Source organism: Halobacteriovorax sp. YZS-3-1 (genome assembly GCF_047084945.1).
GTDB classification, from domain to species: domain Bacteria; phylum Bdellovibrionota; class Bacteriovoracia; order Bacteriovoracales; family Bacteriovoracaceae; genus Halobacteriovorax_A; species Halobacteriovorax_A vibrionivorans.
On record NZ_JBKIYI010000001.1, the window covers coordinates 461,372 to 518,508 of the forward strand.

At 35.0% G+C, this 57,137-nt stretch carries 62 protein-coding genes, 1 tRNA gene and 1 other RNA gene (2 of these 64 running past the window's edge); 42 read left to right on the forward strand and 22 right to left on the reverse strand.

Annotation, left to right across the window (positions count from 1 at the left end):
* Positions 1–311, reverse strand: the beginning of a protein-coding gene (locus ACMAZI_RS02330) for a ComEC/Rec2 family competence protein (protein ID WP_412473870.1). The gene continues 649 nt to the left of window position 1, outside the view; the window shows 311 of its 960 coding nt (coding positions 1–311); the start codon lies at positions 309–311; the stop codon falls past the left edge of the window.
* 105 nt (positions 312–416) lie between these two features.
* On the opposite strand from ACMAZI_RS02330, the gene nadC reads away from it, so the two are divergent.
* Both nadC and nadB read left to right on the forward strand, forming a co-directional pair.
* Positions 417–1,268 (forward strand): carboxylating nicotinate-nucleotide diphosphorylase, encoded by an 852-nt coding sequence (nadC, locus tag ACMAZI_RS02335; RefSeq protein ID WP_412473869.1) that lies wholly within the window; start codon positions 417–419, stop codon positions 1,266–1,268.
* Between the two features lie 2 nt (positions 1,269–1,270).
* A complete protein-coding gene (nadB, locus tag ACMAZI_RS02340; protein WP_114705790.1) occupies positions 1,271–2,836 on the forward strand; it encodes an L-aspartate oxidase in 1,566 nt (521 codons plus the stop codon).
* Between the two features lie 198 nt (positions 2,837–3,034).
* On the opposite strand, the gene ACMAZI_RS02345 is transcribed toward nadB, so the two are convergent.
* A complete protein-coding gene (locus tag ACMAZI_RS02345) occupies positions 3,035–3,562 on the reverse strand; it encodes a pentapeptide repeat-containing protein (protein ID WP_334677895.1) in 528 nt (175 codons plus the stop codon).
* A gap of 223 nt (positions 3,563–3,785) precedes the next feature.
* Between ACMAZI_RS02345 and ACMAZI_RS02350 the strand changes: the two genes are divergently transcribed.
* From ACMAZI_RS02350 to ACMAZI_RS02365, 4 genes are read left to right on the forward strand one after another with little or no spacing between them, the layout of a single operon-like run.
* A complete protein-coding gene (locus tag ACMAZI_RS02350) occupies positions 3,786–4,427 on the forward strand; it encodes a helix-turn-helix domain-containing protein (protein WP_412473868.1) in 642 nt (213 codons plus the stop codon).
* Positions 4,420–5,190: a hypothetical protein gene (locus ACMAZI_RS02355; RefSeq protein ID WP_412473867.1), complete on the forward strand. Its 771-nt coding sequence runs from the start codon at positions 4,420–4,422 to the stop codon at positions 5,188–5,190. The genes ACMAZI_RS02350 and ACMAZI_RS02355 overlap by 8 nt, the downstream gene beginning before the upstream one ends.
* Before the next feature lie 21 nt (positions 5,191–5,211).
* Positions 5,212–6,240, forward strand: a complete 1,029-nt coding sequence (locus ACMAZI_RS02360; protein ID WP_412473866.1) for an A/G-specific adenine glycosylase — start codon at positions 5,212–5,214, stop codon at positions 6,238–6,240.
* Positions 6,237–6,665 carry a hypothetical protein gene (locus tag ACMAZI_RS02365; RefSeq protein WP_412473865.1) on the forward strand — a complete coding sequence of 143 codons (429 nt, stop codon included), beginning with the start codon at positions 6,237–6,239 and terminating at the stop codon, positions 6,663–6,665. The genes ACMAZI_RS02360 and ACMAZI_RS02365 overlap by 4 nt, the downstream gene beginning before the upstream one ends.
* On the opposite strand, the gene ACMAZI_RS02370 is transcribed toward ACMAZI_RS02365, so the two are convergent.
* A complete protein-coding gene (locus tag ACMAZI_RS02370; protein WP_412473864.1) occupies positions 6,657–8,675 on the reverse strand; it encodes a S9 family peptidase in 2,019 nt (672 codons plus the stop codon). The two genes, ACMAZI_RS02365 and ACMAZI_RS02370, sit on opposite strands and share 9 nt — an antisense overlap.
* Before the next feature lie 49 nt (positions 8,676–8,724).
* Positions 8,725–9,088, reverse strand: an RNA gene (gene rnpB / locus ACMAZI_RS02375) — RNase P RNA component class A.
* Positions 9,089–9,217: 129 nt separating this feature from the next.
* Between rnpB and ACMAZI_RS02380 the strand changes: the two genes are divergently transcribed.
* Positions 9,218–10,612, forward strand: a complete 1,395-nt coding sequence (locus ACMAZI_RS02380) for a TolC family protein (RefSeq protein ID WP_412473863.1) — start codon at positions 9,218–9,220, stop codon at positions 10,610–10,612.
* Here ACMAZI_RS02380 and ACMAZI_RS02385 read toward each other — a convergent pair.
* Complete coding sequence (locus ACMAZI_RS02385; protein WP_412473862.1) at positions 10,609–11,325, reverse strand: zinc ribbon domain-containing protein; 717 nt, start codon at positions 11,323–11,325, stop codon at positions 10,609–10,611. The genes ACMAZI_RS02380 and ACMAZI_RS02385 overlap by 4 nt on opposite strands.
* A gap of 83 nt (positions 11,326–11,408) precedes the next feature.
* Between ACMAZI_RS02385 and aroC the strand changes: the two genes are divergently transcribed.
* The 3 genes from aroC to ACMAZI_RS02400 all read left to right on the forward strand — a co-directional run bounded on the left by aroC (position 11,409) and on the right by ACMAZI_RS02400 (position 15,482).
* Positions 11,409–12,401 carry a chorismate synthase gene (aroC, locus tag ACMAZI_RS02390; protein ID WP_412473861.1) on the forward strand — a complete coding sequence of 331 codons (993 nt, stop codon included), beginning with the start codon at positions 11,409–11,411 and terminating at the stop codon, positions 12,399–12,401.
* Between the two features lies 1 nt (position 12,402).
* Positions 12,403–14,589 carry a hypothetical protein gene (locus ACMAZI_RS02395; protein WP_412473860.1) on the forward strand — a complete coding sequence of 729 codons (2,187 nt, stop codon included), beginning with the start codon at positions 12,403–12,405 and terminating at the stop codon, positions 14,587–14,589.
* A gap of 164 nt (positions 14,590–14,753) precedes the next feature.
* Entirely contained in the window at positions 14,754–15,482 is a 729-nt protein-coding gene (locus ACMAZI_RS02400; RefSeq protein ID WP_412473859.1) for a hypothetical protein, read from the forward strand.
* Here the strand turns inward: ACMAZI_RS02400 and ACMAZI_RS02405 are convergent.
* Positions 15,448–15,822, reverse strand: a complete 375-nt coding sequence (locus tag ACMAZI_RS02405) for a hypothetical protein (protein WP_412473858.1) — start codon at positions 15,820–15,822, stop codon at positions 15,448–15,450. The two genes, ACMAZI_RS02400 and ACMAZI_RS02405, sit on opposite strands and share 35 nt — an antisense overlap.
* 60 nt (positions 15,823–15,882) lie before the next feature.
* Between ACMAZI_RS02405 and ACMAZI_RS02410 the strand changes: the two genes are divergently transcribed.
* From ACMAZI_RS02410 to ACMAZI_RS02490, 17 genes are all read left to right on the forward strand, one after another.
* Positions 15,883–16,419: a hypothetical protein gene (locus ACMAZI_RS02410; RefSeq protein ID WP_412473857.1), complete on the forward strand. Its 537-nt coding sequence runs from the start codon at positions 15,883–15,885 to the stop codon at positions 16,417–16,419.
* A 12-nt stretch (positions 16,420–16,431) separates the two neighbouring features.
* Positions 16,432–17,436 carry a radical SAM protein gene (locus ACMAZI_RS02415; RefSeq protein WP_412473856.1) on the forward strand — a complete coding sequence of 335 codons (1,005 nt, stop codon included), beginning with the start codon at positions 16,432–16,434 and terminating at the stop codon, positions 17,434–17,436.
* On the forward strand, positions 17,426–17,641 hold the full coding sequence (locus ACMAZI_RS02420; RefSeq protein ID WP_412473855.1) for a hypothetical protein: 216 nt from the start codon (positions 17,426–17,428) through the stop codon (positions 17,639–17,641). The genes ACMAZI_RS02415 and ACMAZI_RS02420 overlap by 11 nt, the downstream gene beginning before the upstream one ends.
* Complete coding sequence (locus ACMAZI_RS02425; RefSeq protein ID WP_412473854.1) at positions 17,641–18,858, forward strand: radical SAM protein; 1,218 nt, start codon at positions 17,641–17,643, stop codon at positions 18,856–18,858. Before ACMAZI_RS02420 ends, ACMAZI_RS02425 begins: the two co-directional genes overlap by 1 nt.
* On the forward strand, positions 18,848–19,426 hold the full coding sequence (locus ACMAZI_RS02430; protein ID WP_412473853.1) for a hypothetical protein: 579 nt from the start codon (positions 18,848–18,850) through the stop codon (positions 19,424–19,426). The genes ACMAZI_RS02425 and ACMAZI_RS02430 overlap by 11 nt, the downstream gene beginning before the upstream one ends.
* A 14-nt stretch (positions 19,427–19,440) precedes the next feature.
* Positions 19,441–20,049: a hypothetical protein gene (locus ACMAZI_RS02435; protein WP_412473852.1), complete on the forward strand. Its 609-nt coding sequence runs from the start codon at positions 19,441–19,443 to the stop codon at positions 20,047–20,049.
* Between the two features lie 250 nt (positions 20,050–20,299).
* A complete protein-coding gene (locus ACMAZI_RS02440) occupies positions 20,300–20,836 on the forward strand; it encodes a hypothetical protein (protein ID WP_412473851.1) in 537 nt (178 codons plus the stop codon).
* 1 nt (position 20,837) lies between these two features.
* A complete protein-coding gene (locus ACMAZI_RS02445; RefSeq protein ID WP_334677909.1) occupies positions 20,838–21,758 on the forward strand; it encodes a hypothetical protein in 921 nt (306 codons plus the stop codon).
* On the forward strand, positions 21,748–22,779 hold the full coding sequence (locus ACMAZI_RS02450) for a radical SAM protein (RefSeq protein WP_412473850.1): 1,032 nt from the start codon (positions 21,748–21,750) through the stop codon (positions 22,777–22,779). The genes ACMAZI_RS02445 and ACMAZI_RS02450 overlap by 11 nt, the downstream gene beginning before the upstream one ends.
* 7 nt (positions 22,780–22,786) lie before the next feature.
* Positions 22,787–23,728, forward strand: a complete 942-nt coding sequence (locus ACMAZI_RS02455; RefSeq protein WP_412473849.1) for a radical SAM protein — start codon at positions 22,787–22,789, stop codon at positions 23,726–23,728.
* Positions 23,728–24,666: a radical SAM protein gene (locus ACMAZI_RS02460; protein ID WP_412473848.1), complete on the forward strand. Its 939-nt coding sequence runs from the start codon at positions 23,728–23,730 to the stop codon at positions 24,664–24,666. The genes ACMAZI_RS02455 and ACMAZI_RS02460 overlap by 1 nt, the downstream gene beginning before the upstream one ends.
* On the forward strand, positions 24,656–25,585 hold the full coding sequence (locus tag ACMAZI_RS02465) for a radical SAM protein (protein WP_334677911.1): 930 nt from the start codon (positions 24,656–24,658) through the stop codon (positions 25,583–25,585). The genes ACMAZI_RS02460 and ACMAZI_RS02465 overlap by 11 nt, the downstream gene beginning before the upstream one ends.
* Positions 25,585–26,490, forward strand: a complete 906-nt coding sequence (locus ACMAZI_RS02470; protein ID WP_412473847.1) for a radical SAM protein — start codon at positions 25,585–25,587, stop codon at positions 26,488–26,490. Before ACMAZI_RS02465 ends, ACMAZI_RS02470 begins: the two co-directional genes overlap by 1 nt.
* A complete protein-coding gene (locus ACMAZI_RS02475) occupies positions 26,487–27,581 on the forward strand; it encodes a hypothetical protein (protein ID WP_412473846.1) in 1,095 nt (364 codons plus the stop codon). Before ACMAZI_RS02470 ends, ACMAZI_RS02475 begins: the two co-directional genes overlap by 4 nt.
* A 5-nt stretch (positions 27,582–27,586) precedes the next feature.
* Positions 27,587–28,423: a hypothetical protein gene (locus ACMAZI_RS02480; protein ID WP_412473845.1), complete on the forward strand. Its 837-nt coding sequence runs from the start codon at positions 27,587–27,589 to the stop codon at positions 28,421–28,423.
* A 1-nt stretch (position 28,424) separates the two neighbouring features.
* Positions 28,425–29,102: a hypothetical protein gene (locus ACMAZI_RS02485; protein ID WP_334677915.1), complete on the forward strand. Its 678-nt coding sequence runs from the start codon at positions 28,425–28,427 to the stop codon at positions 29,100–29,102.
* A complete protein-coding gene (locus tag ACMAZI_RS02490; RefSeq protein ID WP_412473844.1) occupies positions 29,099–30,163 on the forward strand; it encodes a DegT/DnrJ/EryC1/StrS family aminotransferase in 1,065 nt (354 codons plus the stop codon). The genes ACMAZI_RS02485 and ACMAZI_RS02490 overlap by 4 nt, the downstream gene beginning before the upstream one ends.
* On the opposite strand, the gene ACMAZI_RS02495 is transcribed toward ACMAZI_RS02490, so the two are convergent.
* From ACMAZI_RS02495 to ACMAZI_RS02510, 4 genes are read right to left on the reverse strand one after another with little or no spacing between them, the layout of a single operon-like run.
* Entirely contained in the window at positions 30,156–30,818 is a 663-nt protein-coding gene (locus ACMAZI_RS02495) for a PIG-L deacetylase family protein (protein WP_412473843.1), read from the reverse strand. The two genes, ACMAZI_RS02490 and ACMAZI_RS02495, sit on opposite strands and share 8 nt — an antisense overlap.
* Complete coding sequence (locus ACMAZI_RS02500) at positions 30,815–31,726, reverse strand: radical SAM protein (protein ID WP_412473842.1); 912 nt, start codon at positions 31,724–31,726, stop codon at positions 30,815–30,817. The genes ACMAZI_RS02495 and ACMAZI_RS02500 overlap by 4 nt, the downstream gene beginning before the upstream one ends.
* Positions 31,716–32,279 (reverse strand): polysaccharide deacetylase family protein, encoded by a 564-nt coding sequence (locus ACMAZI_RS02505; protein ID WP_412473841.1) that lies wholly within the window; start codon positions 32,277–32,279, stop codon positions 31,716–31,718. The genes ACMAZI_RS02500 and ACMAZI_RS02505 overlap by 11 nt, the downstream gene beginning before the upstream one ends.
* Positions 32,272–33,231, reverse strand: a complete 960-nt coding sequence (locus ACMAZI_RS02510) for an NAD-dependent epimerase/dehydratase family protein (protein WP_412475105.1) — start codon at positions 33,229–33,231, stop codon at positions 32,272–32,274. Before ACMAZI_RS02510 ends, ACMAZI_RS02505 begins: the two co-directional genes overlap by 8 nt.
* Before the next feature lie 117 nt (positions 33,232–33,348).
* Between ACMAZI_RS02510 and ACMAZI_RS02515 the strand changes: the two genes are divergently transcribed.
* Positions 33,349–34,857 (forward strand): tail fiber domain-containing protein, encoded by a 1,509-nt coding sequence (locus ACMAZI_RS02515; RefSeq protein ID WP_412473839.1) that lies wholly within the window; start codon positions 33,349–33,351, stop codon positions 34,855–34,857.
* Positions 34,858–34,922: 65 nt separating this feature from the next.
* On the opposite strand, the gene ACMAZI_RS02520 is transcribed toward ACMAZI_RS02515, so the two are convergent.
* On the reverse strand, positions 34,923–35,525 hold the full coding sequence (locus ACMAZI_RS02520; protein WP_114705757.1) for a radical SAM protein: 603 nt from the start codon (positions 35,523–35,525) through the stop codon (positions 34,923–34,925).
* 136 nt (positions 35,526–35,661) lie between these two features.
* Here ACMAZI_RS02520 and ACMAZI_RS02525 point away from each other — a divergent pair, with 136 nt between their 5' ends.
* Complete coding sequence (locus tag ACMAZI_RS02525) at positions 35,662–37,206, forward strand: carbon-nitrogen hydrolase family protein (protein ID WP_114705756.1); 1,545 nt, start codon at positions 35,662–35,664, stop codon at positions 37,204–37,206.
* 46 nt (positions 37,207–37,252) lie between these two features.
* Here ACMAZI_RS02525 and ACMAZI_RS02530 read toward each other — a convergent pair whose 3' ends face one another.
* From ACMAZI_RS02530 to ACMAZI_RS02540, 3 genes are all read right to left on the reverse strand, one after another.
* Positions 37,253–38,659, reverse strand: coding sequence for a methyl-accepting chemotaxis protein (locus tag ACMAZI_RS02530; RefSeq protein WP_412473838.1), 1,407 nt, complete (start codon positions 38,657–38,659; stop codon positions 37,253–37,255).
* A 3-nt stretch (positions 38,660–38,662) separates the two neighbouring features.
* On the reverse strand, positions 38,663–39,247 hold the full coding sequence (locus tag ACMAZI_RS02535) for a hypothetical protein (RefSeq protein WP_412473837.1): 585 nt from the start codon (positions 39,245–39,247) through the stop codon (positions 38,663–38,665).
* 113 nt (positions 39,248–39,360) lie between these two features.
* Positions 39,361–40,941: a GMC oxidoreductase gene (locus ACMAZI_RS02540; protein WP_412473836.1), complete on the reverse strand. Its 1,581-nt coding sequence runs from the start codon at positions 40,939–40,941 to the stop codon at positions 39,361–39,363.
* 189 nt (positions 40,942–41,130) lie between these two features.
* Between ACMAZI_RS02540 and ACMAZI_RS02545 the strand changes: the two genes are divergently transcribed.
* Entirely contained in the window at positions 41,131–41,412 is a 282-nt protein-coding gene (locus ACMAZI_RS02545) for a hypothetical protein (protein WP_114705752.1), read from the forward strand.
* Between the two features lie 262 nt (positions 41,413–41,674).
* The gene (locus ACMAZI_RS02550) at positions 41,675–42,274 is read left to right on the forward strand and encodes a GNAT family N-acetyltransferase (protein WP_393094746.1); all 600 of its coding nucleotides are present in this window, start codon (positions 41,675–41,677) and stop codon (positions 42,272–42,274) included.
* Between the two features lie 584 nt (positions 42,275–42,858).
* Here the strand turns inward: ACMAZI_RS02550 and ACMAZI_RS02555 are convergent.
* Positions 42,859–42,935: transfer RNA gene (locus ACMAZI_RS02555), tRNA-Ile, on the reverse strand.
* A 133-nt stretch (positions 42,936–43,068) separates the two neighbouring features.
* Between ACMAZI_RS02555 and dapF the strand changes: the two genes are divergently transcribed.
* From dapF to ACMAZI_RS02575, 4 genes are read left to right on the forward strand one after another with little or no spacing between them, the layout of a single operon-like run.
* A complete protein-coding gene (gene dapF, locus ACMAZI_RS02560) occupies positions 43,069–43,857 on the forward strand; it encodes a diaminopimelate epimerase (RefSeq protein ID WP_412473835.1) in 789 nt (262 codons plus the stop codon).
* Positions 43,850–44,239, forward strand: coding sequence for a hypothetical protein (locus ACMAZI_RS02565; protein WP_114705749.1), 390 nt, complete (start codon positions 43,850–43,852; stop codon positions 44,237–44,239). Before dapF ends, ACMAZI_RS02565 begins: the two co-directional genes overlap by 8 nt.
* The gene (locus tag ACMAZI_RS02570; protein WP_412473834.1) at positions 44,239–45,021 is read left to right on the forward strand and encodes a TlyA family RNA methyltransferase; all 783 of its coding nucleotides are present in this window, start codon (positions 44,239–44,241) and stop codon (positions 45,019–45,021) included. The genes ACMAZI_RS02565 and ACMAZI_RS02570 overlap by 1 nt, the downstream gene beginning before the upstream one ends.
* A 1-nt stretch (position 45,022) precedes the next feature.
* Positions 45,023–45,553: a TIGR00730 family Rossman fold protein gene (locus tag ACMAZI_RS02575; protein WP_114705747.1), complete on the forward strand. Its 531-nt coding sequence runs from the start codon at positions 45,023–45,025 to the stop codon at positions 45,551–45,553.
* Between the two features lie 17 nt (positions 45,554–45,570).
* Here ACMAZI_RS02575 and ACMAZI_RS02580 read toward each other — a convergent pair whose 3' ends face one another.
* Complete coding sequence (locus ACMAZI_RS02580; RefSeq protein WP_412473833.1) at positions 45,571–46,401, reverse strand: hypothetical protein; 831 nt, start codon at positions 46,399–46,401, stop codon at positions 45,571–45,573.
* A gap of 200 nt (positions 46,402–46,601) precedes the next feature.
* Between ACMAZI_RS02580 and ACMAZI_RS02585 the strand changes: the two genes are divergently transcribed.
* Positions 46,602–47,399, forward strand: coding sequence for a biosynthetic peptidoglycan transglycosylase (locus ACMAZI_RS02585; protein WP_114705745.1), 798 nt, complete (start codon positions 46,602–46,604; stop codon positions 47,397–47,399).
* Complete coding sequence (locus ACMAZI_RS02590) at positions 47,380–47,994, forward strand: hypothetical protein (RefSeq protein ID WP_334677928.1); 615 nt, start codon at positions 47,380–47,382, stop codon at positions 47,992–47,994. The genes ACMAZI_RS02585 and ACMAZI_RS02590 overlap by 20 nt, the downstream gene beginning before the upstream one ends.
* Here the strand turns inward: ACMAZI_RS02590 and ACMAZI_RS02595 are convergent.
* From ACMAZI_RS02595 to ACMAZI_RS02605, 3 genes are all read right to left on the reverse strand, one after another.
* Positions 47,976–48,548, reverse strand: coding sequence for a hypothetical protein (locus ACMAZI_RS02595; RefSeq protein ID WP_114705743.1), 573 nt, complete (start codon positions 48,546–48,548; stop codon positions 47,976–47,978). The two genes, ACMAZI_RS02590 and ACMAZI_RS02595, sit on opposite strands and share 19 nt — an antisense overlap.
* A 71-nt stretch (positions 48,549–48,619) precedes the next feature.
* Positions 48,620–48,964: a hypothetical protein gene (locus ACMAZI_RS02600; protein ID WP_120405505.1), complete on the reverse strand. Its 345-nt coding sequence runs from the start codon at positions 48,962–48,964 to the stop codon at positions 48,620–48,622.
* A gap of 317 nt (positions 48,965–49,281) precedes the next feature.
* A complete protein-coding gene (locus tag ACMAZI_RS02605; RefSeq protein WP_114705741.1) occupies positions 49,282–50,871 on the reverse strand; it encodes a methyl-accepting chemotaxis protein in 1,590 nt (529 codons plus the stop codon).
* 148 nt (positions 50,872–51,019) lie between these two features.
* Here ACMAZI_RS02605 and ACMAZI_RS02610 point away from each other — a divergent pair, with 148 nt between their 5' ends.
* Positions 51,020–51,208, forward strand: a complete 189-nt coding sequence (locus tag ACMAZI_RS02610; RefSeq protein ID WP_412473831.1) for a hypothetical protein — start codon at positions 51,020–51,022, stop codon at positions 51,206–51,208.
* Positions 51,209–51,221: 13 nt separating this feature from the next.
* Here ACMAZI_RS02610 and ACMAZI_RS02615 read toward each other — a convergent pair whose 3' ends face one another.
* From ACMAZI_RS02615 to ACMAZI_RS02625, 3 genes are all read right to left on the reverse strand, one after another.
* The gene (locus ACMAZI_RS02615; RefSeq protein ID WP_412473830.1) at positions 51,222–51,470 is read right to left on the reverse strand and encodes a DUF6868 family protein; all 249 of its coding nucleotides are present in this window, start codon (positions 51,468–51,470) and stop codon (positions 51,222–51,224) included.
* 11 nt (positions 51,471–51,481) lie between these two features.
* The gene (locus ACMAZI_RS02620) at positions 51,482–52,222 is read right to left on the reverse strand and encodes a hypothetical protein (protein ID WP_114705738.1); all 741 of its coding nucleotides are present in this window, start codon (positions 52,220–52,222) and stop codon (positions 51,482–51,484) included.
* A gap of 210 nt (positions 52,223–52,432) precedes the next feature.
* The gene (locus ACMAZI_RS02625) at positions 52,433–53,005 is read right to left on the reverse strand and encodes an outer membrane beta-barrel protein (RefSeq protein ID WP_412473829.1); all 573 of its coding nucleotides are present in this window, start codon (positions 53,003–53,005) and stop codon (positions 52,433–52,435) included.
* Positions 53,006–53,175: 170 nt separating this feature from the next.
* On the opposite strand from ACMAZI_RS02625, the gene ACMAZI_RS02630 reads away from it, so the two are divergent.
* The 4 genes from ACMAZI_RS02630 to ACMAZI_RS02645 form a co-directional block, all read left to right on the forward strand.
* Positions 53,176–54,561, forward strand: coding sequence for a hypothetical protein (locus tag ACMAZI_RS02630; protein WP_162929706.1), 1,386 nt, complete (start codon positions 53,176–53,178; stop codon positions 54,559–54,561).
* Positions 54,562–54,563: 2 nt separating this feature from the next.
* The gene (locus ACMAZI_RS02635) at positions 54,564–55,910 is read left to right on the forward strand and encodes a hypothetical protein (RefSeq protein ID WP_412473828.1); all 1,347 of its coding nucleotides are present in this window, start codon (positions 54,564–54,566) and stop codon (positions 55,908–55,910) included.
* 100 nt (positions 55,911–56,010) lie between these two features.
* Positions 56,011–56,214 (forward strand): DUF4266 domain-containing protein, encoded by a 204-nt coding sequence (locus tag ACMAZI_RS02640; protein WP_412473827.1) that lies wholly within the window; start codon positions 56,011–56,013, stop codon positions 56,212–56,214.
* Positions 56,201–57,137, forward strand: partial view of a DUF3570 domain-containing protein gene (locus ACMAZI_RS02645; RefSeq protein WP_412473826.1) — the 5' portion only. It continues 227 nt past the right edge of the window; 937 of the gene's 1,164 nt are visible here — the first part of the coding sequence; it begins with the start codon at positions 56,201–56,203; its stop codon lies beyond the right edge, outside the window. The genes ACMAZI_RS02640 and ACMAZI_RS02645 overlap by 14 nt, the downstream gene beginning before the upstream one ends.

Here is a 57,137-nt window from a genome sequence, read left to right on the forward strand (position 1 = left end):
GTTGGTCTCTTAAACCTCCTTCTGATTAAAAAGAAAATTAGAAATAAAGAAGAGAGATGAAGTCCGGATGGTGTCATCAAGTGCATAAGATTTAAATGTGACAGCCGCTTTTTTAATTTTTTATCAAGGCCCCATTTCTGACCAGTTATAACTGAGCGATAGAAGTAGAAATTCTTCTTTTCTTTAAATGACTTCTTTATTTTGCTTGGAAGCTTAATTTTGGGCGCAGGGCGGTATTTCCTGTAATTAAATTGATTAGTTAGTGGATTGATAAAGAGAAATGCAGCTAGAAAGATAATATTGAAACGCATTGCAGCTTTATATGGAAGAAATCTCTAAATATCAGCTGAAACTCATCTTTTGAGAGTTTTTTTTCTAAAATGAAAATGGTAGAAATTATTTCTACGGAGTTAATTATGACAAATCTACTTATAAACAAAGCATTGCAAGAATCTATCGCGGACTATTTTAAAGAAGATGATTTATCACGTAATCTTAATTATATTCAATCGCTTCCAAGTGATGAAGTACAGTGTCGCTTAAAAATTAAAGATGACATAATTCTATGTGGCCTTCCTTACTTTGTAGAGTCATTCAATTATCTTGGAGCTAATTTAAAATATGAAGATTTTAAAAAATATGAAGGACGTCAGTATCAAAAAGATGAGATGGCCGAAATTCATTTCACTCTTCCATTTTCTATCGCTCTAACAGGGGAGAGGATTGCCTTAAACTTAATTCAGAGGGCCTCATCAATAGCAACATATACGAATAAATTTGCTGTCATGGCAAAAGGTAGTGGCGTAAAGATTCTTGATACAAGAAAAACTCTTCCAGGTTATCGTGCTCTTGAGAAATACGCTGTTGTAACAGGTGGTGGTAATAATCATCGATTTGGTCAAAGTGATATGTGGATGGTTAAAGATAATCATAAGTCTTTCTTTGGTGGTGTAAAAGAGGCCATCGACTTTTTTAAGTCAAAGAATTCTTTCTATACTCCTATCGAAGTTGAGATTCATGATCTTTCTGAACTTAAGTTAGCGCTTAATGAAGGCGTAAAACATATTATGCTTGATAACTTCTCTCCAGATGAAATTAGAGAGGCAGTAAAAGAAAAACCTTCGGATGTTACTTTTGAAGTATCTGGTGGAGTGAGATTAAATACTCTTGAAAATTATCTAATTGAAGGAGTGGATGCAATAAGCATTGGTGCACTTACTTACGATGCTCCTGCAGTTGATCTCTCTCTTAAATATAGTAGGGGCTAAATTTGGACAATTACGATTTTGATGTACTTATTCTAGGTTGTGGAATTGCTGGCCTTGCAACAGCTGCAAAGCTTGCAGGAGAGCATTTAAAAGTCGGTATTGTTACTCGTGCCAGAGACCCACAGGTATCAAATACATTTTGGGCCCAAGGTGGAATAATCTATCCAAAAGGTGATGATCAAGCTTTATTTGATGATATTCAAATAGCTTCCTCAAATACATCAAACCCACTTGCCATCGCAACCCTTCAAGAACATGGAAAGAATGCAATTGATGAGCTGCTATTAGAAATGGCCAAGGTTAACTTTGAAAAAGATTGTGAGAATAATCTAAAATACACAAAAGAAGCCGCCCATTCTATTGAAAGAATACTCTACCGTGGAGATTATACTGGAAAAGAAATCCAAATAAGTCTTCTAAACCTTTTAAAAGATAATGAGCGATATCCAACGGTAAGATTTTTGGAGGCTCATACTGCAATTGATCTTATTACAGCATCCCATCATGGAATTACCATCTCTCAAAGATATGAAGAAAGAAAAATCTTAGGTGCTTACCTTTTAAATCAAGAAAAAGGTAACGTAGTAAAGGCCATGGCAAAGAAGACTGTATTAGCAACAGGTGGAGTTGGGGCTTTATATTTACATCACTCTAACTCTGGAGCTAGTCGAGGTGATGGTATCGCAATGGCAAAGAGAGCTGGAGCCGATATTATTGATATGGAATTTATTCAATTTCATCCCACAACTTTTTATGACTCTTCTTCTCATGGACGTTTCTTAGTATCTGAAGCAGTAAGAGGGGAAGGTGGAATTCTGGTTAATTGTAATGGCGAAAGATTCATGGGGAAGTATCATCCTGAAATGGAGCTAGCACCACGTGATGTTGTGGCCCGCTCTATCATGGAAGAGACAATTGAGACACGCCATGAATGTGTTTACCTGGATATCTCACACAAAGAAGATACTTGGATTAAAGAGCGTTTTCCAACGATTTATAAGCACTGTCTTGAACACGGTGTTGATATGACAAATGAGCCAATTCCTGTTGTTCCTGCCGCTCACTATACATGTGGTGGGGTAAAGATCGATATGAAGGGACAAACTTCAATTAAAAACTTATATGCAGTTGGAGAAGTTTCTTGCTCAGGTCTACATGGTGCAAACCGACTAGCATCAACTTCTCTTTTAGAAGGCCTAACATGGGGATACCTTGCGGCCATGGATATTAAAGAGACTGTTAAAAATGAAGATTTATATTCTCATTTACAAATAAAAGATTGGCGTGAAGAATATGCTTCAATTGATAAGGCCCTTGTCCAGCAAGATTGGATGACTCTGAAGCTTACCATGTGGAATTATGTTGGACTTTCAAGAACAACTAATCGTCTTAAAAGAGCGGTTGCAATGTTTAATGAAATTAACGATGAAGTTTCACGCTTTTATCGTAGTTGTAAATTAGATGATAGCTTAATTGGTTTAAGAAATGCTATTGAGGTATCGACGATGATCGTAAAGTCTTCGATGCGCAATAAAGAATCAATTGGTTGCTTTTACAGAAAGCTCTAAATAAAAAAAGAAGGCCAACACCTATGAGAGAGAGTTGGCCGAAGAGCAATTATTAGTTGCGAGATTACCTACGCTAAAACATCCTCTGTTTTATACTCGGTTGTGATATGTCGTCTCAATTTAGATTTGCGGCTGGCCGTATTTTCCTTGAGACTTTAGATATAAACACCATTGCCAGCTAAATATTAAATTTAAAACTTATGCTGCTGATTTAATGAAGTTAATGAGATTTGTCCCCCATTGCTTCGGTGAAGATGTTAATGCTTGTTCAAAGCTTAAAACTGCTTCAACTTCTTCTTTTATTTCTTCGATATCCTGTGTTTCTTCAAAAATATCGTATTGATTGCGGTCTCCATCTTTAATGACCTTAAAAGTTACAAGATCAAATTCACATTCCTCAATACTTGAGCCTTTTAAAGTGGAATACTTCCATGTATTCCCAACAAGTCTGCTACTTTCAAAATTGCAATCTTCAATATGTGAAAATTCGAAGGTGCAATTTTCAAATACACAGTTGATAAATTTGCACTGTTTTATTTTTGACCCAAAAAAAGTGCAAGACTTGAAGTGAACAGCGACAAAAGTAGTTTGAGAGAAGAGAGAACCAGATACGGTTAAGTTACTTAAATCACTTGATTTTACTACCTCATTTTCAATCACTTCAAATTGTCCATTTGTGAAGTCTGATAGTTTCTCTGGCATAATGAAGTTTGTTAATGTGGCCATGTGATCCCCCCAAGCCTTGCTTAATTAGTGGATTTGTTCATCCACAATGCAATAATAGCGGTAATTGACTAATTGCGTCAAGCAATAAAATTGCATCAAGAAATAAAAATTAAATCCGATAATGATATTAAGGACTTTTGAGGTGATTTTTTTTAGGACCTCAATTGCACGTAATCGAAATATCAGGCACTTGCATGGTGTTTCAAATTGCAAGGAGAATTTCATGTCGGAATTTAACAAAGACAAACTAGATGATTACCTAGGGATTATTAGGAAATACATGCAGGTTCGTGGCCCAATGACTCAAAAAGAGTTGGCCGAAGCAACTGGGCTTGGTGTTTCAACGATTTCACGCTTTCTATCAATGAAGACAACGGAGATAAACCCTCAAGTAGTAGCAAAAATAACTGCGGAGCTTGAGATTCCACTTCATGAAATGATTGATTTTGTCGAAGAGCATTTTACAGATCACTTCATTAGACTTGTTAAGTTCTATAAGGGTGATGAAAAGATAGAGCAACCAGCAGCACAAGCTCAATCAGCACCGGAACAACCAAGGGGAGAAGAAGTACCTACTGGAAGTTTTGAAGATGCTCTTGTTGATACATTAAAAACTGGTTCAACTGGTAATGCTCAAATGAATGCCAATGCTAGAGTAAAAGTTGGTGGTAAAACGAGAACGATGCCATTTATGGCCGATACAAGTAATGAAGATATGCTAAAGCAAAGAATGGCAGAGCTAACGCCAAGACAAAAAGCTTATGTAGCAGATTTTTTAAGCTTAGATATTGATGCTCGTGATTTAATTGTTGATTTAGGAAATGATTTATTTCGTTATTTCAGACAAAGGGGAATGATTGCTTAAGAGATTAACTCTCGCATTCTTACTTACCCAGTCAGTGCTCTCCTTGCCTGATACGGTAGAATTCGTCTTCATCTCTCCTGCGGCATCTAATAAGACGACGTTATTAGATTCAAAAATAATCAATTATAGAAAAGTAGCTCAAAACGAAAAAGAAAATTGTGTTCCAATGGGTGAAGGATGTTTTGATCCTCAGAAAGGCTATATCCAAAATGATAAAGCTGTCGATTATGTTGATCAAGAATATGGAAAAGTTAATAAAAAGGTTGAAGTTGAAAATACAATTGAATCAAATATGATTCGCTGTACTGGTGCCTACTTTGATATCTTTTGTGGAAAGGCAAAGAAAGTTGAAGAGAAACCAAAGTCAAAATATGAAATATGGATTGATACAAGTGCTTCTTTAAGACGTGCTGATTGGTCTAAGTCCGGAGATACTTGTTATCGTCGAAGCTTCGTCTCAAGACTATCACATTCTTGTCCATTAACGATTAAGGCCTTTGATTCATCCCTTAAAGAAATTGCTAATGATCTCTACCTTTGCCAAACTAAAGGTGGAAATAATACAAAGAAAATTATTCGCTGGGTAAAGAATTCAAATGCGAAACATCTCTTTGTATTAACAGACATTGATGAAGCAAATGGGGAACTTACTGATTTTCTAAGTAATATCGGAGCAAAAGTACATGGCGTTGGAACGAAGCCATTTTATCCAGAAGATCTATTTAGATTAGCAGATAATTTAAAAGCAACTTGTCAAAAATAGTAGAAATCGCTACAAATAATCATGTTTAAAAAATTACTCGAATGGTCAAAAGACGCTTATATAGACCTTCCATGGCGAAGAGATAGAACTGTCTATAAGACATTAGTCTCTGAAATTATGTTGCAACAAACAACTGTTGGAACTGTTCAAAATCATTTTGAAAGATTCTTGAAAATATATCCCGATGTCCATGCACTTTCTAAAACTTCAGAAGAAGAGATCTGTGTAGCTTGGAAAGGTTTAGGCTACTATCGACGTGCACGCAACTTAAGAAAAGCTGCCATTGATATAGTTGAAAATTACGACGGGAAAATTCCAGGTAATTATGAGGATCTAATTACGATTACTGGGATTGGTGAGTATACGGCCAATGCAATCTTAAGTATCGGACAAAATAAGAACGCACTTGCAATAGATGCAAATATCGAAAGAGTTGTTAGTCGAATTTACGGTATACAAGGAAAGAAAGGACCAAAGCTTCAAAAGCTTTTAAAAAAGAAGTTTGAAGAAGGTGAGTTTAAAGAGATCAATAAATGTGGTGGCCGTGAGATTAATGAAGCGTTGATGGATCTTGGTAGAATTTACTGCCAGGCCAGAAGTGCTAATTGTCTTGGTTGTCCTGTTAAGAAAAAATGTATTGCAGGAAATACTAAAGATCCACTAGAGTATCCAGAAATTCCTGTTAAGAAAATTGCTAAGACTTATGAACTTGAGCTTTTAAGAATTATTGTAAATGAGAATAATTCGATCTTAGGATATAAGAAGTCTGATGACGAATGGCTTGCTGGACAAGTTGAGTGTCCAACTTTTATCTTAAAAAGTGAAGATAAGAACTTAATGCAATATCCTCATTTAGATAAAAAACTATCTTATAAGAAATTGAAAAAATATAAGACCGCCATCACTAAGTATAAGATTACAAATTATATTCTAGAGTTATCAACACAAGAATTTAAAGATCGTTTTAGTGGTAAGTTTAGAAAGTATAAGCTTACGGATAAATTAAATATTTCAACGGCCACAACAAAGGCCCTAGCTAAGTTATCATGAAAGTTAATTGCCTGAGTGTCATTCAAGAAGAATTGACAGATAAGGGGATCAATCTTCCATTTAATCGTGTTTTTGAACTCTTTGATGCAATTGAATCATCTAAGAAAATTAAGCAGAAGTTCAGTGAGCTTTGTATCGGAGATATCGTTCTTTGGCGAAAAAATATTATACCGATTAGTGGTGACAGTGGTCATATCGCAATCATACGTGAAATAAAAGATGATGGTTGGATTAGAGTTTTTGATTATTCAAAGCAGCCTCATTCAAATGAAGATTGCCTTCGTCCAGGATCAGGAGAAGGTGATATGAAATTAATTTTAGATGGTGATGAAATTAACGGTTTTATTTGGTCAAAAGAGATAAAAAAGACAAAGATGACAAAGGTCTTAGGGATTTCCCCCCAAGACCTCGAAAAATTATTCTAATTCATTTATTAAAAAAGTATAAATATCGGCGACTTCTTTAAAGGCTTCAAATCGACCTGATGCACCTGCATGACCTGCTTCCATATTTGTCCAAAGAAGTTTTACTCGTGAATCTGTAGCAAGGTCTCTAAGCTTATAAGTCCACTTCATAGGTTCCCAATAAGTAACACGAGGATCATTAAGCCCACCTATTGCAAGAACTGCAGGATACTCTCTTTTTTCAAGATTCGTATAAGGGCAATATGATTTCATATAGTCGAAATATTCTTTATCATTTGGGTTTCCCCATTCCTCGTATTCAAGTTTTGTTAAAGGTAGTGTGTCATCAAGCATTGTATTTAAAACATCAACAAATGGTACATCCGCAACAGCAGCTCCGATGAGGTTTTCTTTATCAAGATTTATTGTTGCTCCTACAAGCATTCCACCTGCACTACCACCCATGATTCCAAGTTTACCTTTAACAGTATAGCCTTCATTAATGAGAAATTTTCCACAGGCATAGAAGTCTTCAAAAGTATTTTTCTTATGAAGAAATTTACCGTTTTCATACCAGTGACGACCTAGGGTTGAACTTCCTCTGATATGTCCTATTGCATAGACAAATCCACGATCAAGAAGTGAGATAATATTGCGATTAAACCATGGATGTATCGACATCGAATAAGAGCCGTATCCATAGAGTAGGCATTTATTAGGATCACCCTTCTTAGTTGTCTTCGCTTTAATAATAGTCATTGGAACCATGGCACCATCATGAGAAGGAGCAAAAGTTCTTTCAACTTCGTATTTAGATTGATCGAAACCAGGAACTTCTTTTTGATGAATCTTCTTTGATTCACTGCTTTCTATGTCATAGTCAAATGTTGTAGTGGGCGTTGTTAATGAGCTGTATTCATATCGAAATACCTTAGTCTCATAGTTTGCATTATCGCCACCACCTACAAAGTAGGCATCTTCAGGAAAGCTGGCCTCAATTCGCTTTTCATCTTTTAATGTGGCAAAGCGATTAAGTCCCTTTGTGCGATAATGAAGGACCATAAAATCTTTAAATGTATTAAAGTTTGTTAGATAGTTTTCTTTAGTTCCTTCAACAATTACTTCTGCGTCTTTATATGAAGGAGTCATTATTGGAGTTCTAAGTAGTGAAAAGTTTTCATGAAACTTATTTGTAAGGACAATGAAGTCGTCTCCATCACTTTCAACGCTATATTCAATTTTGTCTTCTTTAGGAAAGATTTCAATTGGATTTAGATCACTTGCATCAGCTTTCATATAAAGAACACTGTTATTTGAAGATCCTGATACATTGATTAGGATATATTGGTGATCCATTGTTTCTTCAAGGCTTAGGAAGTATTCACCTGAATCTTCAGTGTAGACTACTTTATCAAATGAGTTTTCCATATCTGTGACATGGATTTTATAAGGTCTAAGATTTTCATCCATTTCAATATAAGCATAAGTCTTTGAGTCATTAAACCAGCATGGTGAATAACTAATCTTCTTTGGTCCTTCTTGAACGATCTTATTTGTGGATAAATCAAGAATATATAAGTCATATAGTTCGTCACCATTATAATCAACAGTGTAAATTAAATATCGGTGGCAAGGTGAGATATCAAAGGCTCCTACGTCTAAGAAGTCGTGTCCTTTTGCCAATTCATTTTCATCTAAACATACTTGGACTTCACCAGACTTTAAGTGACGACGTAAGTGAATAGGGTAGTCTTTACCTTCTTCATAGCGTTCATAGTATTCATAATCATCGTGAGGATAAGGGCAAGTTTCATAAGTTTGAAGCTCACGAGACTTTAATTCTTCAAAGATTGTTTCTTTCAAATTACCTTTATTTTTTAGATATGTTTTAAAAAGGTCATTTTCTGTATTGAGAAGCTTCATGACATCATCGTCACTTTCGCGATTTCTCATCCAAAAATAATCATCAGTTAGAATTTGGTCGTGGATCTTTGTCTCATGCGAGACTTTCTTTGGTTTAGGATATTCCATTATTCCCCCTGAAATGAAAAATGTGTCGCCGAAACGACACATTTGTAAAAAATAGAGTTAAGGTATAAGCCGGGTCCTGTATTGGACTATCATTCGTCTAGGCCAGTAGTTACCCACTGGCTCGAGCGCTTAACCCGTCAACAAGGGCCGGCTACCCCATAAGTTGACCTATTCAAGCTTGCACCGCCTAGAGTTTACCTATTTTCACTACAGCAGGTGAGATAAATCTCGTCACTGATTGGCCGGCCGAAGCTACCCCAATCGAGTTCAAACCCCTGTACTTCTTCTCTGTTGCACTTGTCCTAGTCTCGCGACCGACGGGCGTTACCCGCTAAGCTGCCGTATGGTGCCCGGACTTTCCTCCCGTCTATTATACCGAAATATAATAAACCAGCGATAGTCTCCTTAACTCTGTTGGATTTATGCCCTATGTCACGCTGAATGTCAAAGACTTACACGGTATCTAGTCATGGGTTGAATAAATTGGTAAAACTTTTTTTAACTTCATTCGTAATAAAGATAAGTAATAACGTGGGGACCACATGAAATATATTTTATTGGCGATTCTATCATTAAACGCCAGTGCTAATCTTAAAAGTTATGTAAGAGAATATCTAAAAAACTCTACTGAGATCAAACAAGCTGGATATAATTTTGAGTTAGCAAAACTTAATTTTGAACTTCAAAGTGATGATAAAAGACCATGGACCCTCAGTTTGTTGAATGAATTTAATAACGTAGAACTTATTTCGAATCCTAATAACCCAAATTTAATTAATACATATAAGGCCTATACTTCGGCAGCTGAATTATCGAAAGAAAATATCTATGGTGGAAAGTTTGCGATCACTGGATCTTATATCGACTTTAATGGTGGCACTGAATATGAAGGTTATAATCAAGAAGTAAGTTATACACAAGATCTTGGTAAGAACTTCTTAGGCCGCAATGACAAAATGGATAAAGAAATTGCTGCACAGGAAGTATATTCAACAAAATACGAATTTGATGCGCAAAGATCTCAAAATGTACTAGAACTTATTGAAAGTTATTTCGATTATAAAAAAACAAAGACATTACTGAATCTAAAAGATGAAGCAAAGAAGAGGGCCGTTCGTAGACTTAACTTTGTTCAAAAACAGGTAAGAGATGGACTACGTGAGAGAGTTGATCTCTATTCTGCACAAGCACAGGTAAACTCTGTAAGTGAAGAATATGCTGAATTGGAATCACAATTAGAAACTTTTAAAAAGTCATTAGAAAGTAAACTCGAAAGAGGACATCGCTTTAGTGATATTAGCTTATATCGTATTGAGAAAACTAAGTTAGATCCAATTGAAGAAGGTAATATTGACTCGAACCTTACAATACAAGCTTTGAACAAAAAACTTGAGTCTCTAAATAAGACGGTAGAAAAGTTTGATAATTCAGTTTTTCCAACGATTGAATTAATGGGTGCCTATAAGACAAATGCCTATTCAACTGTCACAGCAAACAACGGAAATGTTTTTAGTGATGGAACTTTTGGTTCTGATAATGATGCTACAGAAGTTGGACTAACGGTAGTTATTCCACTTGGCTTTAGTGCTGATGAGAACTCATTAAAACAAGCAAAAATTAATCGTATGAATACAGAGTATCAACAGAGACTAGCTAGAGTTAGAACTAAGAATCAACTTGAGGCCCTGACAAATACAATGCGATTAATTGATAAAACAATCGACTTAGTTTTAAAAAGGCATAAGTTAGCAACACTATCTGTTAAAGAATATAATAAATTATATTCAAGGGGACGAGCAGACTTTGATAACGTGATAAGTGCAGAAGAGCGCCTTATAAATACTGAAAATAAATACGTAGAATATATTAGTAGAAGAGAAAAATTATATTTCAACTTACTTGATATCTACGGAAAGCTTGAACAATATTTTTATTAAATATCTCTTAGGGGTGCAGGAAGGAGTAACCTTTGGCATCCCTTGCAAAGAATCAGATCAATTCCTTTATTAAAAGTAGCAACTTCTCCTGCTGCATATGTAAATTTACAGCTGCCACAACTTTGTCCAATAAGAAATGTACAAGCATCATGGGCCCGTTTTGATGCGGCCATCTTATATAATTTCACAGCTTCTGGAGGTACTTCACTTAAAAGTCCTTCAATTTGATTTTCCAAACTTAAAACTTTACTTTCATTGGCCTTATTGCCTTGATCGACCTCTGCTTGAATCTCATCAATTGTATTTGTGATACCGGTAATAAACTCAATGGCCTCTTTTTGAAGAGCTTCTTTTTCTTCGATCATTTCTAGAAGCTCTAATGTTTTATCTTGTAAGCCTTCAAACTCATCTTCTTGCTTTTTTATGCTTACGCTTAATGCTTCTTCTTGTTGTTGTTGACTAGTGACAGCATTGAGATTTGCTCTACTTTGTTCTAGCTTTTTTTCTATTTCGAAAATCGACTTTTCACTGGCCGTAACCTGCTCTTTTGCTTGCTTGATATCATTACGTAGTTGAGCAATTTCCTCTTCTTTCTTGTCTTTTTGCTTAATAAGAAATTCAATACGCTTTAACTCTTCATTATTAGCTTGTTTTAAGCCTAATATGACTTTATCTAGGCTCATGACATCTTTTAAGTATTTTAAGTTTTCCATTCATAATTAATAACATATTTACCTAGCAGCTGCGATTGGAATATTTGTATATTTAAGGTGATAATAAGGGGATAGGAGTTATAATGCGCGGAAGTATATTTGGTAAAATGTTTTCAATGACTACCTTTGGTGAATCCCATGGCCCAGCACTTGGTGTTGTTCTTGATGGAGTACCAAGTGGTCTTGATTTTAATCTAGAAGATTTACAGGCAATGCTTGATAAGAGAGCACCTGGTCGCTCAAAGGGAGTGACTGCCCGTAAAGAAGCAGATAAGGCAGAGATTCTCTCAGGTGTTTTTGAAAATAAGACTTTGGGAACACCAATCGCTGTTATTATTCGAAATACTAATCAACGAAGTAAGGATTACGATAAATTAAAAGATAATTATAGGCCTGGTCATGCTGATCGAACTTATGATTTAAAGTATGGAATTAGAGATCATCGTGGTGGTGGAAGAAGTAGTGGGCGAGAAACAGTTGCACGTGTTGTTGCTGGTTATTTTGCAAGTTTGGTTCTTCCTAAGGTGAAAGTTAATACTTTTATTTCTAAGCTTGGGCCGTTTGAATGTGAAAATATAATTAAGTCTTTTCCGCAAGATTTGGGAACTTATAATTTTGGAGATCCTAGTAAAGATCAAGAGATTGAAAAGTACTTGATTGATTTAAAGGCCAAGGGCGATTCTGTTGGTGGTCGAATTTCCGTTAATATTGAAAATTGTCCAGTCGGTCTTGGGGAGCCTGCTTTTGATAAGCTGAAAGCAGATCTTGCAAAAGCTGTTTTATCAATTGGAGCTTGTGTCGCATTCTCATTTGGTGCAGGTGTGAAAATGGCCGATATGAGTGGACAAGAAGTAAGCTTTGATAGTGCAAATTTTGGTGGAATTGAAGGTGGAATAAGTAATGGTGAGATGATTAACTTAGATTTAACATTTAAGCCCACTTCAACAGTTGGCGCAAATGCAAAAGAAGGACGTCATGACCCATGCATTCTTCCGCGTGCAGTTGTTGTCGTGGAATCAATGGTAAGAGTCGTTTTAGCAGATCATTTTTTAAGACAAAAGGCATACGAGGTTTAAATTGTCTGAAATTAAGCATTTTAGTGATATTCAAAAGATTAATACTATAATTAATGAGATCGATTCAGATCGGATACTAATTATCATTGATTCTAATGTTAATGATCTCTACTTAGATCTAATAGATCCTAAGAATGGAGTAGATATCTATATAGCTCCTGGCGGAGAAGATTGTAAGAAGTTAAGTGAAGTCGAAAAAGCATGTGAATTCTTTTTAGAAAGAGGTATTCATCGTAAGGCCCACCTGGTTGCTATTGGTGGAGGCGCGTGTTCTGATTTTGCTGGTCTTGTTGCATCCATGCTCCTACGAGGAATTAGCTGGAGTGTTATTCCAACAACTCTACTTTCAATGATTGATGCAAGTATCGGTGGAAAAGTTGCAGTGAATTCGGCCTTTGGTAAGAATTTAATCGGAGCTTTTCACTTACCAGATAATATTTATATATGTTCTGAGTTTCTCCAAAGTTTACCAGAAGATCATTTCATCTCTGGCCTTGGGGAATTGGCAAAGTACTTCTTCTTAGATGAAGAGGTTTTTAACCTTATCAATAATGAAGCATCATTTGATGAAATTACAATTCGCTGTGCTCGTTATAAGCAAGAGATAGTTGATCAAGACTTTAAAGAAGGTGGAATTCGAAAGATCTTAAACCTAGGACATACACTAGGACACGCTATTGAAAAAGTTTACGAACTACCGCATGGAGTTGCTGTATTTTGGGGGCTTAAACTTATATTTAACATCTTTCAAAGAGATGAAGAGAGTGAGTTCCTAAATCAATTTGCTCATGTCTTTGGTCTAAATGCTCTTATGTGTCCGTGGCAAGATAATTTACCTATCGATGAGCTTATGGAATATGTTGCAAAAGATAAAAAAGTCGTTGCTAATAATACAATTGAAGTGATTTTACCTTCAGGGATAGGCAAGCCTATCATTCAAGAAGTGTCTCTGGATGAGATAAGAAAGCGATTAATGGAGTATGCCCACGGTAAAGGAGCAACGAAGGATTTCATTAAGAAGATCCGCGTTCCTTCATCTAAGTCTTTTGCTAATCGTGCGCTTGTTTTAGCTGCTATATATCCACAAGACATTGAATTATTAGATCTTCCAGAATCTACAGATGTTATTCATATGCTTAATTGTCTTGGGCATATTGGTTTACAGATCAATAAAGAGGGAAGAAGTGTCACAATAAAGGACTCCTTTCCTGCTTGTGAAATTGAGACTGATGAAGTTATTAACCTTGTCTCAGGAGATGGTGGAACAACAAATCGTTTTTTAATCCCATTACTTTCGCTTGGAAATAATAAGTATAATCTGATACCAAGTGAAAAAATGTTTGATCGTCCAATGGACGAACTAGAAAAGGCACTAGATGAATTAGATGTCGAAGTTTTAAGAGATGAAGAAAATTGGTTTCAAGTTCAAGGGCCAATTAATATATCAAAAGGTGTTTATGAAGTTGATTGCTCAAGATCAACTCAGTTTGCAACAGGACTGGCAATGGCCTTATCTCCAAACGATATCGATGTGGAGCCAGTCAATATGTCCACAAGTCGTCCATATTGGGAGATGACACTAAATCTAATTGAAAGATTTAAAAGTGGAGAACAAGTTTTTGAAGTGCCTGTTGATTTTAGTTCTCTTGGCTATCCACTAGCATATGCATGTATGTCTGGACCTGTGCTTGTTGAGAATTGTAAGGGAATTGATCGATTCCAAGCTGATAGTCAATTTATAAGTTTATTAGAAGAGCTGGGTGGAGACTTCGATTTTACAAAAGACGGGCTTCTGTTTAATGGTGTAGAAAATTTAAATGGCTTTGAGATTGATTGTCGAGACTGTCCCGACCTTATTCCGACGCTTTGTTTTCTCGCATCTTATGCAGATGGTGTCTCAATAATTAGAAGTGTTGAAGTTTTAGTTCATAAAGAATCAGATCGCTTAAATGCAGTTATGGATTTAATGGAGCTATATGATATCAAACATCATTATGATGAAGAAAATGATCTTCTTGAAATAGAAGGAAGAAAAGCTGATGGACGTGTCGTCGATATAACTCCTCCTCGTGATCATCGTATGGTTATGGTCTCTTACCTCTATCAGATTGTTAATGGTGGAGGAAAATTAGAAAATACGGAATGTGTTGAAAAATCATTTCCAAATTTCTTTGAGGTTATCAATTAGTGAAAAAAGCAGAATTGATTTTTACGATTCTTTTTATATCACTATCTATTCTATGTGAGTCGATAGGCTATAGAGGAAACGTATATCCTTTCTTTAGTTGGAATCTCTTTAGTACAACGAGAGGCCAGTAGATGTTGAGTACGATATCTCAGATATTTTACCTCATGACTTTTCCACTTGTGAGTATGTATCTTTATGAAGGCTATGAAGTTCAAAACTCTGGTAATTGGGTTGCAAGCTTACTACCCTCATTAAATTCAATCACACCACTAATAATACTTTGGGCCATTTCAATATTTGGCTCAATAGGCTCCTTTTTACGTAAATACTTTCGTATTTTATATTCTCTTTTACTCTTTTTAATTATCGCTTTAACAAATGGTGCCGATTTTGATCATGATCTATTTGCTTGGTTTTATATTTCTATTCTTTTTATATTTGAAGGAAGAGATGAAAAAAGTGACAAAGCAATTTTAGATTTTTCTAAACTTACCATTGTTCTCATTTATTTTATGTCTGGATTCTGGAAATTATTTTATTCATTTAAAGCATTTTTTAATGAAAGCCTTGGATATTTTCACTTTGAAGGACTAAGAGAGATAATTAAGGAATCACACCTTTTAACAAATCATAGCTGGCCGATCATAGATATAATCCCAAGTGTTATTCTATTTCTAATTGGTCTAGGGATCGTAATCTTAGAACTTTCAGGGTTATTTCTATATTTCAAAAAACGCTCATACCTTTATCTATGGGCCAGTTCTATTATAATATTTCATCTGTTAACTGTCTTAACAATGAGGGTGGAGTTTGTATCGAATATTATATTGATAGGGATAATTTTCTGTTCTAAAAATTTTAAGACAAAACAATCCAACCCATATCCTCATTAATATATTGAAGTGTGAAGTTTCTTGAGTGACTAATATTAATATTTTCTTCTACACTAAGTTGCCCACTTTTCGAGGCAATCTTAGAGCCTTTTGGATCAAGTATTGGGCTAGGAGACCACTTTGTTTTTACAACCTTAAAATGAATTACAGAGTCAATTTCTGCCGGAGCTTGAGGTAATTCGTATACCATTCCACTTTTCAAAGTTACACATGTCCTATTTGCATTTGTTATTAAGAAGTTACTAGTACCAGCTTTCTTTATACGAGAAATACTATGGGCAAGCGCCTTGTATGTGAAAAGGGAGAAAATTGTTGTGAAAATAAAATTTCTTCGTTTCATATTATTATTATATACTATAACTAGATTTCAAAAAATAAAAATATATATGAAGGAGATCTTATGGCAGCAACACTAAGAAGAGCTAATATTACACCAACTGGAGCCGGTGCTGGTAACCATACATTAAATACTGGGGATGATCTTTATTATTCCCAACAATTTAAAGCTTCTCGTGTGTGGAATTCTGTATGGAATGATATTGCAGATTTTCAGCTTCTAAATGATGAGCTAAAGCCTGGTAAATGTTATTATGATACTATTGAAGGTGCTCGTATTTGTAATGAGAGATGCCAACTAAGCGTAGTAGGAATTGCATCTGATACATTTGGTTTTGGTGTAGGTCAAGGCAACTCTGGAGTAGAAGTGCCAATTGCAATTGGTGGATGGGTTTTGGCTTATGTTGATAAAGACTATGAGCCTGGAACACCGCTAACAAATGATGAGCATGGTAACCTTACTGAAATGACATTACAGGAAAAAAGAGATTATCCTGAAAGATTAGTAGCTATATATAAAAAACCAGAGCTTAAAGAGAGCTTTGGCGATAAAAATCATCAGATTGAAGTTGATGGACGTCACTGGGTGAAGGTAAAATAAAAAGGATTTTAGATGATAGTCTTGTCAATAGCTTTCTCGGAAGCTTGCAACTTAGATTGTAGTTACTGCAATGTTGATAAGCTTTCTAAGAAATCCATTAATACTGACTTATTCTTTGAGTCCTACGAAAAAGTACGTTCTAAAAACCCTGAAGAGCTTATTCAAGTAGATTTCTATGGGGGAGAGCCTCTCCTACATTGGGATAAAATCGTTACAGTAACTAAAGAACTAAAAGATGATCCCAATGTGCAATTCTATATGCCAACCAACGGTCTTTTACTTGATGATGAAAAAGTTGAATTTTTAAATGCTAATAAAGTTAGAGTCTCATTATCATATGATGGCCTATGGCAGGATATAAATCGCAATCAGCATGATGGCCGTGGTACCAATTATCTTTATCAAAAAAAGCTCCCAATAATAAAAAAGCTGAATGATCTCTCATGTCATTCAATGATTTACTCTGGAAATAATAATATATTAGAAAATCATCTCTATATTAAAAAAGTCCTTAATCTCAATCCTGATTTGACATTAATTCGAGATGTGGATGTTTGGACCAATGAAAGTGCACAAGAAGTGAATTATGGCTTTAGCGAGTTAGTGGATTGGTATATTGAAAACGTCGATAATGTTGAAATGCCAAAAATTATACTCACTTATCTAAGGCATATTTTACGCTACACAGCTAAAGATGTACGCATAGATTATTGTGGTGCCGGAGATACTCATTTATCCTTCTCTGAAGATAAGCTAATTGCCTGTAATCGCTTCAAAGATGACGACTTATATCTAAAAATCCCAGAATACAAAAATATGGCAGCCTGTGAGTCTTGTTCGGTAAAAAATTACTGTAGAAAAGGCTGTTTGTATGAGAACATTAAAAATGAAGGCCCAATTGAAAGTATTTGTTTTATGTATAAGCACTTCTATAAAGAAGTACAACGCATGATAAAAACTTTAAAAGGGAATGAATATTTTAAACGAATCTTGAAGCGAGAAATTTATGAATCTTAACTCTTTAAATCGTAGCATGTATATGACTGCTCAGCATCTTTATGAAGCTAGTAAACATATGATGTCTATACATCCAGATTATGCAGAAAGGCTTCTTTTAGAAGCAGATCAAATCTTACAAGCAATACAGGTACCTAAAGAGAAAGTCTCTGAGGAAAAACTTGATGATATTCTTAATGAGATTTTAAATACGGAGATTGAATAATGGTTGCTTATAATATTGAAAATCCTGCAAAAATGCAGTTTAAATTAAAGAAATACTTTAATCTTGAAATTACGACATCAGCCTTATGTGATCTTAATTGCACATATTGCTTTGAAGGAGAGAAAGTTGATAAAGCTAGATTAGATGATGAACTTCCGACAATTTTTAAAAGAATTGACAGTATTCTTGCAAACAAAGATTGGTTTCAAGCAAAGTACGATGGTCTCAATATTTCATTATGGGGTGGAGAGCCAACTTTAAATCCTAACTTTATTATTGAGCTTATGAATAAGTACAAAGATCACGACAATGTTGATTTTCATATGTACACAAATGCATTCAATATTCATAATATGATGAAAATCGTTGATAACGTGGATACTTCAAAGTTAAACATTCAGGTTTCTTATGATGGTCGAGCAGTGAATGATAACTATCGTTTAATGAAGAACAAGAAGCCTTCAAGTAATCAGGTAATCAATAATCTGTATAAACTGGCTGACTTAGGATTGAATGTGAGTATGAAGGCTACTCTTCCTATTGATAGTATGGATAGTCTTCATCAATGTTGGTTAGATTATCATGATATCCAAAAATTACTATGGAAAGCATCTAAAGATATTCAAATTAATTACGCTCCAACAATTGACTACGCAACAAAGTTTTCTCTTGAGGAGAAAAAAGAGGCCATAAAAGTATTTAGAAGTGAGTTTTTAAAAATCGCAAAGGAAGAGATTGCATTTTATAACGAACATGGTCGTTTCTTATGCTCTTGGTTTGGAGGAGAGGATAATAGAAAGCACTGCTCTGCTGGTTTAAATATGGCCGCAATTGATCAAAGAGGAAACCTTTATGCATGCCATGGAGCAATATATTCAAAACATAAAGAAGAACTTGCTTATGGTGAACTTGCTGATGAAGACTTTGTCGAAAAAATTAGTGCATATACAAAGAAGTTCGAAGAACCTTTAAAGACAATTCATAAAGATTGTCAGGATTGCGTAGCTACCACATGTATGATTTGTCCTGTTGCAAGTCATGAAAAGAGTGAAAAAACAGATTTTTTTGATAAGTGGACTGATAATTGGGTTAATGAACTATGTGGTTTCTTCAAAGCATTTGGTGAAATTGACCGTGCTGTTCAAAAACACGTATTCTCGACGAATGCAGTTAAGCAGGAACAGTACTTTCAAAAGGAGGCTTCTAATGGCTTGTAGTGGAAGTCATTGTACAAATCATGGATACGCTTGGACCTCTCAAGGTTGCGGTGGACACAGGTCAACTTGTGCTACAAATAGGGCCTTAAGTTTCACAAATGCAAACCTAGATCCAGGTGATCGAATAAACCATGCTCATATTAAAAACTTAAGAGATCAAATCGCAAGTGAATTGGCTGCGAGAGGAAGTCATGCTTTCTATTCAACTGTTCAACCTTCTCCTTTCCCAAACAAAGGGGATGAAGTTAGAACAGCAACGGTTTCAAATATTTCTAGTGCAAAGGATTCTGCAGTACCAGAAATCGATAGTATTGGAAGCACTGCGAGATTAAGATCACCCGCCGATAATGCGCCAAGAACACCTGATGATAATAGTTATAGTGGAAATGTTTTTCTTCAAAATTGGCACTTCAAGTCTTCTGTTCAGCAAGGAGACGAAATTTTAGGTAGTGATATGAAAGAAATTGTTAATCAATATAATAATCTTCGTCGTGATTGTATTTGTCACACTGATTGTGACTGTAATGCTGTTTGTACATGCCATAATAACTGTGGGTGTCATTACTAAAAAGGAATTAAGTTATGATGTTATATGATGTAGCTTCAGTAGAAGATAGGGGAAGTCATTGGTATGTTACAAATGTTTACCCTCATAATATGGATACGATTGAAAAACCAGAAAAGCTTTTGAATCTTTCTGCTGTTTCCTCGTCTTTAATTAAGGAGGCAATGAGAAAAGGTTTCGAGGTTAGAATTGCTAAGCCTATTGAGTTTAACGAAGTTATGCCTCACGAAATCAAAATTATCGAAGGTGATGAGAGTGATGTAAACTTTGCTAGAGAATCCGCAACAAAAAAAGCAAGAATGGTTATTACGCACGATTTAGCTTCAATTAGTGGTTTTACTTTTTATAGTTTTATGTGCCTTAATAATGAACTTTGTGACAAAGGCTTCTTTATTACTGCTGAAAATAGAGAATCTAAATATCTTGAAATTTTAGAAACAGGTAACGAAGAACTTATCCAGAAGCTAGAGGACTACTTAAATACAAAAGATCAAATTGAAAGGGTCGCAGCTCTTAACAAGAAGTTTGATCACTTTAGAAAGCTAATTACTGAAGAAGAGGATCTAGAAAAAATCGAAGATCTAACAAATAAGTTCTTAGAGGATTATTATTCAACATTCTTTTAGAGTTATACTCTATTCACAAAAAGATCATCGTAAAGTAAATGGAACATTATTTTACTGCTTCGAGTATTTTCTTTTTTCAAGAGCTCGAAGCAGTGATGTCAAATTTGTTCTCTATAATTGTACAGAAGAAGAGCGCATTGGCTGGATTAAGGTATTTAAAGAAAGATATCACTTTCCAGATGAGTATCTATCTGACTTCATCGTTACCCAAAGAGTTTATGATATTTACAAATTAAAACCTAAGAGATGCATGATTTTAGATATTCATACACTTAAGCTTTTAGGAGAAACGATTCCTTGTAATCTAGTTGTCTTTTCTAATGAAGGCCATGACATGCAAAGATACAAGATGAAGAAGGTCAAGTATTTCGGATTCTACGAGTATCAAAACTTTGATGAGCAAGAACTTCTTAAATTCTCTTTTGGTAATTATAAAGAGCTTGGAAAGGTTTCTGACTACGTCTTTGTAAATACACCTTCTCTTGATTATTCAAATATTAAAATACCTGAGGAATATAGAGAACGTAATATAATATATAAAATCGCTAATAGGCATCACGAGAATCTACATGAAAAGTTTGATACGATGCTCTATTACCAATCAGCTAAAGTTGATACAAATAATCGACTTGTTCCTGAAAGTTTATACTACAAAAAGAAGGTCGAAATCTTCAAGAGTGTTATACAAGACTCCGTAAATATGCGTTATAATGATATTTTATTAAACGGATTTGAGGCTTATCACTTAGACGAAGAAGATAAGCTAATTCAAGCATTTTTGGATTAGTATGATTTTAAGACTAGATAAAGATAATTATGATCTCTGGCTCACCTATAGTTGGAGTGCGAATAATCATGGTCTTTGTGGTCACACATATGAGGTGATCGACTATTATCTCTTTCTTAAAGATTATATGCGCGTCGGGATCCTCTTATGCGAAGATATTGACTGGCCAATGTTTCGTGCATCGATTGTTGGAAAATATATCATTTCTGAAGAAGAGCTAGTCCAGCTTGAAAAAGATACTCTCTTTGTAAATAGACCTAATCTTATACATGCAAATAATATCCTCTTTACCGATGGTGGAGCTAAGTCTCTGGAAGGTAAGCATATCTTAGCGCATAAAATATTTCACTTTGCTTGTGGTGATAAGGAGCTACAAGATAACGATAAGGATAATGTATTTATTCTTCAAGATAAGCGTATTTATCGTGATTGTAAGAATGCTATTGATTATAAGAAACGTATCAACTTTAATCGCCTGAAAAAGCCAACAAAATCAGCACGTTGTAATCTTCTATATGGCACAAAAAATTGTCGAAATATTCCAGATCAAATGTATTTTGATCTGTTGGAAAAATATGATGGAGACTTTTTGTGCTTAACTAACAAAGAGAATCGCCCTGAGGGACGATTAGAGGGACTCTCAGAGCGTTTTGAGTTTCCTGAGATGCCCGTGCCGGATTTATTTGAGAAGTTTGATAGATACATCTATACGCCCGTTCCTCGTAAGTTTGATTGTAGTCCCCGTATGATCTCAGAATGCAAATTTTTTGATAAAGAGGTTGTGTATTATAATATAGATTACTGGGATGAGGACAAAGGCCTCTATTGGAGAAAGTGGGATATCGATAATGACTTTGAATCGATATTTCTTCAAGAAGGCGATCCCATACTAGAAATCTTGGGAGAACATATTGGATTATAATATTTTTAGCCATTCAGGTTTGAGGCTAATTAATGATAAATTCAATAAGAGAGCAAAGCTCGATACTGGAACATTCTGTAATTACGAATGTTATTTTTGCTATTACCTCGATGATCTTGATAAAGTCACACCTCTTGAAGTCATTAAAGAACGTGCAAAGAAAATCTATAATTGTGGAATGCGAGAAATCGATCTAAGTGGTGGTGAGAGCTCAGTACACCGTGATTGGTTTGCAATTCTTGATTATTGTAATGAGTTAGGCTTTACGAATATCTCAGCTCTTACTAATGGTGCTAAATTTGCAAACTTGGCATTTTGTAAGAAGTCTCAAGAGCATGGCCTTACGGAGCTACTCTTTAGTCTGCATGGAGTAAATGAAGAGAATCATGACACAATAGTTGGAAGAAAGGGCGCATTTCGAAAAATGCTGAAGGCCATTTCAAATTGCCAAGAAATAGGAATCAAAGTTCGTATCAATTGTACCGTTACAGACAAGAATGCTGAGCTTCTTGGAGAGTATGTAACATTGATAAATAAGATAAAGCCATATCAACTTAACTTCCTACCTTTAAATTATTGGGAAGATGCTGATCGTCTTGAATCACAAAGCTATGAACACTTAAGTAAGTATATAAAAAAAGCTATCGATAATTTAGATGATGGTATTCAGATTAATGTACGCTATATCCCATTTTGTTTTATGCAGGGGTATGAGAAATATGTAGTAGGTGTTTATCAACATATCTATGATCGTAATGATTGGAATATTTATGCATATGATGTGGAAAAAATAGAAGAAAAGATTTTGGATACAAAAGAGTATTTCGAAGTTGCTGCACAAAAAAGAAAGCATACATATACAAAAGGTAAGAAATGTTTCAATTGTAAATACTTCTTTGTGTGTGATGGTGTTGAAAAGAAAATATCAAAAGTTCAGGAAGTATATCCAGTTGAAGGTGAGAAGATAGATGATGTTCTTTACTATCGACGTGGTCATTATCCTGAATGTGATTATAAGTAGGTAAGTTATGGAAAAATTACCAGATTCATTGAGCAAAGAAGATATTCTCGAAATAGAACTCGAGTTAACAGGAACTTGTAATCTTGATTGCCCTCTTTGTTCAAGAAGTTATTCAAATGCTAAGCACTTGGTTAAATATAATGAAAGACCAGCAAGTGAGATTATTGCTCAATTAGATGAATACCCAAATATTAAAATGTGCTGTATGGCCGGAATGATATCTGAGCCTACTTTGCATAAAGAATTCTTTACTATAATGGAATATTTAATTGGGAGAGAAATCGAAGTAGAACTCTATTCAAATGCGTCACTTCATTCAACCGATTGGTGGAGAAAACTTGGGGCAATGATGAGTCCAAGAGATCATGTATTTTTCACAATATGTGGATCAACACAAGAACTTCATGAAAAGTATCGCGTTCGCTCAAGCTTACAACAAGTATTAGATAACCACGCTGCTTTTAAAGAAGGTTGTAAGTACGATATTGATTATCTGCAGCATATAAAGTTTGAATACAATGCCAAAGACTTTGAAAGTGATGCGATGAAAGACATTCGATCACGCTTTAGTCGAGAGTATAATATTAATACTCTACCTTATAACGAAAGATTTGGTTTTATTAAAGATGAGAAAAATGACATTGCTTTAACTGCTGATCTAGCAAGAAGTTATAACTTAATTACAAGACATGCTAAGCGACGTTATGAGAGAAACCAGACTGGCGAAATTAAATGCCAAATGCGCTGTAAAAGCTTAGAAGAAAAGTTTGTGGCAATTGACCAATGGGGAGAAATCTTTCCATGTTTCTTATATCGAATTTATAACGTCGGAGAAAAATTTAATCTCGACTATTCTAAAATAAACAAATTTAAGTACGACTTTTGCTATGAGTGCGAAGCAATGACAACCCAAATGCTAGAAGATATTGGTTTAGAGAGGATGGGATAATGAGTTGTAAGCAAACAACATTGCATCGAAGTGAGATTCTCGAACTTGAGATGGATCTAACGGGAACGTGTAATTTACGTTGTCCACTTTGTACAAGAAATTATGCTCATGCAGGTCACTTATTAAAAAGAAATGTACGTAGCTATAAAGAAATTAAAGAGCAACTAGATACATTCACTAATCTTGAAGTATTCTATATGGCCGGAAATATTTCTGAGCCGACACTTCATCCCGAAGTTAAAGAGATTTGTCGCTACCTTGTTGATCGAGGTGTTGCCATTGAACTTTTTACTAATGGTAGTACTCATAATCCAAAATGGTGGGCAGAATTAGGTGAGATTCTTTCATCTAATGATCGCATCTATTTTACAATCTGTGGTTCCACACAAGAACTTCATGAAAAATATCGAGTAGGTAGTAAGTTACAAGATATTTTAGATAATCATCAGGGCTTTATTTCAACAAATAAAGAGGGAATCGATCATATTCAACATATTATGTTCAAATATAATCGTGAAGATTATGAAAGTGAAGCGATGAAAAGTATTATTGCTCGATTTAGTAAGACCTTTAATGTTGATACTGAAGGGCAGAGAACTTTTAATGAATATGTAAAATCATTTGATAAGGATCTAATTCGTCCTGAGGATGAAAGAAAAAGGGCAATTGATGCTCTTTTTAATATAAAGCCAAAGCCAGGTGAAAGTTCGGATATTGAAATAAAGTGTATGAGCTTAAGAGATCGAAAAATTTATATTGATCAATTTGGCCAAATCTCACCTTGTTATGGCCATGCCGAATATGAAGGACCAGGTCATTTTTCTGGTGAAGTATTTGATTACGGTGAAGTTTTAAGTTTTAAGTTTAAGGATTGCTTTAAGTGTGAAAGGCGAATTCAAAAACTAATTGATGTAATGGAGTTGGACTTTGTCTGCTAGTAATGATGCCCTTATTCGTAGTGAGAGAATTGAATTAGATCTCACTGGAACATGTAATGCAAAGTGTCCTTTGTGTGCACGAAATTATAAGCATATAGAAGTAAAGTATAATGAACGCCATCTCAACGAGATCACAGATCAACTAGATCAATTCCCTAATGCAAAATATGTCCACTTAGTGGGAGCATTTTCAGAACCTACTTTATATCGTTCGATTTTTGATTTATGTCGCTATCTTCGTAAGAGAGATATTGCTATAGAAATATGTACAAATGGGGACACACATAACCCCGATTGGTGGGCGGAACTTGGAACGATCCTTGGGCCAGAAGATAGCGTTTACTTTACAATATGTGGTTCAACTCAAGAGTTACATGAAATATATCGAGTAAATACGAGTCTTGCTAATATTAGAGCAAATGCAAAAGCATTTCGTGAATCTAATCCATATGGAATTGATTATATTCAGCATATCCTATTTGACTACAATGCTAAAGACTTAGAAGACGGTAGTATGGATGAACTATTAAAAGAGTTCAGTAATATTAACCTAACCCAAACCTTATATCGTCGCGACACTGAAGTTTATAAGAATCCATTTAATTTGGATAAAATGCTTGTTACTCCTGAACTAAAAAGAAAGTACGACGTTATTATTAACTCTGCTAAGAAAAAATGGGGCGAGAAAGTTAGTGGAGGAAAAGATTACGATATCGACTGTCGCTCTTACCACAATAAAAGTATTCATATCGATCAGCACGGTACGGTCTTTCCTTGCTACGTTTGGTTAGAAGAAAGTCGACAAGATAAATGGGATTTAGATTATAAGAAAATTCAAAACTTTGAATATGAGTGTTGCCAAATTTGTGAAAAGAACTGCAAACGTTTAATGGATATGTGGGAGCTTGAGATTCTATAATGCAATATAATAAATTTGTTGAATTTATAGAACTTAGTTTAAATAATAGCTGTCAATTACAGTGTCAGGGATGTCCAAGTTTAAATCCAGGACATAAGAATAAGCGTGAGTTAGATTTCTCAAAAGTTCTTCCCATTATAAAAGATTTTAATCCAAAAGAAGTCTTTGTTTGTGGAAATGACGGAGAACCTCTAGAGCATAGTGATATAAACACTATTCTTGAACAGCTTGGCGAAAATTTTAATCAAGATATCTTGATTGCTACAAATGGTGAAAATCTAATGTCACTTGATGTAAAGCGGTTATCTAAATATGAAAATATTGTGTACCAGGTTGCTATAGATGGACCAACTCAAGAGATTCACGAACTTACGCGAAATGGTGGGAATCTCGAATTAGTTTTCAAAAATATTACTCAGTTAAAAGATAAACTCAATATTGAATTAATATTTTCACGTCACAAGCTTAATGAAGAGTATGCAATTAAAACAGCAGATCTTGTTAGGGATAAGTTTGGATTAGATCTCCTTTTTAGAGATACGACTCTTGTAACAGATAGAATCAGACCTCCAAAGAATAAGAGCCTGAGAGGGAATATGGACTTTCTCTACAAGAAGAATCATTCAGCTCCAGTTAAGCCTTGGTTTAAAAGAATATATATAAACTCTGATGGTAATTGTTACCCTTGTGTTTCATTTATTTATGGTAAAACAAAAGTTGAGCCAATAAGTATTTATTCATATAATCATACCTTTGAGTTCTTTTCAGACTTTATTAAATTCTCAAAAGAGTTTTGTCGCTGCTTTCAGGCCCTTGGGAATACGACTCAATGTAAATTAAATTGTGATTTCTATATGAATAATTTTGAATATGATAATTTAGAAAGTATTAGGAAAATATCGTGATAAATAGTAATACCTCATTTGGTAAGTTAAATTCTATAATTGTTGGAAGAGAGTTAGAAATTAGTAAAAGAATTGCTGACTTTACGTTTCAACATTTTTACGGCGAAAATTTAACTCACGCTGTCTATGATCGCTTAGAACACGGTGGTCAAGAATATTATGTTAATCATGAGTTACTATTAAAAAGAAATGAGCAATTAGATAATTTAGCGGCTACATTTGAAAAATTAGGAGTTAAAGTTTACAGGCCTGAGCGACTTGGTGAAGTTGTTACGATTAAAACACCTGATTATAAAACTGAACTTTCTAGTGCTAGTAATGTAAGGGATCTCTCTCTCGTCTATCGTGATTATATAATTGAAACACCTACATATGTAAGAAATCGCTTTTTTGAAAATACGCTCCTTTATAATGTTTATAACAAACTCTTTGACGGGGGGCGAGGTGGAAAATGGATTCGCTCACCACATAATAAACTTGTTGAAGAGGCCATGGACTTAAGTGAGTGGAATTCTAAAAGAGATTATGAAAATTTTGATCGTAGTAAATATACTATGGCCATTGATGGCGCACAATTTCTAAGAATCGGAAAAGATGTTATTGTAAATGTAAATTCATATAATCATTTCTTAGGACTTGAGTGGGTGAAGTCATTTTTTCCTGAATCTAACTTCCATACCGTTAATGTTGCTGATAACCATATTGATGGTGTTCTCGTTTGCTTAAAACCTGGTACTTTCTTAGTTAATCCTAAGTATAGAAATATAAAAGATTTCTTACCTGAAAAATTTAAGAATTGGGAATGTCTATTCCCTGATGATTATAAGGCGGAGCCCGTTATTGAATCTGGGAAAACTGATATTGATATTCAACTTGCAAGTACGAGAGGAATGGATATTAATATTGTAAATATAGATGAAAAAAATGTGCTTGTTAGTGAAAGTGCATCTAACGTGATTGAGCTTTTGGATAAGCATGGTTTTATTCCTCACCCAGTTAGGCTCGAAAATTGTGAGATCTTTGGTGGTGGAATACACTGTTCCACGCTCGATACACATAGAGATGACGAATATATCGATTATACAAAGTAGAACGTATGAAAATTGCTCTTATTACAATGATTGAAAGTAATGGCCGAAGTACAAATGATGACAATGGTATTACTTTTGAAAATCAAAGATATTATGAAGACGAAGCTATTCTGTGTTTTGAGAATTGGCGTAAAAATGGTGGGGATTTAAGTGATATACCAATCTATACTTATTGTCCGTCCAAACACGTTGTAAGTGCCAAAACGAAAGAAAAATTTAAAGAATTGAATGTAACCTATATTGAAAAATATCATGAAGAAACTGAAGAATTTGAATCTGGTTTTATAAATGTACCATTTTGTGGAATGTTACTCGAAAGAGAACTTAAAGAGGATATCCTGATCCACATTGATCTTGATATGAACCTTATTAAACCAATTGATCAAACTCTTTTTGATATTGTTTGTAATGGGAAAATCGTAGTTGGACAATACGACGATATATCAAAGAAGGATCAACGCTTCATAGGAGAAGACTGGGATAATCCTCTTGATACAGGCTTTATTATATCAAGAAGAGACAGTGGTTTTTATCACTACTTTTTTAAAGAGTTAATGAAACTTTACGAAACAAATGGTGATGAGAGGTGGCAGAAGTATTGTAGTAATGTAGAAAAATACTTTTTAGAGGAATACGTTATAGAAAAAGCGTATAATGAAGGAAAGCTAGATATCTATCCTATTCAATACTATCAAGTAGGTGAAGGTTACGCTTCAGTTAATACCTTTCCTAAAGACCGATTAAGCAATATATACTTTTGGCATGAACATCTCTATCCAAACTCGAAATATGATAAAGTGAGAGAGAGAATAGCATATTTTAAACGTATGAAAGAGGTTTGAATTGGATATTGAACATATCTTAAGAGAAAAGAAGATTGAATTCTTATATGCATCACAAGCAAAGCTTAAGGAAGAATTTAATATTGATGTTCCAGTAGGAACAGGCTTTGGTAAAAGTAAGAGCTTTTACTTTATCCCTGTAGGAAATAAAAAGTATGTTTTCAAACCAGCTCTTAAATACTTAGTTACAGAGGCTCCCGATATCGATCGTTCAGTGGACTTCACTTTTGATGAGTTATTAGAAAAGTATCGTAAGGTAATGAATAAAAAGACAATATTACCGACGTTATTAGAGGAGTCTGAAAGCTTTCTTGTTTTCGAATATTACAGAGAAGAGAACGGTTGGTTTAAAATGGATGACCTCAAAGAAAATGACGGAAAGGTTATCGTTGAGCTTACTAAGAACTTGTGGGGAAATGATCGCAGAGTACTTTTTCCATTCTATAATCAACTCTATTCTAAAGTTTATAAGAATGTTGAAACAGGTGAGATCAAGATAGTTGATTTAAAATACGTTGAAATTCAAAAACGTCGTCCTATATTTGTCTATATCTGCGATTATAATATTAACTGCTTATATTATCTCGAAAAGAATAGAAACCCTTTCTTTAATGTTAAGAATATATTAGCGCGAGAATATCCAATCGTGGATGCTCAGGAAAAGTATTTATATACATGAAAATTCCTTTTTTCTATCCCTATTCATCAGATAAGTTAATTCAAGAAGTCCAAGAGGTTATTGTCTCAGGATATTGGACTGGTGGTGTAAAGGTTTCCGAAGCTGAATACTTATTGATGCAAAAATTCAATTTTCCTAACTTTGTTGCAACAAGTAGTGCAACTTCTGCTTTTGAAGTTATTTTAGATACGTTTTTTACTAATGAATCTGTAAATATTGTGGTTCCAACCAATACTTTTGCAACAACAGCAGAAGTTCCAAAGCGTTTAGGCCATAGAGTGATCTTTTGTGATGTTGATCCAATTTTAGGGATGATTGATACTAACCATTTATCAGAAATACTTAAGTCACATGAGGTGAATGCTGTCATTCCTGTATCGATTGGTGGTGCACTATACGATAGGGAAAATTTAATTAAGCTAAAGAAAGAGTATGGTTTTAAAATTATTGAAGACTTGGCACAGTTGATTTATCCAAATTGCTTTCATTCAGCTATTGATGCATCATTTTTTAGTTTTTATCCTAATAAAATTATTTCTTCTCCTGATGGCGGAGGCATGATCTTTTCTGATGAAACAATGATTAGTTTGGCAAAAGAGAGAAGACTCCATGGTATACGAAAATTTTCTGATGGAAGCTATGATATCGTTGAATTAGGACGCAAGGCCAATATGACCAATATTAGTGCGGCATTTATAATCGATCAGCTTAATAATTTTGATGAAAAGGTAGTCAGGCGCACTAGTCTCTATAAGAAATATGAAAGTTTATTATCTGAAAGTATCAATTTAGTACCTACTTTAAATGCTAATATACCATCGCTTTTAATTATTCATTCAGAGCGCCGTAATGAGCTTAAGACTTTTCTAAAAGAACATGGAGTTGAAACATCGATTCACTTTCGGCCACTTCATTTACATTCTCATTGGAATAATGTTGATACATTTAAAGGCGCTGAAGAGTATTTTCGAACTTCACTTAGTCTTCCTTTTTTTGAATGTTTAAAAGATGATGAAATCGAATATATCTGTGGCCTTATTGACCAATTCCATTCTAATTAATTAACCTTTCAATATAGAAAGACTCAGCTAGAGCTTCTCCACACATAGTCCCTTCTTTTTTTGCACTTATTTCAAGGTTCTCAATTGATCGAGGATGTGGGAAGGGATGGAGTTCTGTTTCATATGCCATCATGGCCTGAATTTTGATTTTTAAGTCAATCTCATCAATCGTGTTGTAATAGTTTGGATTGGTGCGTAGATGATAGACTGATTGATATTCGATACTCGATGGAATATCAAATGCAAAAATATTACACTTCTTATAATTTGGTAGTGGCCTAAATGCTGTTAAAACGGCCTTGTTTGTAATTTGATGATCAAGGTTGAGATCATTATATGAGTGTGTATAAACAATATCAGGATTAATCTTCTCTTTTATAATCTCTATGTCTTTGACAATATCCACAAGATCGTAAGAATCTAAACGATTATCTTTATAATCTAGCTTCTCAAAATCTTCTACTCCTAAGATATTCATTGCCTTAAGAAATTCATTATGACGAATGTTAATATCTTTACCTTGTGCAGAAGAGCTATCTGTTAGAACTAAAACACTAACATTATCCTTATTTCTTATATGTTTACTTATAGTGGCTCCACAACCCAGGACTTCATCATCAGCATGGGCCACAACAATTAATATGTTTTTATTCATGGTGCCACCTTTTTAAAGCTCCAGTAATCATCACATTCACATAAGTTAAAAGGACAAATAATGCCTTCTGTCTTAAAGTCACAAGTTAAAATATGTTTTTTAGTGTTCTTACATGCATATGACACTTGCGCATCGTAATGAATAATAAAGGCCTTGATATCGCATTTCCAACCTTTTAATTTGTTATATCCATTAGCAAGAAAGTGAGACTTTGCTATATTTTTTTGAATATCACTAGTTTTAATCAGTGTGGTTTCTTTGTTATCTAGTGAGGATACTTTATGTTCACTTTCTTTAATGAAGTCTTCAATTTCAGGATCATACTCTTCGTATGTTGTATTATTATATTCTTCTTTGTGAAGTCTTATACAATTGAGTGTAAGCTTCTTTTGTTTTGCCAGTTGATAGGCATCTTCAAATACTTCTTTGTACTTAATGAATTCTTCTGTTTTATTTGTAAACAAGAATGCGATGTCGATATTGAATTGATCCGATAGAATCTCGCTTTTTTTGATGAAATCCTTATTTTTGTACTCTGGATGATAGCTTGCTGTGATTTTTATTTTTGAGCTTCTTTGTATTTTATTCCAAAAGCTTTCCGGCTTTATAAAGTTTGTTACAATACGTATTTCTTTTAAGTTTTCAATTGAGATTAATTCATCAATGACTTGTGTAAAGTCCGGGTGGAGGGTAGGCTCACCACCAATTAAGTTGATAATGAAATCTTCTTCTATATTTTTAAGTTTTTTGAGAATGATCTTGCTTAGAGTTGAATAATTTGTGTCACTATTAAATGGACGATAGTAGCAATAAGAGCAATCGTATTGACAATGAGACACCATCTCCCAGTTAATATTGAGAGGAGAGCCTTGTCCGATTTCTAGAATCTCTTGATTCTCATATTGCATTTTTTAGATCCTCTATCGCAACTCTTTCTTTGCCAAAGAAATTCATAATGCCACTTTGTTTTAATATCTCTTTGTATAGAGGTGCTTCATAATTATATGGGAAGCAGAAATCTTGAATTTCTATTCCATTTTCTTTAAATTTCTTAAGCATTAAGTCGGTATCGTCTTTTAAGTGTAGATGAAGCTCTTTTATACTTGTGTTACTTCTTAGGTCGCGATGAGCATGAGAATGCCCGCCTATGAAGCAATTCTTGGTTGAAGCAATTTCTTTAACCTGGCTCCATTTCATATAATTGCTAGTGTCTTCGTTTTTGAAGTAGAGTTCATGTGCTTTTGCACATTCAATTACAGCTTCATTTTGTTCAATGTCTTCACTGGCCAAAATCCCAGTTGAAATAAAAAATATCTTAGGTGTATTAAATTTTTTGAAATGTTCTAGTTTTTTGTATTGTGAATAAAGTCCATCATCAAACGTTATAATATAGTCAGATAGATCGAGATCTAACATCCAATCAAATACCTCATGAATCATTAAAACTTTCTTCTTATCCATATTTATGCTCAGCAATTTTTCTTATGATTGACTTCACATCGATCTCTGGTGTGTATATCTCTTTTAGCTTTGCTGTATCAGGTGATCTTTTATAAATATCATCACTATTTTTACTGTAGACATCATGGAAGTTTAAATAATTAATTTGTGCGTCTACTTTAAGTGTGTCTCTTATTAAATGAGCTAATTCTTTAATTGTAATGAGGTTTTTATCATTACCAATGTTAAGAGTTTGATTATGAAACATATCATTTGATATTAGTATGTCGATGGCCTTTAGGAAGTCTTCTACATCACAAAAACTTCGACATTGGTTTCCATCGCCGTAAACATTTATACTACCTTCTTCTTTTGCATCCTTAATCATTTTTGGAATAACCATTCCGTAATCCGGTGATTGACCAGGACCTGTTACATTAAAAAGTCTTAGGGTGATATGTGGAATTTCATAACTCTTTATTAGAAATTCAGTCATAAGCTTATTGCAAGCATATCCCCATCTCAAGGTATCAGGCGAGCCTATCTCTAGAGACTGATCCTCTGTGCATTCAGTGGCATTTCCATAAACTTCAGAGCTTGAAGCAAAGAGTAGTTTTGCATTAGACTGCGCTATTAATGGAAGTATATTTTGATTTACTTGGTACTCATTTATAATGGCCGCATTCGGGTTCTCATCAATTTTTTTGACACCTACAGCGGCTGCAAAGTGACAAAAATATGTGGTATCTTCTAATTCTTTTTTTAACCAATCTTTCTCTTGTTCGTTTAATAGTGCTAAGTCGAGCTTTTTGTAGATAATTTGGTCACTTAACAGAGACAATTCGTCAGCTTTAATGACATTAGTAGACTCGTTGTCAATGATGACTAAGTCGTACTTATGAAAGAAATTCTTGGCAATAGCGCTTCCAAGAAAACCTAACCCACCTGTAATAATCATTTTTTTCTTAGTCATATTTTCAGTCACTTGCACATATTTTATGTCGAGGTAAAATTATTTAGTTAATAATAATGCATTAAAATTTAAATACACTTATAATTATAACATAATGCATATTTAAAGGTGTCTCAAATGAATTACAAAAAACGAAATAATGAGTTTGGTTTTACCCTCGTGGAAATTATGGTTGCGGCAGGTCTGCTTGGTGTACTCTCTGTTGCGCTAGTTAACATGATAAGTAATATTAATAGAACTTCAAAAAGAGCATCTCAAGTTTTTAATGTACAACAAGAGATTCAGCGTATATCAACTCTGTTGGCAGATCAAGATTCATGTTTTGCAACTTTTAATGGAGAATCATTTGGCTCTACTGCGCAAGGGGCTGATTTCAACTTTAATACAATCAGTCGAGTTGATGGCGCAGGAGTTGCAAGTAATATATATACTCTTAATCAAGAGCTTGGAGGTGCTGATGGTAAGGTACATCTAGAAAGTCTCTCGGCAACGATTACTTCAAATGCACCAGGCCCAAGCTATATGCAGGCGGGAGTTAGTGTTGTGAAAGTAGATGCTAATATTAGAGTACAGTTCGAAAAAGGTGGACCTACTGCAAGTATTGAGGCTGTAAGAAATAGCTCGATCGGGCAAACTATAATTACGCGCGACATACCTGTCAGCTTTGTTTTAAATGAAGCAAATGGAAACGTTGTTAGTTGCTATGGTGCAAACAGCCAATATACAGACGCAGTATGTGATGCATTTGGTGGCGAAGTTGATGCTGATGGAAGGTGTACTCAAGTACAGTTGAGATCACGCTCTGCTGGTACTCTAGAAATAGACGTTCCTCTAGATTACTCTGCAGAGGTCGGAAGCAATACAGCGGCGGCGTTAACTGGTGAAACTTCAACAAGAGTACCTCTTCGAATACATCGTGGAGGTTCAAATTCTATGCGATTTGATGAAAACACAATACAAACAAGTGGTGCAAACCTAGAACTAAATCCTCATGCTCGAAATATAATTGTAGGTAATAGTGGAACAAATGTGGATATTCGAAGCACAGTTGTCAATACATTAAATGTGTCAGCAGCAACTACACATACAGGAACTACAAATTTCAATAACACAGCAACTTTTGATGCATTAGCAGACTTTAACTCGACAGTGTACTTTGATAATAGCAATACGTATTTTAGACAAGGTATGACATTAAGTGCAAGTCAGACTTTTATTTTACAGGATGCTGCTCGAATACGCTTCACTGGATCTTCACATATGTACTTTGATTCAGATGAGAGCTTAAAACATGATATAAATGAAATTGAGGATGTCTTAAGTAAATTCGATGAAATACGTGGTGTAGAGTTTGTTTGGAATAAGAATAATAGACGTGATATCGGATATATTGCTCAAGATATAGAGAAAGTATTTCCTGATTTGGTAACAACAACCAAAGAAGGTACTAAATCTGTTCAATATACAAAAATGACAGCTGTTAATACGGCCGGAATAAAGGCTTTACGAGCAGAGAACCAAGAGCTTAAGTTTAGAGTTAACCTTCTTATGAAGGCCCTGTGTGAAGGTGAAGATGCATATAAATATGAAGATGTATGCGCACTACCTTTAGCGCCTTTAGAATAAAATTAAGACAAATAGATAATATAAAAGGGAGTCATGGACTCCCTTTTTTTATTTAGCTTTAATGTTTAAACGAGATTGCAATCGCAGTGATAACGAAAGAGTGTTTCAAAGCTGTCTTCACTAATTCGCTTCTTATTTCTCATGAAGAGCTTAAAAGCATCCCCACGATTAAGAGTTTGACCGTGTTTCATATTACAGGCCAATTTGAATGAAATATGAGGGTATTTATCTAAGAAGTCATCAACCATATGGTGATTATCATTTGTAACTATGATGACATAAGTTACTTGTTCTTCGTCCATATCGGGAAATTCTATTTCCTGGTCTAGGGTTTCCACACAATGATAAAGAACTTCATCAATATATTGTAAGTATTTATCACCATATCTTTTAATGAAGAGCCCATTTGTGAAAACATCAATTGTGCAATTAAGCTTCACAAGATGCTCAAAGACTTTTTCCATCGTTTTTGGATCAATTAAACCTGGCTCACCTCCACTGAGGCTAACTGTAGCACCTTCTGTTACATTATAAATCTTCTCAAGGAGCATCTCCTTGCTGATTGGATTCTTCTTATTGCGCTCATGAGTGTCTATGATGCAATACGAGCAATCCCAGTTGCAGTTAAAGGTAGTAATTATAGTGAATTCATCACGAGCTTCGGCCATAGAATTATTGTAACACGGTACAAAATCGTAAAAAAGCTTTATTTCTTCTTAAGATTTCGGTCAGTTAACTTCGTCTTGTCCACAGTGAATTTACTGCTAAAATAGTAAGCATAAAGAATGAATCAAGGATGATTTTATGGCCAAAAAGGCAAAACAAGTAAAGCTTGAGGTAAGACTATCTCAACTTAGTGATATTGACGGAATTTTTGATCTAGTTGAGCGATCTTATACTGGATTTCAAGATTCATATACAAAAGGGATGATTAGAGGACAGATTACTAATTATCCTGAAGGTAATTTTGTCGCTACCCTCAATGGAAAGATTGTGGGCTATAGTGCGAGTATTCTCATTTCAGAAAAGAAGGCCACTGCAAAGCATACTTGGGCAAGTATAACTGGCCGAGGCTATGGATCAACTCACGATGAAGACGGAGATATTCTTTACGGATATGAAACTTGTGTTGATCCAGATATTAGAGGTCAGCGAATAGGGCAGCGCTTATATAATGCAAGAAAGAGACTGGTTAAATACGAGCGATTAAAGGGAATTGTATTTGCCGGACGTATCCCAAATCTTAAAAAGAAAATTAAACAAGTCGAAAGTGTTGAAGACTACATCAACCAAGTTAAAGATAAGAAGATACGAGATACAACTCTTGGCTTTCAATTACGTAACGGATTTGAGGTTCTTGGTGTATTAGAGAAGTATCTACCAGATGATAAAGAGTCCATGGGTTATGGAGTACATTTAATTTGGAGAAATTCAGAGTATGAAGCACGAGACAGTAAGGCAGATCGTCCGATTAAACAAAACTCTGTAAGAATTGTTAGTGTCCAATATCAGCAACGTGGTATTAAAAGCTTTAAAGAATTTGAAGACCTTGTTGAATATTATGTGGATGTTACTGCTGATTATCGTGCAGACTTTGTTTTATTTCCAGAGCTTTTCACAATGCAGCTTCTTTCAATTAAGAACGAAGAAGTAACTGCAGACGTTGCTATTGAGCATATGACTGCATACACAGAAGACGTGAAATCTTTATTCCAACGTCTGGCCGTTAAGTATAATGTGAATATTATTGCAGGATCTCACCCAACTAAAGTAGGGGATAGAGTTCATAATATAAGTTATATCTGCCTTCGCGATGGACAAATTCATGAGCAAGCAAAAATACATCCAACTCCTGATGAGCAATATTGGTGGAATATTGAAGGGGGAGATGAAGTAAAAGTAATTGACACTGATTGTGGCCCAATCGGAGTTCTAATTTGTTATGACAGTGAATTCCCAGAGCTAACAAGGCATCTTGCTAACCAAGGGATTAATATTCTCTTTGTTCCATTCTTAACAGATAATCGCCAAGCCTATTGTCGAGTGAAATTCTGTTGTCAGGCACGTGCTATTGAAAATCAAATTTATGTTGCAATGGCCGGAAATGTTGGAAACCTTCCACGTGTTAACAACGTTGATATTCAATATGCCCAAAGTTGTATTCTAACACCTTGTGATTTTCCTTTCGCTCGTGATGGGATCGCTGCTGATACAACACCAAACGTAGAAATGGTTGCTATCGCAGACTTACGTATTGATACATTACTTGAGGCCCGTCAAAATGGTGCTGTTAAGAATTTAAAAGATCGAAGACACGATCTCTATTCAGTTACATGGCATGGTAAATGATTTAATCATTTACCATGGTGATATATTAGATTTTTAATGTTAGAGATTATGCAACCTTCATGATTTTACTTTGAATATGATTCAACTTCTTTGATTCACCTTCAAGCTTGTTTGTAATGTCAGCTACAGTTTTAATTTGAACCAGTGATTCACTACTTGATTCGTTGATATTATGTAGTGCTTCTGAAAGCTCCTTAATACCAATATCTTGCTGGTCAGCAGCAGATGAGATTTCTTTCAAAGATACTTCTTGCTCTGTTGAGTTCTTTTCAACTTCATAAAATGATGAAGTAAGCTTCTTATTTATATCCTGCCAAAATTCAAATGAATCAGTAATTTCTTGTTGAAAGCTTGTAAGCTTTTGTGCAACTGACTCCACGGAGTTATTTAACTGCTCTTTACTTGTGTTTACAATATCATTGATTTCAACAGCTGCTGCTCCTGAAGTTGAAGCGAGTTTTCCAATTTCTTCAGCAACGACAGAAAATCCTTTCCCGTGCTCACCTGCTCTGGCCGCCTCTACTGAGGCATTAAAAGATAAGAGCTTTGTTTGGAAAACGATATCATTAATTAATGTCGTTTTCTCACTAATTGTATTTACAGATTCAACAACTGAATTAAGTTGTGTTGAAGAGGTCTCTTGCAGATCTTTCATATTTTCCACTAGAGATGTTAATGAATTAATAAATCGTTCACCTTCACCAATTGCTTGTGAACTTTCACCCATTGATGTTTTTGATTCATTCATTATCGAGATGACTCGTTCAATCTGATTTTTTGTACTCTCAACCATTTGTGAAATTTGTGTTGCTGTTGCTGAAATTTGAGTAATGGCCGAAGAGTTATTCTGCGAGTTACCAAGTAGTTGATGACAAGACTGACTTGAAACTTTTGAAGCGCTATCAATACTACTTACAAGAGGTCTAATCTCATTATTAATTTGTTCTTGAAGTTCAAGGACATTATTGAAACGATAAGCTAGAAATGTACATGCAATTGCTTCAACAACTACAAATGCCGCATGAATTGCCACAATCCCTAAACTTGCTTCGTAGTTAAAAATACTACTAGGTAGAAGAAAGTAAAAAGCAACATGGTGTACTGCTGCTGTTAGTGCTGCAGCAACGATTGTTAATGGAGTTGCTAAAACACTTAAAATACCAATGGCAACAAATATATGAAAGTGCCATTCAATCATACCTTTACCAAGATGGATCATAACACCAGATAGTGCAATATAAGTGAAGCCCATTAAGATCGCAGCTACTTTTGTATTCTTTAATAGGTATTGCACACCTAATTGTCCAACACCTAATAGAATTGGGCCAAGTATTGCAATACTGTATTGTGTATCAAAGAACCAGGCCATAACCATAAAAATTGGAATATGTGCAAAGATAGCGATATTTGTATACTTTAAAACTTTACTTAAATTTGATTCGTAAACACTCACTTTCTACTCCTGATACTTCAATCCCAGTGGATCCAGTAGCTTTTGATACTTCTTGCTAACTGCACATCCTATAACTGGCATCGATGCTATTTTTCGTTTTTTATCAATATTATTTAAAAAGCTTTGAATATTAATTTTTGTAAATGGTGTAATGGATTTATCTGAGTAACCACCAACATATTGTGTTTCCAAGTTATTATCGTATATAACGAGAAGGGGAACCCCCTTAATCATATCTGCTTTTTCAGCATCAAGTTTCTTAGTTTCAATTAATTGAACCTTATAACCCTTGGCCTTTAAGTTCTTTTCAAACTCGAGCTCATTATCATCGATAATAATTGCTAATTCATTTTCTAACGGCTTTCTACTTAATAAGTGTTTATAAACTTGCTGAGAGCAACTACAGGCCGGCGTAATAAAGTGTGCTACACCATGACCCTCTTCAATTTTTGGTAAGAGATTCTTGAATTCAACTTGCTTATTTTTTTCAGGGCCAAGGTCTGCATAATGCCACGAATGCAGTATTGTGATCACAGCCGATACTGCAATTACCCAAGAAGCAATGAGAAATACGTGGAGTTTCTTCATGCTTACTTTTTCGGAGTATTTGTTTATAAACTTAATTAATTCAGTGCCTTATATTCAGTTTTTAGATTTTATCTGTATTTTTAAATACTTGGCCTATCTTTTTTCATCAATTATTATTTATCTTTTTCTGCAATTTTACTCATGCCATATTCAGTTATGGCCGTGATTGATAATGATGGATTCACTCCTGGGTTTGCAGAAATCATTGAGCCATCAAAGACATACATATTCTCATAATTGAAAACCTTATTGTCTTTATCAATGACTCCTTCTTTCTCACTTTCTCCCATACAGGCTCCACCTAAAATATGAGCGGTTGAAGGAATACCTGTTAATGTTTCAGTAAACATCACCATTGGTTTTCCATCAATGATCTTACAATACTTCTTGGCCATTTCATGTGCTGTCTTAATAAATGCGGTAGGAGCTTCTCCTTCTGAAAGAAGTGTTTTTAATCCGAAAAATCCTTTTCGAAATTTTAAGGTACTATCTAAGTGCTGCATAAAAAGGTGAATATTAGTCTGCTTTGCAAAGTCTTTTACTGTTAAGATGCGAAGCCACTTAATAGGATTCTTTAGAGGCTCGATAATGAGCTTTAACATTCTTAAAAAGAAGTTTGGTTCAGAGATCATTGGAACCATTAAGACACGCCAGAAGCCAGAACCTTTTCCATAGCGTGTCGGTTCAAGGTGAGAGTGCTCGTCGATATCTATTATCGAACCAATTGCAACTCCTTTAGTCATATCGATATTTCGCTTATAAGTTGTATTTAAGATAAGTGCTTCGTTGTTTGTTCTAATGGTATCTCCAAGTGCAGGAGATAATTTAGGAAGAGACTTCTTTTTCAAATCAAGTAGTAAGTTAATTGTCCCAAGAACACCAGCACTGAATATAACTCCCTTACTTTTAAAAGTCCTTGTTTTACCAAAGTACTTTGTTGATTCCTTAACCGTTATAGAATAACCAGTACGGCCCGATTCACCATCTAAAGGTGTGACATCAATAACTTTATTCTCAGCAAGAATATCTACCCCAAGCTTACGTGCAAGATAGAGATAATTCTTATCTAAAGTATTCTTGGCATTGTAGCGACAACCAGTCATACAAGCACCACAGGCTATACATCCGGAGCGAGTTGGTCCTTTACCATCAAAGTAAGGATCAGCAACTTCAATACCTTCCTTTCCTTTCTCGCCAAAATAGACAGATACTTTTGTTGCATCAAAGTGATCTTCTCTTCCAATTTCTTTGGCTAGTTGTTTTAATGTAAAGTCAGCATCACCATGATGTTTTGTTTTCTCTGCTCCAAGCATCTTCCATGCAAGATCATAATAAGGGGACAACTCTTCTTCCCAATTATTTAAATTCTTCCAAGGTCCATGCTCAAAGAATTGGGACTTCGGTTTAGGAAGTGTATTTGCATAAACAAGAGATCCACCTCCAACACCAACACCACTTAAGACCGATACATGTCTAAAGAAAGTCAGTTGCTGAATTCCAAAAAACTTCAACTGAGGTAGCCACATCCATTTAGGTAGATTCCAATTTGTCTTAGGAAATTTTGAAGTATCACCATAGTCCTTTCCCTTTTCAATAACGAGAACACTATAGCCTTTTTCTGCAAGCCTAAGTGCAGAGACAGAACCACCAAAACCTGAGCCTACAATAATATAATCGTAAGAATCCTTGATCATAACTACCTAAATTTCATTGTTAATATTCACTTATTCTAACACGTCATTTTCTAGTAATTAAAGTCTTAACTAATTTTGTGACCTCGTAAGCTATTGTAATTAAATAACTTAATTCACTTAAATATATCTAGTGGACGTAAGAATTGGCCGAGCCTATGTTATAATAGATGAAAAGATTTGGGGGAAATTATGAAATATACAATTTTGGCCTTGGCCTTAACTTTGGTTTCATCATCAGTTTTTTCAAAAGGTAGACCTCTACTAAGATGTCCTAAAAAAGATAATAAGGCCCTTGTTTGTCATGTGCCTCCAGGAAATCCTTCAAATGCTAAAGAGATCTTTATTGGTAAAGACGCTGTTGAAGATCATCTGGCCCACGGTGACTACACTGGCTATTGTAAAGACACAAATTACGAAGCAAAGAAAGAGATGTGTGGAATTTGTGATGCGGATATCGATCCGAATTGTTAGTGTTCATAAAAAGAAGGGCGATCACTCGCCCTTCCCCGAATTAGAACTTGCTCAGTATAATCAATAGATTAAGTAAGCAAATTACTAACTCTAGTAGCAATAAAAAATCCTCCATGATTTCTCCCTATGGATGCTCGTCATTGAGCAGGAGAAAGGACTTTTTATTGAAACTTTATTCGTGTTATAATTCTTCTATCCCTTCCCCGAGTAAGGGCTCTATTAGCAATAGAAATCAGCCTCTGTTTAACAGGGGCTTTTTTGTATGCAAATGGAAGATATTCTTAGTCGTATCTATGTGCCTGAATTGATTAGTCTAAATAGAGTAGAGAAAGAAATTATGAATATTACGATTGAAAAAATTGATCCAAATAATGAACTACAGGCAGAAGCTTATTGCTCATGGCTTGCAGATGAATTAGTCGTAAATAATTGGTTCCTTCAAAATGATGATGAAGACTTCACCGTTTCCTTTTCTGTAGATGACTTTAAGAAAGCATTTTCTAAAGAGGATAAAATCGCTTTTATAATTAAAGATGACTATGACTATTTTGGATACGGATCATTTTTCATAAATCATCCTGTTGGAATGCATAAAGAGGGACGTGTTTGTTGGCCAAGTTTAGCCATTGGGAAATCATCTCATCGTGGAAAGGGGTTATCGAAGCATATATTTTCCGAAATCAGAAAACTAGCAATTCGTGAAGGGTGCACTCATGTTGAGGCTGGTATCTTTGATTTCAACGAGGCCATAAGAGCAAACCTTATAAAAATGGGGTTTAAACTTATTGGAAGAAGAGAGAATCTTACTTTTGTCGATGGAAAGTGGTGGGGATCTGAGCATTATTTAATAGAGTTGAAATAGCTTTAGATTCACTTTTTTGATGCATAGATGGATGTGATTGAAGAAGAGCTAGCGAAGTGCGGCTTTCCGGCATACAAGACTTGCTGTCGCGAACTCACTTAGACCAAAATCTTTTTTTACTTAGTATATACGATATAAAAATATGCCTTTGGGCATATTTTTTCGCTCCAGTGTAACAACCCTTCGGGGGTCCCTGTGTTCAAGAATATATCATGCTATGCGAGGGGCACTCTCTCGCTCACTTCGTGTTCGCTCGTCAGTGATGCTCGGCTTCAAATGCCATCGTGGCATTTGCCGCCTCAACAACTTGTTCCATGATCAAAATTTGAAAATCTTGAATATCGCACAAATAAAAAAAGCCCCGGCAGATGCCGAGGCTTTTTTATGGTGGGACATACAAGACTTGCGGTCGTGAACTCTCTAGTCGAAACATATCTTTTTACATGGCACATTCACAGTAAAAACATGCCATCGGGCATGTTTTTTCACGACCGTGTGACAACCCTTCGGGTGGTCCCTGCGTTCAAGAAATAGATTTGGGTTTCAGGCAAAAAAAAACCTAGTGCGAAGACTAGGTTTTTCTATGGTGGGACATACAAGACTTGAACTTGTGACCACCCGGTTATGAGCCGGGGGCTCTAACCAACTGAGCTAATGTCCCATAAGTTGGTAATTTGAAATATAAATTTAACTAAGAATTGGTAATCTGGCTACAAAATTTTGATACATGGCAGTGGTGCGATGTGTAATTGGCGATAGTAGTCAAATTTATTAAATAATGAAATGATATTCTCATGACAAATTTTAGTAAATACAGCTCTAATGGAAATGACTTTATCGTCATCGATAACCGTGATGGAAAGCAGGATATTCACAATATAGAAAAGTGGCAAAGGCTTTGTCAGCGCAACTTTGGAATCGGTGCAGACGGAGTAGTCTTCTTAGAGAGCTCTGATGAATACGATTTTCATATGCGTTATCTTAATGCTGATGGTGGGGAAGTTAGTATGTGTGGAAACGCCACACGAGCTATAACGGATTTTTACCGTCGAGTTACTGATGCCCATAATTCTGATTTCACATTCACAACTAAGAGCGGTGTTTATTCATCAGGACTTGATGGAGATGTAATTTGGGTTCATATGGCCACAATCAAAGATGAAGACCTTTATGATATTTCTGGTAAATATGAAGAGGCCATTGACTCAATGTATGTAAATACAGGTGTCGAGCATTGCGTATTTATGGTCTACGACGCTCAAGAAGTTGACGTCGAAACAATAGGAAAGCGTATTCGCTATGATAAAGACTTTCCAGAGGGAACGAACTCAAACTTCATTCATAAAATAGACGATGGAGAGTACCGAATTCGTACTTATGAAAGAGGTGTTGAGGGTGAGACCTTTGCTTGCGGTACAGGTAATGTCGCGGCCGCATGTATGCTCTGGGATAAAGGGCATGAACATAGTGATGAAATAGAATTTCAAACAAATGGTGGTATACTATTTGTCAAAAGAGCAGCGGAGATGATCTATCTTGGCGGTCAAACAAAGCTAGTTTATACAGGTGAATTCCATGATTAAAAAACTCATTTTATGCCTTCTGTTAAGTTTAAGTGCATATGCCACAATCTTTGTAGAAGTGGTAATGACTCATGAAAAAGACTTCGAAGGACAAACCATTCTTATGAGTGAGCTTCATTTTGTTGAAAATATACAACCAGATAAAATGAGTCGATTTGTTATGAAGAGTAAAATTGATCTCTTACTTTCAGGTACATTCATTGATGATGAAACAACTTATGGCCCAGGCTCACTTGTTGAAATCGAGGGAAGAGTACTCTCTAAAACACTTTCAAAAAGTTTTAAACTTGATCTTAAGCTAGGCCACGAAGGTAGTGTTATCTTTAATGAGCCAGAACTTGGTCAAAAAACGAAAATAAAGATAAAACCAGTTGTTCACTAATGTCCGATTCAAATTTAGAAAGACTTGATAAGAAATTAGCAGACTTAGGACTTGTTTCCACAAGATCAAAAGCACAGCAAATTATTGCAAACGGAAGGGTTCGTGTTGCAGGAAAGATTATTACCAAAGCATCTTATAAAGTCGCTGATGAAGAAATCGAAATAATTGATGATGTCAAAGAAGTCGGGCGTGGCTTTCATAAATTAGCAGGGGCTTTTGAGCATTTTAATGTTGATGTAAAAGATAAAGTCGTAGCGGATGTGGGAGCAAGTACTGGTGGATTTACTCAATTTTGCCTCGGCCTTGGAGCAAGGAAAGTCTTTGCTATTGACGTTGGGCATGGACAACTTGATCCATCTCTTATTAGTGATGAAAGAGTTGTTAATTTAGAGGGTACAAATATTCGTGAATTAAATGGGCTAGAAGAGAAGGTTGATCTATGTGTCGCTGATCTGTCATTTATTTCACTGAATTTAATTTGGAATAACCTTGTTGCTATCAGTAAGGATAATGCTGAAATGATACTTCTTTTTAAACCACAATTTGAAGTGGGACGAGAGGGCATTGGTAAGAAGGGACTTGTTAAAGGACGTGAATACGTCATTCGTGCACTAGAAGAAATGAAAATACAATGTGAGGCAATAGGCCTTAAGATTAAAGGTTTTAAGCCTTGTGTGATTAAAGGACGAAAGAGTGGAAATCAGGAGTATTTCTTATACTTAGATAAGAGCTCTAGTGAGAGTCTTACGTTAGAAGAGTTAATTAAAGAAGTTGGAGAATAGAATGAGAGTATGTGTATTTTGTGGATCATCAAGTGGAAAGAGTGAGGTCTATTTAGAGCAGGCAACTGATCTGGGGGAGAAGCTTGTCGGAAATGGCCACTACCTTGTTTATGGTGGAGCCTCAATTGGTGTGATGGGAAAAATCGCTGATACTATGCTTGCAAAAGATGGACACGTTATAGGTGTAATGCCTAAGTCACTTATTGATTGGGAAGTCGGACATCAAGGTTTAACCGAGTTTATTGAAGTAGAAACAATGCATACACGTAAAGAGAAGATGTATGAATTATCGGATTGCTTTGTGACATACCCAGGAGGCTTTGGAACTCTTGATGAGCTATTTGAGATAACTACTTGGGCCCAGCTTCAATATCACAAAAAGCCAATTTACTTGGTTAATGTTAATGGTTATTTTGATCACTTAATTAAGCATATTGAACTTTCTGTAGCAGAAGGGTTTGTTTCAAAAGAGCATTATGAATTAATTACTGTTGTGAATTCAAATGAAGAATTAATGGAGAGGATCAATTAAGATCCTCTCAGAATATTTTAGTCTTGTAGAATAATATAAATATTTGGTTCATCAACTTCGATAGTATTGCTTTCGAAGCGCTCTAGTTCTTTAAAGATTGTACGACGAACGTTAAAGAATCCGGCCTTTGCCTTTTCAATTTTTATATTGATAATCTTATTATCTAAATCGTATGAAGAGCGGCCCTCAAATTTAACTTTTACACCCTTAGAAATATTTCCTTTAAGGTGTCCATTAAATTTACCATTTCGAATATTAAGACTGATCCCATCGATTTCAACAGCATCACCAAGTGTTTCATACTCATTTGTTACATTATAGAAACTTCTTTCATCACTTTTAAAATAAGCCTTATCCACATTTAGTGTTAGATAGTTAAAGCAGTTTTGAAGAAGTTGTTCATATTCACTTCCTTCGCGTTCTCTTTTTTGGCATTGAACTCTTGAGTTTGTAAGTGTCGTTCTAAACCCTTCACCTGTGGCATTAATATTTGTTAGTCCCAGTGAAAGGTCAGCATTTCCATTTGTATAATTAATATTATCAAGGTCAATCTTATTGGCATCTCTAATTGGAAGGGAAGATAGATCGAGCTCAAAGGCTTCATTTTCTACTCGAAACATTAGGATTCCATTATAGTTTTCAACTTCAAGTTTTGGATTTATAAAATCACCAAAGCCTTCAATTGAAACTTCTTTTGCGCTTCCGTCACCTTGAGGTGAAGTATAAAGAGCATTTAATTGAGTTATTCTACCAATAGGGAAAGAGGCTTCCTCTTGGGCAAATGTTTGTGTGGTGGCGAATATGAGGCAGCAAGATGCCGTCATCATTTTTAATGATTTTGTAAACATGTCAACTCCGTTTGTATGTGTAGCAATAAACGAATCGGGTGTTGTGGAGTGCATGCGTAATTAATTAAGGTGATTTTATCGATGTCGGTAAATAATGCCGATTTAGCAGGCTAAGTTATTAATAATATGAACAAGATCAGTAGGGAAGATGTCTATACTGGACTATTCAAGTAAAGTAAAAACATGCTATATTGCGTCTAATGCTTAAGAAAATGATTCTACTATTCATCCTTGTAGGAGGGCTTCTCAGTGGTTACCTCTTTACGCAAGTACCAGTTTTAAATATTAATAAACTGGCAAATAGCTACGTCAAAAATGAATATAGGAATGAGTCAATTCATTACCGTATCGTTCACAAGAGACCTCGCAAGTGGGCAAGTCTTAAGGCCTTACCAAAGCATGTTTACTATGCTTTTATTGTTAGTGAGGATTGGTCCTTCTATAACCATCAAGGAGTTGATCTAAGGCAAATTTACATGGCCATCAAAGATCATTTAAATGGAGAGAAGTTAAGAGGGGCAAGTACGATCTCACAACAGCTGATAAAGAATCTCTATACAAAGAGTGAAAGAAGCCTGCAAAGAAAAGTATTTGAACTCTTTTCGACAATGTATTTAGAGAATCGTTTAACAAAAGATAAGATCCTAGAAACTTATTTAAATATCATTGAATTTGGAGAAGGACTTTACGGTATCACTGAGGCCAGTTGGTTTTACTTTAAAAAACGACCAGATGATCTAAATCCAAAAGAGGCTGCATTTCTAGCAATGTTGCTTCCAAATCCCAAAGTATACTCTCAGTCTTTTCGCGATAAAGAGTTAACAGAGTTTGCTAATAAAATTGTAAATTCAATCTTGAATAAATTGAAAGTCGTAAAAGTAATCACGCCTGAAGAGTTAGATGATTACCGAGATTCAAATCTTTCATTTGAGAAAACAAAAGTACAGTCCGTAAAAAATAAGAAGCAGATATTAGAAGATGAATTCTTTGAACTTTAAAGATCTATTAAAAAATGTCTATTCAGATGTTGGCCTAGCAGAAGCTAAGACAAGGCGTGCTCTTCTATCTGAGCAAATGTATGATAATGAGAAAAAAGGCCTTGATTGCATGAATTGTACTGGACGCTGTTGTACATACGAAGCGAATTCAATGCAAATGACATCGATTGAAGCACTTGAGGCCATGGCAGCTCTAGAAGAAAAAGATCTACTGAATCAAGAAACAAGAAGACGATTAGAGGACTGCATATCTGAATTCAGGCTGGATAAATATATCCAAATAGGAGCTGGAGAGTTTTTTAGAAAGTCTTATACATGTCCTTTTTATTTTTATCCAAGTTTTGGATGTGGCCTAGGTGTAGATCATAAGCCTTATGGTTGTATTGCTTTCAATCCATGTGAGCCGGGACAAAGCGAAGGTGGAAATTGTCAAAGTGATTTAGATATTCAAGAAAAGCGAAACCTTCAATTTGAAGAAAGTGAAGATCTCGCTGATAAGTATCTTTTTGAAAAGTTTGATATTTCACCTTTGAAAGAGCCAATTCCAATTAAGCTCCTAGAGATTTGGCGAAAAGTTTATTCAGAAAAGTTATAACGAAGACCTAAGACCATCGTTTTCACAGTAAATTCAGTATCGTGAGTAATATCTAAATCTGATCCCGAACTATAGTGATATCCACCATAGACGTAAAAACGCTTACTCATTGGTACTTCTATATCCATTCCAAGTGTCCAGAGAATATAGTTTGTGTCTGAAGGAGCTTGAGGGTTGCTATATTCCCTTGATACATACTTAAATCCAAAAAGTGGTTGAAACCACCAAAGCTTAAATCCAGTCGTTCCCATGACACCACTTTCTTTTAGATCAGTTTTAATTGTACTAGATTCTAATTTATAAGATTCATTACTATAGGTATTTTGATAATAAGATATTTTTGTTAAAAGCCAATCTGTCTCTTCTGAGATTCCAATGTGAAAGCCTGTACCATCAGTTGTATAAGGTTCAAGGTCTGTATCACTGCCACCAAATAAATCAATGATTGTGACATCTTCTTCATACTTAGGCATCTGTGCTCCAGCAACAATTCCATATTTTGCTGCACAAGATGTTAGAAAAACTAAAATAAATAATGGTAAAAAAACTTTCATATATCTCCCTTAAATAATTAACTAAAATTATTTTAGTTCTTATTTGATTTTATTTAAGAGAGAAAAAACTTCTATAGGTTCTTTGAAATTAAATCTTCAAGAGGCTGAGGTAGAACGGCATTTGGAACTTTCATAATAATATGTCCGCCTTCTTTGTTTTGAAACTTTCCAAAACTATCATCAAATCGAAACTCCGCATTTTTAAATTTACGAACATTGATCTCATTACCATTGACCTGGTCGACAAATGCAGACTCAAACTCAAGTTTTTCTAAAGAAAGTTCCTCATTAAAAACAAAGAACCACTGATAGAGTTCTTCTTTTTTTGCATCATCACCAAGGTCTGTTCTCTTTGTTTCAATGACAGAGACATTTTCATTCATAAAATAATAGAGAGTTTCAAATTTCTTATCCATAAAAATATTTTACGTGGATTTCTTCATAAGCGCAAAAAAGATATGAATTCAGATTTATATGGCCGAAGGAGTGTAGGGTTGTTCAAAGAATGTATATAAGAAAGAATTGCTATAAAAAGAAAGAAGAAATGAATTTTAAGTAATGGATACTCCATCCAGCCAATATAAATATCTGAATCTGAAATTATCTTAGCACAAATGTATACCGTGTCAAATAAAAGTTTGAATATGGAAACAGTTGTTTTTGTATGACTACAATCCTTTAATTATTGGTGTGAAGAGAGGTGAGCACTGGGCCCACCTCTAGAATATAAAAATTATGCTGCTCTGTTTCCGCTTACAAGTTCGATAACTGACTTAACTACAAGATCAAGGTTATTGGCCTGGTTTTTTAGATTTGAAGCTTCTTTTGATGCCTCTTGTGCCGAGTTGTTATTTTGTAGTGTTGTTTCATCAATGAGGCGAATAGCATTTGTGATTTCGTTTACACCTTGAGTTTGTTCGCTACAAGCGTGAGCAATTTCTGTAATCTTGCCATTCACATTTTGTACGTTGAAGACGATTTTATCGAGTACGTCTTTACATTCACTTGCTTTCTTACGTCCTGCCTCAACTGTTTTACCACTATTATTGATTACATCTTGAACCATATTAGTTGTTTGAGATACGATTGTTTCGACGTTTTTAATAGACTCATCAATAAGAACTTTAATTTCATCTGATGCTTTACCAGACATTGAAGCTAGTGATCCAATTTCTTCTGCAACAACAGCAAAGCCTTTACCACTTTCACCTGATCTTGCCGCCTCTACTGAAGCATTGAATGAAAGTAGCTTTGTTTGAAAGACAATATCGTTAATGATTTGAGTTTTAGTTTCAATCTCTTTAATAATGTTTAGGATCTCTTGAATCTGGTGGTTACTATTTTCCATCTTTTTCATTGCATCAGTATTGTTTTCAGAAATATTTTCGATGGCCATAAGCATTTCATCGATTGTTTGCTTACCATTTTGAACTTCTCTTTCTGATAGTTCTCCTGATTTTTTTGACTCTTCTGCAAACTCTGTATTTCTTCGAATCATAGATGAGATTTCATCAACAGAAGCAACTGTCTCCTGAAGAGATGCTGCTTGTTCATTAGTAGCAGCTGAAAGTTGCGTCGATGTATTTAATGTTGTTGTTGAGCCACGGGCAACAAATTGAGAAGTTTCTTTTAGTTTGTTGGCCATTAAAAGAAGAGGTGTTGATACTCCAGTTTTTAAAACAAAGGTAAAGATTGCGGCAATGATTAATAAACCAATAATCCCAAACGAAGCCTGCTTTAGAAAGACACTAAAAATATAGTTATTAACGTCTTCAACATAAATACCTGTTCCTAAAACCCATCCCCATGGCTTGAATAATTCAACATAAGAATATTTTTCAACAAATTTATTCTTATCAGTCTTACTATTCCAAATATAGTTAATAAAACCTTTATCTTGCTTCTTAACAAGGGCAACAACATCGTTAAATAATGGCTTTCCTGCTTTGTCTTTAAAGTCAGCGACACTCTTACCTTGGAGTGACTTACTAGGGTGAATAATCATATTAGGATGCAGGTCATTTACCCAGAGATAATCATCGTGATCACGACCGTAGCGAATACTGGAAATATAGTGTTTACTAATACTCTTGGCCTCATCAATTGAATATTCACCTTTTTGAACTTTCTCATTCATTGACTCGAGAAACTTCATTGTCGTTGTGGTTACATCTTCAATTTGGTGACGTTTTTCTTTAAGTAGCGCATCCTTTGTTGAAACATAAGAGTATGCGATAAAGATAGAGGTGAAGATAAAAAATGGAATAAGCGCCATGAGTAAAATCTTTGCATTTAAGCTAAGACTTTTTAAAAATGCTTTCATAATTCTCCTAAGATTGTTGCTTTATTCGATTCTTGGCTTTTATTCGGAACTTTAATTATCTGAGATAAGCGATTCAACGAATCTTACTTAGAGTATTTTTGACACTTATGTATAATAAAAATAATTTAAGACAAAGCAGGGTGCGGCCATGAGCAAATTACTTACAAATAAAATACTCCCATTAATTGGAATCATCATAGGTGTGATCTACATCCTAAATCCAACGGCCGGTGTGATAGAGATTATCCCTGATAACCTCCCTTATATCGGAAACCTAGATGAGGCTGGCGCTGTCTTGCTCATTATTTCTTGTCTTAAGAAATTCAGAGAGAAATAACTTTGCAAAATCTTTATTGCATAAGCTTCAAGGCAATATAGGGTGTTAAATTTAATAGGATGATAACAAGTTTAAAGTTAGCAAGATACTTGAAGTATATTTTAGGTAATTTCTTTTCTTTTATTCCAAAAAGAGTTGAGTGTGTTCTAATAATAAATTTTCGAAATAATACGATTGAGATAGTCGAAAGGGTAAGGAGACCAAAATTAATTAGTGTACACCATCCTAGAAACTCTGTGATGCTATTGATATTGATCTCCATAATTCTTTCCTCTAGTCCTTTTCAGGCAAGTTTTGTGCAAAACCTGAGAAAGCTCGACTTAAGATATATCTTTCACTAGGTTTTTTAGGGTAAGGGTATTTCTTATCAAGACTGCCTTGTTTTGATCCTGTAATTAAATCAAAAAACTGAACTAATCCATTTTTCTTTTCAATGTGATAGTCTAGAGAATTACTTCCGCTCTTTTTTATCAATCCATTCCAAGCGAGATACTTATTTCTTATATCATAGACGAAGAAGTTGATATCCATATCTCGATTTGTTGTTGTCGTAAGTTTCTTGTCTCCTGTTGCTTTTCCTTCTGTATCTGTTACATCTTCAGTTTCACGTGAGTTTCTTGTGATGTCATTTTCAATACGAGCAAAGGCAATATAGCGGCGATCTGTTAGGTTTTGGTTTAATAGAGTTAGAGATTGTTCAGATAATGTTGAATCCTCTTCGATTTCTCTAAGCATCTCTCTATAGAGACCTCGTCCCATGCGCTTAACGAGATAGCTTGTGCTATCGATGATGATGTCTTTTCTTTGTTCCTGAACATCTGTACGAAATTGATTGGCCAGATTAATCTTCTTCTTATAATCCCATTTCTCTGTTGTGTGAGTAATGCCTCCAATAGTAAGGCGTCCGTTCACAACATTACTATATGTGAAATCAGCTGTTTTTCTTAAACCATGAACTTTTGTCGCACATGAAGTCATAAAAAGTGCACTTACTAGCACTAGTAACTTGATCATCAAATCCTCCTATTGATTGGCCTTTATATTTTATAGAAAATTGATGGTCTAAACAATAGAGCAAATTTAGGAAATCTTAACTCTGGTGAACATGTTTTGATGGTATATTAAAGATGGTAGAGCTTCACTCGGTTGCTCTGCTCAGCTTGTAGCTCTTGCTGCGAGCATGAAAAGAGGCCCTTACACTTCGGTAAGGGCCTTTTTTTTATTCTATATTCTAATTGAGAACCCAAGTGATGATTGATATTCAGGCTCTTCTATTTCGCGATGATTTGTGAAAACAGCTGTAATACCTGCATTAAGAGAGAATACTCCAAGCATATTTATACTTAGACCACTTCCTGCATAAGGTGAAACGTATGTCGCAGGCTCCTGTGTTGTGGTAACTCCTGCCTCTGTTCTTTCGTACTTACTCTCACGAGCACTAGCTCCTGCACGTAAATACCAGCGTAGTGAAGAGCCAATATTGTATGCACTTCTTAAACCAAGTTTGTAATTCGTTGATGTCTCGGCCATTTCAACGGTACCAGAATTATAAGTCTCATCTTCTTTTGATTGAGTAACTTCTGCTTCTAGGGACAAATACTGTGGTCCCCAATTAGCACGAGCACCGTAAAACAATCGATTTGATGTATGAGGCGTTGGAAGAATCGACTGGACTCTTTCGTATCCGACTATTGGCTCAATTGTGAGATTTCCTTTTGAGATATTCCCATAGGCCAATACGCTAGTTGAAGAAGAGATAATTAAGATAAATGAAGCAAAACGTAAGATATTTTTCATTCTAAAATTATCTCATATTCTAAGCGTCGTTAATGTTAGCGGTAATTTTGATCATCCTTTAGTTTTTATTTGCTTGAATTTACTAGAGCTTAAATTGACTTAGTTACCTACATATCTTTTCATTAACCATATTTTATTTAGAGGATTGGAACATTATCATAGGAGGATATGTGAAAAATTTAATGAGGGCGGCAGTTACACTGTCGATATTATCGAGTAGTGTTTTTGCTTCATCGCGAGTTATTCGAGATAATCGATTAAATGACTTGGGTATTTCCCCTGTTTTGGGAAGGGGATATTCCATTGCAACAAATACGTATCAAAGTACTTGTATGGGGCAAGTGAAAACAACTCAACCATCATATGACTTAAAATATCGTTACTTAGAAATTGAACAGGACTGGGAAAGTCAGTATACAAAATCTTTTGAAACAAAGAATACCTTTAAATTCTTATTCTTAAAAACAAACGTTAATCTCTTTACGGAAGTTTCTGGAGAAAATACTTATCATTACCATTATATCTTTGCTGATATTGATGTTGATAGCTATTACCATTCTCTTTCAGAAGGAGAAAGTCAGCTAAGTGAAAGTGCAAAAAGCTTATTGGCAAAAGGTGATGTTGTCGGTTTCTTTGACTCTTGCGGCCCTTATTATGTTCGATCGATTGGTCGTCATTCGAGTTTCTTAGGTTTACTTCGTTATCGCACAACTTCTAGTGAGCGAGATGTAAATTTTGAATTACAACTAAAAGCTAAGATGCGTGGATTTTTCTCTGGTGGCTCATCTGATACGACAATTTCAAGTGAATTTAGAGAAGAGACACAATCAAAAAGATTAGAAATCAATATTTGGGCCTATGGTTTAGGTAAAGGTGAGATCGCTGATATTATTCCTACAGATATTGATAGTTTCAAAAAGTCAGTTCAAGCAGTTGTTAAAACGATGCAGGATCCAAATGCAGGTCGAGTGACAACTATGGAAGTTGCACCTTGGATTGAGAATACACAATTTCAAGACCTGTTAGAACTTGAAGATGATGAAGGTAAACTTCTATTTGAAAAGAAGAAAAATTTAGAAGCTAATGCTGAAATTATCAGTGAATTAGATCGTATTGATCGCGCTCAAATTGATCAATACTTTAAGGCCAGTAATTGTCGTCGTATTTTAGAAGATGAATATTTAAATGTTGATGATGATTTTAATGGTGGTTATGAGCCGGAAAATACTTATTTTTCTGATTTAACAAAACCAAATAGTCAAAACTCTGAGATCTCTCTTGCTGCATTTGATTCAGTTCTCTCTCAAGAAAAAGTTGAAGAGTATCTTGCGGCCAATTATCAATTTAATTATGGCCAAGCAGAACCAACACCAGATCCTGAAACAGGAGCATTGGCATGTATTAAACAAATTCATGAGCAAGGAATTGATCAAGTACATTATAGAAATATTCCCGCTTGTTTAGATGCCCGTACGACTAGTGTACCAGTTTCACCACTTCTTGATAGTTACTGTATGCCAGAGCTTTCAAGAGTTGTTATTCCAGATGATGCATAATTATGAAAAATAAAATCTTAATATTTATTCTAATTTTTGGTGGGGCCTATTCATGGGCCCTGCCACTACATGATAATAAAATCAATGAAGAGAATTTTCATTCATCCCTTTATATTGATGACCCAAGAGTTACTCAAATTGAAGGACACATGAAGCTTCTTGATGGGTTTTCAAGAAAGTTGTTTAAAAGATCAAATACCTGCTTTGAGTTAGATAAGTTTGTCGGTACTCAGCAATCTAATATTCAATTAGAGTTTAAACAAAAAGTTGTGGGTACAAATATCTTTAACCCTTTTTTTAGTAAGTATTATAATAATGTTTATAATAGCCATGTCGACGATATTTTAAATAAACAAAACCAACAAACCCAAAGTGCATTTCAAATAGCAGTTCACAAAACAACTTTTGCAAGAGAGCGTGATACTGACTATGTGAATATACAAGATCGCTATGGTGCATTACTTCAGGCGGGTGATTTTTTCACATTTGGAGAACTATGTGCCAGTGGTTATGTGAGCTCATTTGATAAGTATGCAGGTGCGTGGTTTACACTGGTCTTTAATCGAGATGCAGATGGGAATGATGCAGGCTTTATCTCTCTTGTTGAAACTTATATTCGTCTATTTGATTCAACGATAGAGCCAAAGATCCGCGCACAACTTAATCGTGAACTGGCAAATCGTGCTGTAACTCTCTACGCTGAGTTTCGAGGTATGAACCCATTAACAATTCCAATTCAAAATTTAAGAGATATTGAACAATTTAGAAAGTTAATCACTCAAATTAAGTCGGCGATGCTCTCTTCTGATTCTGGATTATATATGGCCCTAGAGTATACCCCTTGGGGATATAATTATGAGTTCCAGAATTACTTCTATGATTTCTTAAAGCGAAATACAAAACTTCCTACTGAACCAGGAAGAAGACAGTGGTTTAATTTTTATCAAAATATTGAACTTGCACGATTAATGGGGGATGCCTTTGCTACTGAAGCTGATTACGTCGATCGCTTTGAGGTTTGTCGAAAACAGATGCTAAGAGACTATCCTCTTAATCGTCAAAATGAAAAGCAACTCTTTGTAAATCACCTAAATCCAAAAGGTCCAGGAGTACCACTAAGTCAGATACATCAATTACTATCAGAAGAAACTCTAAATCAACTCAAGGAGAAATTAAAAAATCTAGAGTCTAGCTCTGACGGATCAATTGCAACATGTCATAAAAGGTTAATAGGACAAACTTTCTATACGAATCATTATCAGGACTTTAAAGAGTGTATTTGGTTTGATGAGTTTACTAAAACGCCGACACTTATTGTGGATGCCCTTTGTCCATTAACACCAAAGTAATATATGAATATGTAAACATATGTTGCTAATGGCAAACAATAGTATTTGTTGCCGTCAATCTAGTTAGAGATTTAAAATATAATTTTAACAAGGATTAGTTATGAAATTATATTATGTCTTCATGATGCTCTTTCTAGCATCATGTGCAAATGTCGATCAAATTGATCGAGGCTTCTTATCAAAGAAAATTATGCAATTAGATCCTCACCCTGAAGAAAGTGTTTTCCAGAATGAAGTACGTGCATTTAGAGAAGGTGCTGTTGGTGGAAGTTCTGCTGTTGGAGGTGGTTGTGGTTGTAACTAAATTAAAAAGAACGCTCTTCACTCTACTCCTGTTGCTCGTTTCTATACGCAGCTCTTTTGCGGAAATGTTAGAAGAAGGAAAAACAAAGTTTAAACTTCTTTTTAATGTCTATCATCAAAATAGTGATGATGGTAATCAGGTCTTTGATAATTCAGGAAAAGAAGAGGCAAATGTTGTCGAGCCTATGTTATTTGTTGAACATCAAATAACTGAAGATACAGCGATAAATGCACATTTTGTTTTCGATTTTTGGACAGCAGCATCTGATACTAAGCTTGATGGTGCCACAGGTGCCAGTGGCCCAGGTCGAAAAGAGCAGTCACGAATCTCTGGAAATTTAGGTGTTAGAAAGGAGATGGGTGATTGGGAATTAAGTGGTGGAGTCGGGTTTTCTTCAGAATATGACTATCGCTCTTTTAATGGCTCGATAGGAATCCAACGATCAATGGCAAAGGATAACTTCACGATTGGTCTTAGTCTTCAATATTACAAGGATGAGGTCATGTTGTTTGAAGACTTAAGTAATCCTCCAACAGCTAAGATATCTGAATTCTTACCACGTGATATTTTTGCTGCAAGTTTAACGGCGTCACAAATTATTACACGTAAAGATATTGTTCAAGCTGGTCTTACATATGTGAATGCAAATAAAAATCTTGAATCTACTGCTAGTTCCGTTCTTGTTGGAGGTGTTCGACAAGCTGAAGTTCTTCCTGAGACAAGAAATCGTTATGCACTATCTTCAAAATGGGTACACGGCTTTGACGATACAATGGCCATGAATCTTTCCTATCGTTATTACTTTGATCAATGGGATCTGGATGCCCATACTATTCGTTTCGCATTTCTAAAAGAAATAAATGATGATGAAGACTTTTTTGAAGTTGCTCTTCGCTTTCACAATCAATCAAGTGTTGAGTATT

Coding starts and splice junctions, on each gene's coding strand:
- nadC (WP_412473869.1), top strand. CDS start 417: ATGACAAATCTACTTATAAACAAAGCATTGCAAGAATCTATCGCGGAC.
- ACMAZI_RS02345 (WP_334677895.1), bottom strand. CDS start 3,562: ATGGCCACATTAACAAACTTCATTATGCCAGAGAAACTATCAGACTTC.
- ACMAZI_RS02350 (WP_412473868.1), top strand. CDS start 3,786: ATGTCGGAATTTAACAAAGACAAACTAGATGATTACCTAGGGATTATT.
- ACMAZI_RS02360 (WP_412473866.1), top strand. CDS start 5,212: ATGTTTAAAAAATTACTCGAATGGTCAAAAGACGCTTATATAGACCTT.
- ACMAZI_RS02365 (WP_412473865.1), top strand. CDS start 6,237: ATGAAAGTTAATTGCCTGAGTGTCATTCAAGAAGAATTGACAGATAAG.
- ACMAZI_RS02370 (WP_412473864.1), bottom strand. CDS start 8,675: ATGGAATATCCTAAACCAAAGAAAGTCTCGCATGAGACAAAGATCCAC.
- ACMAZI_RS02380 (WP_412473863.1), top strand. CDS start 9,218: ATGAAATATATTTTATTGGCGATTCTATCATTAAACGCCAGTGCTAAT.
- ACMAZI_RS02385 (WP_412473862.1), bottom strand. CDS start 11,325: ATGGAAAACTTAAAATACTTAAAAGATGTCATGAGCCTAGATAAAGTC.
- aroC (WP_412473861.1), top strand. CDS start 11,409: ATGCGCGGAAGTATATTTGGTAAAATGTTTTCAATGACTACCTTTGGT.
- ACMAZI_RS02400 (WP_412473859.1), top strand. CDS start 14,754: ATGACTTTTCCACTTGTGAGTATGTATCTTTATGAAGGCTATGAAGTT.
- ACMAZI_RS02405 (WP_412473858.1), bottom strand. CDS start 15,822: ATGAAACGAAGAAATTTTATTTTCACAACAATTTTCTCCCTTTTCACA.
- ACMAZI_RS02410 (WP_412473857.1), top strand. CDS start 15,883: ATGGCAGCAACACTAAGAAGAGCTAATATTACACCAACTGGAGCCGGT.
- ACMAZI_RS02415 (WP_412473856.1), top strand. CDS start 16,432: ATGATAGTCTTGTCAATAGCTTTCTCGGAAGCTTGCAACTTAGATTGT.
- ACMAZI_RS02420 (WP_412473855.1), top strand. CDS start 17,426: ATGAATCTTAACTCTTTAAATCGTAGCATGTATATGACTGCTCAGCAT.
- ACMAZI_RS02425 (WP_412473854.1), top strand. CDS start 17,641: ATGGTTGCTTATAATATTGAAAATCCTGCAAAAATGCAGTTTAAATTA.
- ACMAZI_RS02430 (WP_412473853.1), top strand. CDS start 18,848: ATGGCTTGTAGTGGAAGTCATTGTACAAATCATGGATACGCTTGGACC.
- ACMAZI_RS02435 (WP_412473852.1), top strand. CDS start 19,441: ATGATGTTATATGATGTAGCTTCAGTAGAAGATAGGGGAAGTCATTGG.
- ACMAZI_RS02440 (WP_412473851.1), top strand. CDS start 20,300: ATGATTTTAGATATTCATACACTTAAGCTTTTAGGAGAAACGATTCCT.
- ACMAZI_RS02445 (WP_334677909.1), top strand. CDS start 20,838: ATGATTTTAAGACTAGATAAAGATAATTATGATCTCTGGCTCACCTAT.
- ACMAZI_RS02455 (WP_412473849.1), top strand. CDS start 22,787: ATGGAAAAATTACCAGATTCATTGAGCAAAGAAGATATTCTCGAAATA.
- ACMAZI_RS02460 (WP_412473848.1), top strand. CDS start 23,728: ATGAGTTGTAAGCAAACAACATTGCATCGAAGTGAGATTCTCGAACTT.
- ACMAZI_RS02470 (WP_412473847.1), top strand. CDS start 25,585: ATGCAATATAATAAATTTGTTGAATTTATAGAACTTAGTTTAAATAAT.
- ACMAZI_RS02480 (WP_412473845.1), top strand. CDS start 27,587: ATGAAAATTGCTCTTATTACAATGATTGAAAGTAATGGCCGAAGTACA.
- ACMAZI_RS02490 (WP_412473844.1), top strand. CDS start 29,099: ATGAAAATTCCTTTTTTCTATCCCTATTCATCAGATAAGTTAATTCAA.
- ACMAZI_RS02495 (WP_412473843.1), bottom strand. CDS start 30,818: ATGAATAAAAACATATTAATTGTTGTGGCCCATGCTGATGATGAAGTC.
- ACMAZI_RS02500 (WP_412473842.1), bottom strand. CDS start 31,726: ATGCAATATGAGAATCAAGAGATTCTAGAAATCGGACAAGGCTCTCCT.
- ACMAZI_RS02505 (WP_412473841.1), bottom strand. CDS start 32,279: ATGGATAAGAAGAAAGTTTTAATGATTCATGAGGTATTTGATTGGATG.
- ACMAZI_RS02510 (WP_412475105.1), bottom strand. CDS start 33,231: ATGACTAAGAAAAAAATGATTATTACAGGTGGGTTAGGTTTTCTTGGA.
- ACMAZI_RS02515 (WP_412473839.1), top strand. CDS start 33,349: ATGAATTACAAAAAACGAAATAATGAGTTTGGTTTTACCCTCGTGGAA.
- ACMAZI_RS02520 (WP_114705757.1), bottom strand. CDS start 35,525: ATGGCCGAAGCTCGTGATGAATTCACTATAATTACTACCTTTAACTGC.
- ACMAZI_RS02525 (WP_114705756.1), top strand. CDS start 35,662: ATGGCCAAAAAGGCAAAACAAGTAAAGCTTGAGGTAAGACTATCTCAA.
- ACMAZI_RS02535 (WP_412473837.1), bottom strand. CDS start 39,247: ATGAAGAAACTCCACGTATTTCTCATTGCTTCTTGGGTAATTGCAGTA.
- ACMAZI_RS02540 (WP_412473836.1), bottom strand. CDS start 40,941: ATGATCAAGGATTCTTACGATTATATTATTGTAGGCTCAGGTTTTGGT.
- ACMAZI_RS02545 (WP_114705752.1), top strand. CDS start 41,131: ATGAAATATACAATTTTGGCCTTGGCCTTAACTTTGGTTTCATCATCA.
- ACMAZI_RS02550 (WP_393094746.1), top strand. CDS start 41,675: ATGCAAATGGAAGATATTCTTAGTCGTATCTATGTGCCTGAATTGATT.
- dapF (WP_412473835.1), top strand. CDS start 43,069: ATGACAAATTTTAGTAAATACAGCTCTAATGGAAATGACTTTATCGTC.
- ACMAZI_RS02565 (WP_114705749.1), top strand. CDS start 43,850: ATGATTAAAAAACTCATTTTATGCCTTCTGTTAAGTTTAAGTGCATAT.
- ACMAZI_RS02570 (WP_412473834.1), top strand. CDS start 44,239: ATGTCCGATTCAAATTTAGAAAGACTTGATAAGAAATTAGCAGACTTA.
- ACMAZI_RS02575 (WP_114705747.1), top strand. CDS start 45,023: ATGAGAGTATGTGTATTTTGTGGATCATCAAGTGGAAAGAGTGAGGTC.
- ACMAZI_RS02580 (WP_412473833.1), bottom strand. CDS start 46,401: ATGTTTACAAAATCATTAAAAATGATGACGGCATCTTGCTGCCTCATA.
- ACMAZI_RS02585 (WP_114705745.1), top strand. CDS start 46,602: ATGCTTAAGAAAATGATTCTACTATTCATCCTTGTAGGAGGGCTTCTC.
- ACMAZI_RS02590 (WP_334677928.1), top strand. CDS start 47,380: ATGAATTCTTTGAACTTTAAAGATCTATTAAAAAATGTCTATTCAGAT.
- ACMAZI_RS02595 (WP_114705743.1), bottom strand. CDS start 48,548: ATGAAAGTTTTTTTACCATTATTTATTTTAGTTTTTCTAACATCTTGT.
- ACMAZI_RS02600 (WP_120405505.1), bottom strand. CDS start 48,964: ATGGATAAGAAATTTGAAACTCTCTATTATTTTATGAATGAAAATGTC.
- ACMAZI_RS02605 (WP_114705741.1), bottom strand. CDS start 50,871: ATGAAAGCATTTTTAAAAAGTCTTAGCTTAAATGCAAAGATTTTACTC.
- ACMAZI_RS02610 (WP_412473831.1), top strand. CDS start 51,020: ATGAGCAAATTACTTACAAATAAAATACTCCCATTAATTGGAATCATC.
- ACMAZI_RS02615 (WP_412473830.1), bottom strand. CDS start 51,470: ATGGAGATCAATATCAATAGCATCACAGAGTTTCTAGGATGGTGTACA.
- ACMAZI_RS02620 (WP_114705738.1), bottom strand. CDS start 52,222: ATGATCAAGTTACTAGTGCTAGTAAGTGCACTTTTTATGACTTCATGT.
- ACMAZI_RS02625 (WP_412473829.1), bottom strand. CDS start 53,005: ATGAAAAATATCTTACGTTTTGCTTCATTTATCTTAATTATCTCTTCT.
- ACMAZI_RS02635 (WP_412473828.1), top strand. CDS start 54,564: ATGAAAAATAAAATCTTAATATTTATTCTAATTTTTGGTGGGGCCTAT.
- ACMAZI_RS02640 (WP_412473827.1), top strand. CDS start 56,011: ATGAAATTATATTATGTCTTCATGATGCTCTTTCTAGCATCATGTGCA.